The organism is Chryseobacterium paludis, from assembly GCF_025403485.1.
GTDB classification, from domain to species: domain Bacteria; phylum Bacteroidota; class Bacteroidia; order Flavobacteriales; family Weeksellaceae; genus Chryseobacterium; species Chryseobacterium paludis.
The window spans coordinates 3,190,344-3,248,014 of record NZ_CP099966.1; the positions used below are offsets into that span (position 1 = coordinate 3,190,344).

Genomic DNA, 57,671 nt, shown 5'->3' on the forward strand with positions numbered 1-57,671 from the left:
ATGGTATCCGCACCCCATCTGCAAGCCCAAACGGCTTTTTCAACTTCTTCTTCAATACTGGATGAAACAGCACTGTTTCCAATATTAGCATTTATTTTCACCAAAAAGTTCCTTCCGATAATCATCGGTTCACTTTCAGGATGGTTGATGTTATTGGGAATGATCGCCCTTCCGGCTGCGATTTCATCTCTTACAAATTCAGGGGTAATTTTATTTTTGGGAGTTCTGGCTCCAAAGTTATTTCCTGGATGCTGAGAAGCCATTTCTTTAGAGACAAAATCAAGCTGTTCTATTCTTTGGTTTTCCCTGATAGCAATATACTCCATCTCAGGAGTGATGATTCCCTGTTTAGCATAATACAATTGGGTAACTTCTTTTCCTTCTAAAGCAACTTTAGGTTTATGATTGTAAGAAAAACGCAACTCATCGAGCTTTGGATCGGCCAAACGTGCCTTTCCGTATTCTGATGATATTCCGTGCAATATTTCCACATCTCGTCTATCTAAAATCCATTGCTCCCTTATTCTTGGAAGGCCTTTTAAAATATCGATTTCTGCATTTTCATCGGTATAAGGGCCCGATGTATCATAAACTGTTACGGGAGGATTATGTTCAAGTCCTCCTTTACTAAGTTTTGTGGGACTTAGATGAATTTCACGCATTGCCACATTAATGGGATGGATCTGTCCTTCCACATATATTTTTTTAGAATTGGGAAATGGTGAACATGTAATAGAATGTGCCATAAGTTTGGGATATTGTTATTATGAATATTAACCGCCCTGTGTGGCAGTGATAATTAAAATTGAATCTTGATCCTGCAGTAAAGTATTCTTCCAGGATGAAATGGGAATGATACTGTTATTTAATGCTACAGCAATTCCCTTCTTTCGGCCGGGAGCCTCCAAAGCCATCAATGCCTCCAGGTTTTCCGGGGGGATATTGAAAATTTTCCGTGTGTGATTGATTATAAGTTCCATTCCAAGGTTTTTGTTAAACAAATCACTTTAGGAATGGCTATAATTGTACAATAGAATGTACAACAAAAAGTCATCTCACTTTTCCCTACGCTGGTATGATCCAGATCAGGTTCAAAGGGTAAAGTCTCAGTCTGTTTGTAAGCAGACACCCCTAAAGTATGGAGCGAAGATAGTTATTTTTTCAAAATGAGCAAAACTTCAGCTTTATTATTAAAGCAAATAAAAAAGTCTGTCTTCAAAATGAAACAGACTTTTTTAATTCTTTTTAATCTTATAAAAAGATCGTATTGATTTATATTTCTTCACAAGCTCTCCAGATGGCATCATTTTGTGGAACAGAAGCTACAATTTCAATCTCTTCTTTTGTGACAGGATGGATAAATTTTAACATTCTTGCATGAAGATTAATACCTCCATCAGGATTAGATCGTGGTGCACCATATTTTAAATCTCCTTTGATGGGAATTCCAATTTTTGATAATTGTGCACGGATCTGATGATGCCTTCCAGTTTCCAAATCAATTTGAAGCAACATATAATTTTCCAGACTTTTAATGACATTATAAGTTAAGATCGCTTCTTTAGCTCCTTCTGTCGCTTTTGGAAAAACAATTGCTTTATTATTTTTTTCGTTTTTCTTTAAATAATGAATCAGCTTTTGACTATGCGGAATCATTTCTTTAGGGACTACAGCCCAATACGTTTTTTCAATTTCCCTGTTCTTTACCATCTGAGTAAGACGGGTAAGAGCCTTTGACGTTTTTGCGTAGATAACCAAACCTGAAGTTGGTCGGTCTATACGATGAACCAAACCGAGAAAAACATTTCCCGGTTTAGCATCTCTTTTCTTTATAAAATTCTTGATTGATTCTAATAACGATTCATCACCAGTCTTGTCACCCTGTACAAGCTGACCAACTTTTTTATTTACAACCAAAAGATGGTTGTCTTCATAAGCAATCTGCTCCTCCATTTTAATTTAGTTAGTCTGTCTTCTATTGGATAAAGAAAGAATGATCCCTCCAAGAAGTCCAAGTGTTTTCATTCCTGCTAATCTTGATTCTAATGGCAAAAATGCCCCTACAATACAAAGACCTGCTGCTGCATACATTGGATAGACAAAATTTCTATTGGATAGAAAAGGTGCCTGAACAGCAAAACTTATTCCTATTAAAATATAAAATACCCTTCTTGAAAGAATATCATTAATTTCCGGTGAAAAGAATTTAAACCATCCTGTTGCCAGACAAATTAAAGCGATAACGGAAATAATTCCCTGTATAGCCTGTTGATTATTTCTCATTAATTAATAACTTTCTTTTTCGTTTGGAAATTCCACAGCTTTCACATCTTTTACATATTGTGCAACTGCACCTGTAATTTCAGTGTAAAGGTCAAGGTATCTCCTTAAAAACTTTGGACTAAATCCCTGATTCATTCCAACCATATCATGATAAACTAAAACCTGCCCATCACAATCAGGACCTGCTCCAATTCCGATTGTCGGAATAGAAATACTTTCGGATACCTTTTTAGCTAAATCTGCCGGAATTTTTTCCAAAACAATAGAGAAACAGCCTAATTCTTCCAAAAGTTGTGCATCACTGATCAATTTTTCAGCTTCCGCCTCATCTTTTGCTCTTACTTTATAAGTTCCGAATTTGTAAATTGACTGTGGTGTTAATCCTAAATGTCCCATTACAGGAATTCCTGCATTAACAATTTTTTTGATAGATTTTGAAATCTCCTTACCACCTTCAATTTTCACAGCGTGAGCACCTCCTTCTTTCATCATTCTAACTGCAGACTCTAATGCTTTTTCAGGATTACTCTGATAAGAGCCAAATGGCAAATCCGCAATGACAAGAGCTCTGTCTACTCCACGAACAACACTTTGAGCATGATAGATCATCTGATCTAAAGTAATTGGTAACGTTGTTTCAAAACCTGCCATTACATTGGCAGCAGAATCTCCTATCAAAATAGCATCAACTCCTCCGGCATCTACCATCTTCGCAGTAGTAAAATCATATGCAGTAAGCATTGTTATCTTTTCCTTGTCGAATTTCATCTTACGCAAGGTTTCAGTCGTAACTTTTTTTATTTCGGAATGAACAGACATAATGTATCTATTTTTTAAAAGTTAAAAAGTCGGCTTCCGCCGACTTAAATTTTGTATGATTTATAAAACTACGTGACCTAGTTTCATTAGTTTGTCGTGATTGAGGATCTTGATATTTCTACCATCAACTTCTATGAGATCATCCTGTTTAAATTCGGAGATCAAACGAATAGCACTCTCGGTAGCTGTACCTATGATATTAGCAATCTCTTCTCTTGTTAAAGAAATTTTAATAAATCCTTCCGGATCAACACCTAACTTCTGCTCAAGAAGTAATAAAATTTCAGCTAATCTTTCTCTAACCGTTTTTTGAGCAAGGAATGTAATGGTGTTTGAAGACTCACCCAGTTCATAAGCAATTTTCTGAAGCATTACGAATGATAATTGAGAATCTACTTCCAAAAGATACATAAATACATCAGCAGGTAGAAAAGTACATTCAATATCAGTCATTGCTTCAGCTTTAGCCTGAAAATTTTCTCCACAAAGTAAAGATCGGTAACCAATGATATCGCCTTCTTTAATAAATCTTAAAATCTGATCTTTTCCAAAAGCTCCGGATTTAGAAAGTTTAGCTGCACCATTTTCTAAAAAGTAAACTCCTTTTGGAGTTTCACCATCTTCAAAAATAGTGTCGTGTTTTTGAAAATTTAATTTCTTTTTCGTGCTAATATATTTTTCAAAATCTGCGCTTGAAAGTCTTTCCTTAAAGGATTTATCATTAAAAACTCTGGCGAACCTCTCTTCAATTGCAATCTGTTGTTCCTGCGACATTTTAATATGACATTTATCACAAAAATAGAACATTTTAACTCGATAAACAAAAAAATTTGTTATAATTTTGTACCTCAATAATTTATGGAGGTGAGCGAGAACTGTTTTCATTGTGGTCAAGGCATAGAAAAAGAAAGAATTCTTTTTGATGAACAAACTTTTTGTTGCAATGGTTGCAGATCGGTCTACGAAATTCTGAATACCAACAATCTAAGTAATTTTTACGAATTGAATAAAAGAGCAGGAATTCGTCCCAGTGATGAAAATTCTTCTCAATTCGATTATTTAGATACTCCTGAAATTTTTGAAAAGATAACTGACTTTTCGGAAGGGAGTACAAGTCTGGTAACATTCAAAGTTCCGGTGATACATTGTTCTTCTTGTATCTGGCTTTTAGAAAGTCTCCATACGCTAAATGACGGCATTAAATATTCTCAGGTTAATTTTACAAGAAAAACCTTACAGGTTTCATTTAATCATAATGATTTAAAATTAAGCGAATTAGCTAAATTCCTAACTAATCTTGGATATAAACCAGTCATCAGCCTTGAAACAGCAGAGAAGAATGTTGATCATCTTGACAAATCACTTCTAGTTAAATTGGCTATTGCTGGTTTTGCATTTGGTAACGGAATGTTCTTGGCCTTCCCTGAATATATTGGCGGCGAAGATTTCTGGATGCAGCACTATAAGGGTCTTTTCAGAACTTTAATGTTTTTACTTGCTATTCCGGTGGTCTTTTACTCAGCTTCAGATTATTACAAATCTGCCTGGTATGGACTGAAAAACAAAATCGTTAATATTGATGTTCCAATTGTCTTAGGTATTTTCGTTCTTTTCGGAAGAAGCGTCTACGAAGTGACAACGAATTATGGGCCTGGCTATTTCGACACTTTATGTGGACTGCTATTCTTCATGCTTTTAGGGAAAACCTTCCAAAAAAGAACCTACAGTGCTCTTTCCTACGATCGCGACTATAAATCATTTTATCCTATTGCTGTTACTAAAGTTGATTTTAATGGAAAACAAGATAACATCTTACTTTCTGAAGTCAAAGTGGGTGATAGAATTTTAGTTAGAAATCAGGAAATCATTCCGGTAGATGCCATTTTAATTAATGGCGAAGGCAATATCGACAACAGCTTTATTACAGGAGAAAGTGAAAGCATAAGCAAGCAGCCTGGAGATAAAATTTTTGCAGGCGGAAAACAAATCGGCTCTTCTCTTGAACTTGAAGTGATAAAAAATGTGGATCAAAGTTATCTGACACAACTTTGGAATAAAGAAGCATTCAAAAAATACGAAACCGGACTGGACACCCTTACCAACAACATAAGCAAATACTTCACTTTCATCATATTGGGCATTGCTTTAGCTTCAGGAATCTATTGGTCCTTCATTGATCTGGAAAAAATGTTCCAGGTTGTTTCTGCTATTTTAATTATTGCCTGCCCTTGTGCGCTTGCTCTTTCGGCACCATTTACTTTTGGACACATCATGCGGATTTTAGGTCGAAACAAGTTTTATGTAAAAGATACTTTAACAATAGAGAAAATTGCAAAAATTGACACCCTTGTATTTGACAAAACAGGAACAATTACACACAGAAAAAAGACCAATATCAAATATGATGGTTTAGAAATTTCAGATTTTGACCTATTGAATATCAAAACTTTGTTGAAAAATTCAAACCACCCTCTTTCAAAATCCCTATATGAATTCATTGATGTTAATGACGATTATTTCCCGGTTGACCAATTCGAGGAGATTTCTGGAAAAGGCTACAAAGCCAACGTACGAGGAAGCAGCTATAAAATAGGGTCTGCCAGATATAATAATCAGGAATCTAAAAATCTTGAAACAGCGGTTTATATAAGCAAAAACGATGAATTCCTTGGTAAATTCATTTTCAAGAATGAATACAGAGGGCAGCTTAAAAATCTGTTTAAAATCCTTACCAACTACAAGATCTTCATATTAAGCGGAGATAATTCTTCTGAGGAAAGCCAATTAAAAGAAATCATTCCTACTTGCCAAGCGATGGCTTTCAACCAAAGCCCCGAAGACAAACTTAATTACATTAAAGAACTGCAGGACAAAAACCATAAAGTTGCAATGCTTGGAGACGGCTTAAATGACGCAGGAGCATTAAAACAAAGCAACGTGGGAATTGCAATTGCTGATGATACGAATACATTTACTCCATCATCAGATGTGATCATGAATGGCGACAAAGTCGTAACCCTTGACAGATATCTCAATGTTTGCAAAGGCTCTATTACCATTGTGAAAATGACATTCATAATCAGTTTCCTGTATAATATCGTAGGTTTAAGTTACGCAGTTACAGGCCATATGCATCCGCTCTTCGCAGCGATAATCATGCCAATAAGTTCTATTACCGTAGTTGCATTCACTACAATTTCAACCTGGATCCTGGGACGGAAATACTTTACCAAAGAGGCGTAGAAGCCCTTATTTAGACTGATTTTAAATTAGCAAGAATCGGTATTTCGTGATGAATGTCATTATTTTTCACTAAATTTGAACCCCGAAAATAGGTTAATTTTGTTGTCAAATGGATATTCTATATTTAATGATCCTATGCAGTGTTTCTTTGGCTGCAATTTTCTTGGTCGTTTTTATAGTAAACGCCCGAAAAGGACAGTTTGAGGATGATGAGTCCCCTGCTGTGCGAATTCTTTATGACTCTGGTGAAATAAAGGAGAAAAAGGAAGACGGCAACAAAACAGACGAGAAAGAAAAAGGAGAAAATAATAAAATTGAAGAAAAAAGTGAATAGTTGATATGGAGACACAAAAGTTTAGTTATGACAACAGTATTGTTCGGGCATTTCTTTATGCGACCATAGTTTTTGGGCTTATAGGGTTTACGTTCGGGCTTACCGCAGCCTTAATGCTTTTCTACCCAGAGCTTCCTGAATTTTTATTTGGTACTGATGATACTACCATTCAGAGTTTAAAGAGTGGTAATATTCAAGGGCTAATTAATACTCATGGTGCATTTGGTTTTGGTAGAATCAGAATGCTGCACACCAACACTGTAATCTGGGCGTTCGTATGTAATATCGTTTATACCGGTATTTATTACTCTCTACAGAGATTATTGAAAGCAAGAATGTACAGTGATACGTTATCTTGGATACATTTCTGGACTTGGCAATTTATGATTGTTGCTACGTTCATCACATTCTTTATGGGTATTAATACCTCAAAAGAATACGCTGAACATGAATGGCCAATCGATATTTTAATTGCTTTCTCGTGGATCATTTTCGGTGCCAACATGTTCTTAACTATTGCTAAGAGAAGGGTAAGACACCTTTATGTAGCTATCTGGTTCTATATTGGTACTTGGATCGCAGTAGCAATGCTTCACATTTTTAACAACTTAGAAGTTCCATTATCTTTCACAGGATGGAAATCATATTCAGCATATGCTGGGGTAAAAGATGCTATCGTACAATGGTGGTATGGCCACAATGCGGTTGCATTCGTATTGACAACTCCGGTTTTAGGTTTGATGTATTACTTCTTACCAAAAGCTGCAGACAGACCAGTTTTTTCATATAAACTGTCTATTATTCACTTCTGGTCATTAATTTTCGTATATATCTGGGCTGGTCCTCACCACCTTCAGTATACTGCACTTCCTGCATGGGCTCAGGCAGTGGGAACAGGTTTCTCTATCATGCTTATCGCTCCATCTTGGGGAGGTATGCTAAATGGTCTTCTTACGTTAAGAGGGGCATGGGATAAAGTAAGAGAAAATCCTATTCTTAAGTTCTTCGTAGTCGCTGTTACATGTTATGGTATGGCCACTTTTGAAGGACCACTTTTAGCGACTAAAAACATTAACAAAATTGGACACTTTACTGACTGGGTTATTGGTCACGTACATTTAGGTGCACTTGGATGGAATGGCTTCATGGCATTCGGGGTAATCTATTATTTAGTACCGATTTTGTGGAGAACAAAAATATGGTCTGTAAAATTAGCTAACTGGCATTTCTGGTTAGGTACTTTAGGAATTATCTTCTATGCAGTACCAATGTATATTTCAGGATTTACTCAAGGATTGATGTGGAAACAATTCAACCCGGATGGAACACTATTGTGGAAAAACTGGTTGGATACTGTAACTGCAATTATTCCTTACTTTAAAATGAGATTTGTAGGAGGATTATTCTATATCTCAGGAGCAATCTTAATGATTGTAAACGTTGTTGCAACGGTAAGAAAAGGATCTTTCCAAAAAGAGGTTCCGGCAGAAGCACCTGCTTTAGCTAATATCAGCAAAAACAGAAAAGAAGGAGAAGGAACTCACCTATGGCTGGAAAGAACTCCAATATTATTAGGTATTTTATCTTTCTTAACGATTTCTATTGGTAGTTCAGTTGAAATTATCCCAACACTATCTCTTAAGAAAAGTGTACCGACTATTTCAGCAGTGAAACCTTATTCACCATTAGAATTAGAAGGTAGAGATATTTATATCCGTGAAGGATGTAACGCTTGTCACTCTCAGATGGTAAGACCATTCAGAGACGAGATCGTAAGATTCAACGGTAAAAACGGACAATACTCAAAAGCGGGAGAGTTCATCTATGACAGACCATTCTTATGGGGATCAAAAAGAACAGGACCGGATTTACATAGAGAAGGAGGTAAAAACCCAAGTTCTTGGCACTATAAGCATATGTATAACCCAAGATCAACATCTGCAGGTTCTATTATGCCTCGTTACCCTTGGTTAATTGCTACAAATTTAGACAGATCTAAAATGGTTGATAAAATGTTACTGATGAAAAATACTTTCGATGTGCCATATACAAAGCCTCAGATAGACTCTGCAAATAAATGGGCAGACAACCAGGCTGCGAAAATCGTAAAAGATATCTTCTCTGAAGCGAATGACTTAAAAGTGGCTTATGCTAAGAGACCTAAAGGTGAATTGGAGAAAAAAGAGGTTGTAGCTCTTATCTCTTACTTACAAAGATTAGGTACTGATATCAAAACAACAGAAATAAAAACAGCAAGTAATAACTAAAAACATTAAGGCTCAATGATTCCTCAGAACTTTAAAGATATATTATCCAATACAGAAAACGCTGGTTTTTACCAGACGCTGGCTCTGATTTTCTTTATGCTGTTCTTCGTAGCTTTGGTAATTTATGTTTTTAGCAGGCCTAAAAAATATTACAAAGAAGAAGAAGAGGCTCCTCTGCAGGATGATGAAGACGACTTTAATTTAAAAAATTAAATATTTATTATGAAACAAAGAACACCGGTTGTTGTAAACATTTTAATAATAATTGGACTTTTAATAGTTTTTTATTATTTATTTGTACAAAGCTATTCGTTTTTAGCTTCACCATACTTCTGGGGAACTGTTGTGATAAGTGCTATCTTAGCTTATATTCATAGCTCTATTGGAGATTTAATTGAGAACAATAAGTTCAAGAAATTATCTCCAGAAGAAAAAGCTGTGTATTTAAATGAGAAAAAGATTCCTTTCTTAAGAAGAATGTATGACAGCGCATTCAAAAAGCAATCTGTTACTGAAGAAAAAGATATCCTTATCGACCACGGTTTCGATGGTATTATGGAATTGGATAACCAGTTACCAAAATGGTGGGTAGGTTTGTTTTATTTTGGGACTGCTTTTTGTATTGTTTATATATGTGCATACTCTTTCACAGATTTCGCTCATCCTTTAAGCGAGTATGAGAAAGAATATAAAGAGCAGATTGCGAGTATTGCAGAATATGAAAAAAGTCAACCTCCTGTAACTATAGAAACAGCAAAATATTCAGCTGATAATATTGCAGAAGGTAAGGAGCTTTTCAAAACAAACTGTGCATCTTGCCACGGTGAAGACGGAAGAGGAGGTATTGGTCCGAACTTAACGGATAATTACTGGATCAACCAGCCGGAGAAAACTTTATTTAAGAATGTTTTCCATATGGACTGGAATGGTTCTCCTACTAACCCTGCAATGAGACCATTTGGTAAGAACGGAGAAGTTTCCGGTGCAGAGATTGAAAAGATTGCAGCTTTTGTATATCACATCAATCAGGAACAACCTCCAATTACAACTGCTCAAGGTGGAGCTGCTCCTCAAGGGACAGAAGCTCATTGGGAAAAAGAATAATTTCAAAAAAAATTAAAACATATGAAAAGCATAATTTGTTATTAGAAAAAAAATAGTAACTAATTATGCTTTTCTTTTTTTAAATATATTACAAAATGTCAGACATAGAAGAAATAGAAGTACGCGGCGGACAGGGACAGGTTCTGGACCCTGAGACTTACAGAGATTCTATAGGGACTATGGAGCAATCCGGAAAGAGAAGATGGGTGTTCCCAAGAAAGCCGAAAGGTAAATACACAAACTATAGAAACATTGTAAGTTATACTTTATTACTGATCTATTTTGCCGTTCCTTTTTTAAAAATCAATGGTAATCCTTTCTTTTTATTCAACGTTATTGATAGAGAGTTTTTCATCTTTGGACAACCCTTCTATCCACAAGACTTTTTTATCCTGACTCTGGGTGCTATAGCATCTTTGATATTCATTATTATTTTTACGATTGCATTCGGAAGAATTTTCTGCGGGTGGATATGTCCTCAGACAATTTTTATGGAATCGATATTTCGTAAAATAGAATTTATAATTGAAGGTGACAGAAATAGACAAATGAAGTTGGACAGGCAACCTTGGAATACTGAGAAAATCTGGAAAAGGAGTTTAAAATGGTCTGTTTATATCGTTATTTCTTTGATCATCACTCATTTTATGTTCATGTATATTGTGGGCTATAAAGAGGTATTTAAAATTGTTTCTGAAGGACCATTTACCCATCCAACCAACTTTATAGTAATGATCCTTTTAACAGGCGCATTCTACTTTGTATTTGCATGGTTTAGAGAGCAGGTATGTACGTTGGTATGTCCATATGGAAGACTACAGGGGGTTTTAATCGATAAAGATACAATCAACGTATTCTACGATTTCAATCGTGGTGAAAACCGTTCAAAATGGAGAAAGGGTGAAGATAGAAAAGCGGCGGGAAAAGGAGACTGTATCGACTGCCATCAATGCGTTGTTGTTTGTCCTACAGGAATTGATATCAGAGACGGACAGCAATTGGAATGTATAAACTGTACTGCATGTATTGATGCCTGCGATGAAGTAATGGAAAAAGTAGGCCTTCCAAAAGGCTTGGTCCGTTATGCTTCAGAAAATGAAATTGAAAACCAAACAGAATTCAAGTTTACAGGAAGAATGAAAGGCTTCGCTGTTGTTCTTGCTTTATTGGTTGGTTTCTTAGGATACCTTCTTTATAATCGTGGTGAAATGGAAGCAAAATTCATTAAACCCGCAGGAAGTACATTCTTTGTAAGAGATGGTAAGATCACCAATACCTATAATTACACCTTCTTAAATAAGACAAACGACAAGAAAATCGTAACCATTAAAGTGATTGAACCTGCTAAAGGAGAAATCATCTATAGTGCATCGAGCAAAATTACTGTTGAGAGAGATAAGATCTCAAAAGGAACAATCAACATCAGTTTTCCTGAAGATGCCATGAAATTATCGAAACAAAATATTACGATAGGAGTCTACGATATGAAAGGAAAGATGGTAGATTCTTACAAAACTTATTTCGAAGGTCCATTTAAATTACAATTTTAAATTTCAGGAACCTGTTCAAAATCCTAAAGGTTCCCGATAACTTATATAAAGACAAAAAAATCCGGAAAAAATGAAAAACTTTAGTTGGGGACATGGTGTTGTAATTGCATTAGCTGCATTTATCATTTTCATTTTATCAATGTTGTTTCTTTTTCCAAACGGACAAAAGAACTCAGAAATGGTAACTGATAATTATTACGAAGAAGAACTACAATACCAGGATGTAATAGATGCTAAAAAAGAGCAGATGGACTACAGGAAAAACCTGTATACAGCCAGGATACAAATGGAATAAAAATAGTATTCCCAAAAGATTATAACAATTCGAATACAACTGTAAAGTTTGTTTTAAATAGAACTGACGACCAGAATTTAGATATTAAAAGATCTGAACAGCTGGATGCAAATCAATCATTTTTAGTACCATCAAAGGTATTGAAAACCGGAGGTTACACTTTACGATTGATGTGGACTAAGGACAAAATCAACTACAGAATGGATTATGATGTGATATGGAAATAGCACTTATTTTATCGGCAATTGGTTTAGGCTTTGCTTCCGGTTTTCACTGTATCGGAATGTGTGGTCCTATTGCATTATCGATGGGATTAACAAAAAAACAAGCTACAAATTTCTACCTTCAAAATCTTACTTATCAGTTTGGAAGGATTTTTACTTATTCTCTTTTAGGTGGGATTTTAGGTATCATTGGGCAAGGCTTTGAAATGGCAGGCTTTCAACAGTACTTAACGATTGCAGTGGGAGTTTTGTTAATTATAATGGCAGTGTTTTCTTTTGGAGGAAAAGATTTTGCTTCAAGAATTCCTTTCTTTTCAAAATTTCTGTATTCTGTAAAATCAAATTTAGGAAGACTTCTTCAAAAAGCAGATTACCGATCAAGGTTTACAACAGGTATTCTTAATGGTTTTTTACCATGTGGGATGGTCTATATGGCCCTTACCGCGAGCCTGGCAAGCGGAGGAATATGGCAGGGAGCTTCATATATGGCCTTATTTGGTCTTGGAACACTTCCATTCATGTTTGCTGTGGTTCTTGTCGGGAATCTAATGAATCAGGCTTTCAGAGTAAAAGTATTGAAAGCTATTCCTGTTATCATGATTATTTTAGGAGGTTTGTTTATTATAAGAGGTTTGGAGTTAGGGATTCCTTACATTTCTCCAAGATCAGAGGCAATGACTATTTCTAAAGATAATCAAGGCGATTGCCATTTGCCAGGGGATCATAGCACTCATAATCACAGTTCAGTCAATTGCCACTAATAAACTATACCATGAAAAAAATATTCTTCTTATTAATTTTAAGCCTTCTGACGCTACAGTCTTGTACAATCAATTCTGAAATAATATATCATAAAGATGCTGCTTCGTCAACGATTATGGATATCGATGTAAAAGAATTTATGGCAGAGATGAAAGCAATGACCCCAGATTCATTAAATAAAAAGGAATTTGGTGAAATGGATAAAATGCCAACTACCTGGACAAGTATGTATGACCTTGATAAGAAAGAAGGCACATTAAAAACCAAAGATCCTGATTCTATAAAAGTTATGAAGAAGATTTTCATGAAATCTAATAAGGAAAATAATGAATATTCCGGGTTTTCTTTAAAATTAGATCACTTCACAAAATCAGATCTTAATTCATTAAATGGCTTAACAAAGGGAGAAAAACTTCCCATTGATCAAAATATATACAATAATTGGGATGGTAAAACGCTAACCATAAATACAGACGATTTCAATCTTAAAAACATTGAGGATGCGCTTCGCTCTAAAACTTCAAAAGAAGAAGCATTATCTACAGAAGGAATAGTTCCAATGCTTTTTAAACAGATTGGAACAACCTTAAAATTTGAAAACAAAATAAAATCAATCACAGGAAAACATGACTGGCTGAAACAGATCGATGATCATTCCGTACGATTGGAATACGATATCAAGGCCTTGTATGATAAGGATTCTAAACTTAAACATTCTGATAAAAAAGTAATTATAACAACAGAATAAAAATAAAAACCACCGAAATTTCGGTGGTTTACTTTATCAATTAGCTGATTAACTCAAATTTTGCATATTCAGCAACTTTCTTGGGAAGTTTAATACCCTCTTCTGTCTGATTGTTTTCAAGCAATGCAGCCATAATTCTTGGTAGAGCCATTGCAGATCCATTTAAGGTATGAACCAACTGGGATTTCCCTTCTGTCTTATAACGACACTTCAAACGGTTTGCCTGAAATGTTTCAAAGTTAGAAACTGAACTCACCTCCAACCACTTTTCCTGTGCTGCACTCCATACTTCAAAATCATACGTCATTGCTGCCGCAAATCCTGTATCTCCACCACAAAGTCTTAATACCCTGTAAGGAAGCTCAAGGTCTGTAAGTATTTCTTTGATATGTTCTACCATTTCTTCCAGAACAGCATAAGAATTTTCAGGCTTCTCAATTCTTACAATTTCCACTTTTTCAAACTGATGAAGTCGGTTCAATCCTCTTACATGTGCACCATAGCTTCCTGCCTCTCTTCTGTAACATTGAGAAAAAGCAGTATTTTTAATTGGAAGATCTTTTTCATCCAATAAAACATCACGGTACAAATTCGTTACAGGAACTTCTGCTGTAGGAATTAAATATAGATCATCTGCAGCAATGTAGTACATCTGCCCCTCTTTATCAGGTAATTGTCCTGTTCCATATCCTGAAGCTTCATTTACAACGTGAGGTGGATTGACCTCCATATATCCAGCATCCACATTCTTATCAAGGAAATACTGAACCAATGCTCTTTGCATTCTTGCTCCTTTACCTAAATACACAGGAAAACCTGCACCGGCGATTTTTACACCTAATTCAAAATCAATAAGGTTATATTTTTTAGCCAGTTCCCAATGTGGAATTGCACCTTCTCCAAGACCTTCAACATCATGTGACTGATAGATGATCTCATTATCTTCTGCAGAAATTCCACTTTTTACAATTTCATTAGGAATATTAGGAAGCTGATATAGAATATCTAATAAAGTTTTTTCCTTCACATCCAACTGTGATTGTAATTCTTTACTCGATTCTTTATACTGTGCTGTTTTAGATTTTGCCGATTCTGCTTCATCTTTTTTTCCTTCCTTCATTAAAAGTCCAATTTCCTTGGATATTTTATTGATTTCCGAAAGTTGAGAATCTAATTCAAACTGGATTTTTTTCCTGTCATCATCGGTAGCAATAGCATCGTCTACCAACTCAAGATTTTTGAATTGTCTTTTTTTCAGACCTTCTAAAACGCGTTCTTTGTTTTCGCGTAAAAAATTGACTTGTAACATTTTATTTAGATGTTAGTTTATTAGAATGTTAAACACTAGATCATCCAGGTTAACAGTTTTGCAAATTTAAAATTATTTTACGATCGTAACAACATTTGGTAAACCGGGCTTCTTCGTAAACTTCAGCTCGTCATTATAAAATACTTTGGAGACTTCAAATACAGAAGGTGTCCAGTGATACTGTATTCTCAATATATCATTAGTTACTTCATTAGTAGTTTCAGTAAGCTTTTTTGTAAGTGTTAATGTTATTCGGGATTCATAGGTTCTATCTGCCGGACTGATAGAGTCAAATTTCGGCCTTCTTGCTCCATCAATATATTCAATATAAAGAGTAGAGTCTGCTGTTGCTTTTAATGCAAAACTTACGGGTGCAATATCTGACACCCCATTTATATCATTCATCGCTATTGATGAATAAGAGCCTGCTTTTTTCGCATTAAGCAAATCCTGTCCAGCACTGTTTTTCATATACAGATTAAAAATCTGATCGATTCTTTGCACATCTTCATCATCACTCTTACAACTTAAAAGCGCAAATAAAACAATTAGAACTCCAAATACTACATTTCTCATTTCAAACAAAGATAAATATTTTAATTATTTTTTCTTAATACTTTACTCAGCAATACATTAATTTCAGATCGGGATATCATATAGTCCCGGATACGAAATGGTGTTAATTCATAAAATTTCCAAAAAAGTAGTGCTGATGATATACAATATGAAGCCGAAGTAATAATACATGCTCCGATAATTCCCCAACGCGGAATAATAAAAATAGATGATATAATCGTAAAGATAAGTCCTACAACAGATTTAATATTTAAAATTCTAAGTTTATTAATACCCGCAAAATAGTATCCAATTATATTGCTCACCGCTATAGCCAAAATTCCCGGCGTCAAAAATATAGTGATCTTTTTTGTCTCATGAAAATCTTTACCAAATATCATTACATAAAACTGCGCTGGAAGTAATAAAATCCCAATGATAAATAATAAGGTGATCAAAAAACTGATTTTTAAAGATATTTTGGTTTTTTCAATAGCATCATTATGATCAGTATTATTAACAACATCTGCATAAAGAATTATTGAAAGGCTTCTACTTACTGTCCAGATGGCCTCAGAAAAGGCAATCCCAATTGAAAATATACCCACACTCGTAATCCCTTTAAAAAACTCTAAAAAGTAAAATGAAAGTCTGTTGTTCAAAAACTGAAGAAATGCACTTAGCTGTGTCTTCCAACCATAGTCAAATAATCTATTTCGAATCTCTTTAGAAAATGAAATATTTGCTATTTTACAATCCTTTATGATCTGAAAACTGCTGATAATAAATAAAAATGCAAAGCAGCTTATTTGAGCAATAAAATAGGATACCACAGAAGTTATATTAATAATATATACAATCAGTACAATAAACAAAATATGAACTATCTGTTGTAAAATCGTATAGAGATTGAACATCCGAATATTTTGCTGTCCAACGAATAAATTAACGTTGGCCGCAAGAAGGGAAGATAATACTGATAAGCCCATGAGATAATATGGGTATTCCAAACTATGAGTTAAACTAAAGATCAGTGGAACGGATATTCCAATAAGGATAGACCAAATATATGCATACAATAATATCTGTTCTGTTTTATACTTCGATGCAAAATAAGTAACACTGCTTCCGACAAAAATATTACAGAAAAAACCTATAATCGTTAAGTCTGCTATAACTATTGAAACAACTCCTTTTCCCTCGCTACCCCACATGTTTGTAGTGTATACAACAAGTCCGAAATTTAATATCAGTATTAAAAAACGAGAAATAAAAGTCTTTACAATAGTATTTTGCTTCATCTTTTTAATGTAGTGATTGTTTGATGAAGTTCGTAAAGAGGTCCTTTATCATGTTCCAGTTATATTTTTTCTCATATTCTCTTCGGGCATTTTGTGCATGCTGACTATACAATTGTGGATTATCTATATAATTTACAATTGCATTGGCAATGGAATAAGAATCTTCCGGATCTACCAAAAAACCAAATTTAGAGACATCTACATGTTCTCGGGTTGCTTTTAAATCAGTATAAACAACTGGCTTACCAGAAGCGGCATAATAAAATATTTTAATGGGTAAACAGTGATGATTTTCATAACTCATTTCCCTTAGATCAAAACAAATATCAGCATCAGAATAGGCCTGAGTAAATGTTTCAAAGGAAGCGGGCTTTTCTATTTTAATATGTTCCCATTTATATTTTGATAATAAATAAGTAAAATATTTTTCATCTCTTTCTTTTCTAGAAGATCCAATTATCAAAATTGAGATTTCTAAGTCCGGTCTCATTTTCCTTAATCTATCACTTGCTTTAAAAAAATTCTCAATCCCTTTTTCCTTTGAAATTTGCCCTGTATAACATAAAGTTATTTTATTAGGCTCTAGTTGCTTGATATTCTTATGAATATAAATATCATTTGGAAAATATGGCAGAATAATTCTTTTTTTCCAAGGAAAGACATAAGCTAATGGAAATTTTTTAGTGTTCTCCCCAAAAATAAAATGAGTACTTATCCATCCAACATACAATTGGATCAGAAAGAACTTAGTAGCATGAATTCCTTTTAAAAAAAATGGAAATTTTTCTACCATCCTTTTTGAAGGATACCATTCTGTAATATCATATATTACACTAATATTTCTCTCTTCTTTTATTTTTTTTGAAGCAAGAATAGCAAGCGGCTCAGAGCCTATGATACAATCCGGTTGAAAATTGTCACAAACTCTTTCAAACACTTTGATCTTCTTAGTGGTATTTTGATCTAAAATAGAATAGGATTCAATCTCAATACCATCAATAATGCCACGATAATCCGAACTTAAACTGCAAATTTTCACATCATACCCAATGCCTTTAAGTTCTTTTGCCTGATGATAAAAGATCCTGTCATCGTTGTATTTGTGTGCAGTTGTTAGAAAAAGTATTTTAGGCATGGCTTTTCTGAAATGATATTCAGGCAGAAGTATATTTTGTTTAATAATTAAAACTACCTGATATTGTACAAATATACTTTAAAAAGAAAAAAGTGGAAACAATCCACTTTTCTTTTTCTCTTAGTTATCAATAAACTTATTTTATAGAAGCCGCCCAGCTTTTGTCTAATGGCAAAAGGAAATGACTTAAAAAATCAAGATAGGTATTTTTTGAAAAATCAAACACCTGGATATCTCTTGATAATTCTGCATTTCTTAATTTTGTTTTAAAGTCGATAAGCTTTAATGTTTTAACCTCTCCTTCTTCAACAAAACTGGCTTTCATTCGGTCAAACAATCCCAATTGGTATTCTCCATCTATATCTCTCATGATCTTCCCCAGAGCATCAATACTACATCCTGAAGCCATTTCTTTCTCTTCATCCACACAAACTACAATAAATTGATTCTTTTCAATTTTAAATGATGATGAAAGTGGTTTTCCATGCGCTGCCCAACCTGCTAAAAAATCATATAACTTTTCGGTGATCACCTTGGCCTCTTTTGTAGTAAAAGGTCTTGAAGCAGGATATATGATAACTCTATAATCGCTCGTTTCTACTATATTGGATTCTTCAATCTTCATTTTTGTAAATTTAAAGTATAAAATTAAGAATTATAATTGACTTTATTTTGTAAAGAACAAAACTCAAGAATATTCCTGAGTTTTAATAATTTATTTTCCAATTTACTATCTATAAATCGTCTGCCTCAGCAAGAAGCTCTACAATATCTTTTACAGCAACCTCTTCATTCTTATTGAAGTGTTTCACGCCATCAGTCATCATTGTATTACAGAAAGGACATCCTGTGGCAATAACTTTTGGTTCAAAAGATAAAGCTTCTTCTGTTCTTTCGATATTGATGTCTTTATTTCCCTTTTCAGGTTCTTTAAACATTTGTGCTCCTCCAGCTCCGCAACAAAGCCCATTTGTTTTACAACGTTTCATTTCTACAAGTTCAGCATCAAGCTTTTCCAAAAGTATTCTTGGTGCCTCATACTCATTGTTTGCTCTTCCTAAATAACAAGGATCATGGAACGTTATTTTTTTTCCTTTAAAAGCACCACCTTCAATCTTCAACCTTCCTTCTTCCATTAATGTTTTAAGGAATTGTGTATGGTGTACAACTTCAAAGTGTCCTCCTAAACTAGGGTATTCATTTTTAAGAGTATTAAAACAGTGAGGACAAGCCGTCACAATTTTCTTTACTTCATATGCATTAAGTACTTCAATATTTGTTAATGCCATCATTTGGAAAACAAACTCGTTTCCAGCACGTTTAGCAGGATCTCCGGTACAGCTTTCTTCCTGACCTAATACTCCAAATTCAACACCTATTTTATTTAATATCTTGCAAAATGCTTTCGTAATCTTTTTCGCGCGGTCATCAAAGCTTCCCGCACAGCCAACCCAGAATAAAACTTCTGGTGCTTTTCCTTCGGCAGCATATTCTGCCATTGTTTTTATATTGAAATCCATTTAGTTGTAAAATGTATTTTTTATTAATGTAAAGTATTTAAAATTTTCAAGCTTATACATCTAAATACCACTTGAAGATTCTATACTATAGATATTAATCGTTTGCCCAGTTTAAACGATCTGCCTGGTTATACTGCCAAGGGGCAGCATTGTTTTCTACATTCGTCATCATTAAATTTAATTCCTGTGGTGCAGCAGACTGTTCCATCACCAGGAATCTTCTCATTTCAAAAATAATAGAAAGAGGATCTAACAATATAGGACAAGCTTCAGTACAAGCATTACAAGTAGTACACGCCCAAAGTTCTTCTTTTGTTATATAATCATTCAACAGCTTTTTGCCATCATCTACGAATTTCCCGTTTTTATCAATATTCTTTCCTACTTCTTCCAGACGATCTCTGGTTTTCATAAGGATTAATCTTGGAGAAAGTTTCTTACCAGTAATATTTGCAGGGCATACCGAGGTACATCTACCACATTCTGTACATGAATAGGCATTAAGTAACTGAACCTGATTTAAATCAAAAATATCTTCGGCACCAAATTTAGAAGGTACATCAGACTCTGCTCCTTCTGCAGGTGCAGCATATGGATCGGCATTAGGATCCATCATTAGTTTTATCTCTTTGGTAACAGATTCTAAATTATTGAATTTACCTTTTTTGTCCAAGTTCGCAAACCAAGTACTTGGAAATGCTAAAATGATATGCAAATGCTTCGAATAATAAAGGTAATTCATAAAGAATAAAATACCTACAAAGTGAAACCACCATGCAGCTTTTTCTGTAAAGAATAAGAAACCATCACTGAAGTTGCTGAATATCGGACCTAGAAGTGTTGAGCTGATTGGAAAACTTCCATGTTCAGGAAGCAATCCTCTTTGTTGTAGAGCCCAATCTGCTGTGTTCATCTTAAGAAAAGCTATCATTAAAGCAAATTCAATGATAAGAATCCAGTTAGCATCATGTTTTGGCCAGCCAAAGAGTTCTTTCATTGTTAATCTCTTAACTCCATAAAAATTTCTACGGATAAAGAAAACAACAACCCCAATGATTACCAGTAAGGCTAAAACTTCCAATGTTGCTGTGAAAAAACTATAAAAAGCGTGTCCGAAGATCGAGGACAGGAATCGGTGTGTACCGAATATACCATCAACAATGATCTCAATAAGTTCTATATTAATAATAATAAAACCTACATAAACAAAAAGGTGTAGAATTCCCGCTACAGGACGTTTTACCATTTTACTTTGTCCCATTGCAACACGTGCCATGGTCTCCCAACGTTCTGACTTTTTATCACTTCGATTGATTTCCTTACCCAATTGAATATTTCTGTAAATTTTCAACAGGCTTTTAGCAAACAACCCAAACCCAGCAACTAATAAGATCAGAAAAATAACATTATCGATATACTGCATAAGGTGTACTATTAGTCTTTATTGTTCTTTCCGAAAACAGAGAAGTTGATATATCTCTTAGGATTAGCTTTCATGTCTTCAATTAATGAATTAAGATTGGTAGATGCAGAATTCAAATTATTATACAGCTGCTCATCTTTCATCAGTTTACCTAAACTACCCTGTCCATTATCTATACCTCCAATAACCTGATTCAGCTTACCCACTGTTGCATCTAAATTAGCAATGGTAGAATTTAGCTTTTTAGTATCAATACTTTCTGCTAAGTTTCCGTATTTATCTAAGGTAACTTTTCCACTTTGCATAGTTAAACTGGCATCATCCAATACTTTTTGAAGCTTAGGGTCATTGTGCCCAACTAAGTTGTTTACACTTCCGGCCGTTGTTTGCAATGCTCCAACTGTTTTGTTAAGGTTAGAAAGTAAAGCTTTAATTTCAGCTCTATTCTGCCCATCAACAATTAGATTTGCATTAGCCATTAGAGAATCAACACGATGAAGAACAGATTGCAATTGATCTTTAACGGGGCCTACCTGAGAAGACAGACTTCCCAATGTTCCCAATTTGAACCCTCCCTGTAATGTATCGCCGTCTTTTGCAGTTGCTCCACCATACATAAGGTTTACCCTCATTTCCTTGCCAGACATCAATCCCGGTTCAAAAATTTCCAAGGTGGAATTCTTTGAAAACTCAAATTTGTTATCAACTGTAATTTTCACCACAAAATTGATCTTGCCTTCTTTATTTGTCTGAGGGATGATTTTATCAACCTGCCCTACTTTCAAACCATTGATGGAAACCGGTGAAGATTGAGATAATCCTTCAACGTTATCATATTTTGCGTAAAATATATTATCGGTAGTAAAAAGACTTCTGCCTTTCATAAATTGAAATAATAACACAAAGCCTACAATAGCTAAAAGTGCAATTACACCAGCTTTTAATTCTTTACTGAACTTCACTTGCTAAATTTTTTCTAATGAGCAAATATAGCACATTTTAAATTAATGTTCCTGTTTATTGCTCTGCGTTAAATACAAAAAAAGCGGCATATTCTATGCCGCTTTTAGTATCTATAAGATTATTTTTTTATTGTTGCTGATTTCCCAGTTTATTCCAGATCTCAATTCTATAATCATCGATCTCTGCATTATCCTGCAAGCTCTTTAACCAAGCCTGACCAAACATTCCAGCACTTCTCTGAGAAACTGACTCTGTAAACTGTTTTAGATCACCTGGCTGCTTATTTACTGTTTCACTCTTTTTAATTAAAACATAAACACCAGTTCCACCTTCAACAGGCTTAGAAAGTTTAGATTTATCAACACCAAAAGCAGCACCTGCCACTTTAGGCTCCATTGATCCAGCTACTGATGGATTTAATAAGTTCACCTGAGCTGATTGTTTTGTAGTTGCAAATAATTTAGCGATCTGATCTAAATTAGAAGCTTTAGCCGCTGTAATTTTATCAGCAATTTGTTTTGCTGCTAATTTATTTTTAACGACAACCTCGATTTGATCTCTTACAGATTCAGGATCAGCCAGGCCTTTTTCTTGTTTACCATTCAGGTATACAACGATTTTATCCCCTGTCCCATCTACTGTAAAGAATTCTGTATCTCCTTTAGTTCTTTTCTTATCAAAAGCCCAAGCAAGGATCTCACCATCTTTCTCTGTTCCTAATCCCTGTAATTGACCATCAAATCTTTTTGCCGATTTAGGGTTTGAGAACTGATAGTTTCCTTTTTTAGCAATATTAACAAAATCATTAAATGACTTCCCTTGAACCTGCTGAATGAATCTTCTAGCTTTTTTATCAACATCTGCTTCTGTAGCATCTGAAGGCTTAATTGCTTTAACAACATTAGCTACCTTGTATCCTAATGCTCCCGGCTTTTTATCTTCAATATTGATAATATGATATCCAAACTGAGTTTCTACAACACCTGTAGCTCCTTTAGGGTTATTCGCCAAATATGTTAAGAATTCAGGAACAAAAGGAGTTTCCGGAGTAGTCCATCCTAAGCTACCACCTTGAGCAGCTGAACTAGGATCGTTAGAAAGCTTAAGGAATTCTGTAAATTTAGCAGGATTTGCTTTTACAACGGCTCCAACAGAGTCTGCTAACTTCTTAGCATCTTCTTTAGATCTTGTAACACCTTCTCCCGCAGGACTTCCTTTGAATGCAATAAGTATATGTCTCGATAATGTAGAATCTGAAGTCTTTTTACCCAAAAGTTTAGAAACAACATAGAAGTTCTGTTCTTTATATGGTCCAAAAGTCTGTCCAACTGCTGCAGTAGCAATTTGCGACTGAAGTGTTTGTGGCAATTGATTTGGTTTCAAATACTGATTATTGAAAGGCATATCAGAGTTTGCCATTACAAACATAGAGTCGTTAGTCGTATTTTGGAAGTTTTCTTTTCCACCACTAGCATCTGTACCTCCTGAGAATATTTTTGTAATCTCTTTTTGAGCAGCTGCGTCATCAGCTGCACTTGGTTTAGAAGGAAAGAAAACAACACCAATATTTCTGCTTGGTTCAGCCTTAAACATCACTGGGTGCTGCTTAATATAGTTAGCTAAATCTTCAGTTTTAACTTTGATATTATTTTTTTGAAGATATGAAGTATAGTCTACTTTCACAAAATCAATATCAGCCATCTGATCTCTCTGTCTCATCAACTCTTCAGCTTCTTTCTTACCTGTAGTGATCCCTGTCGAAATATTAGCAAAAACCTGTCTTGCCATAATTCTATACTCAACAGATTTTCTGGTTTTCAACCATTGGTTGTAACCTTCCGCACTAGAAGTTTTTAACTCTTCGATTTGTTTTTTTAGCTCCTGAGTTTTAAAATTACCTTTTTCATCAAAGAATTGTTTGTTTTGAGCAAACATTTGATCATACTGGATCTGATTCCAGAAATAATCGTCTGTCATTTCAAAACCCATTTTATCAAACTGCTGCTTGATAAGCTTTGATTGCACCAACAACTGCCAAGCCTGTTCTTCAAGACCATTTTTTGGTTGACCTTGTTGGTCTGCTTGTTGTTGTAGCACGAAAAGTTGATCGTTAAACTCTTCGCGGGTAATTTTTTCACCATTTACTTTTCCTAAAACATCAGGATTTTTTCCAAAAACCTTATCAATGCTATCAGGATTTACTAAAAACGCTAAAAGCGCCAGTGCAATTACTCCCATCAAAAGCCAAGGTCTATTCCTAATCTGTCCTAAAATTGCCATTTTATAAATTATAGTTTTTTATCAGGTTGCGAAAATACACATTTTTAAGAAATTACAGAAATCCCAGCCCTTTTTTTAATTTTTAAAATTTAAATTTTGCAAAAAAGGAAATTTTGACCATATTTTTTAATGAAAAACAAATGGCATAGGTATTGTGCATTTTACATTCACATAATATTCTAAGTGTTTTCTAAGCATATTGTGCATAATCACTTTAACGATTTAAAACGATAATGACAATTTGTCATTTGATTTACTATGACAGAATTTGAAGATATTAGTTTGGAGGAAATGATTAGCGATGGATTTGATATTGTTGCAGAAGAGATTAATCTTTCCGACTTTTCGGAAACTGATAAAAATTCCGAACAAAAGATATTTCCTATTCTTCCTGTAAGAAACATGGTTATGTTTCCCAACGTTGTAATTCCTATTACGGCTGGAAGAAAGGCATCTATACAACTTCTCGAAGAAGCTCAGAAAAACGGAGATTTTATCGGAATTGTAAGCCAGAAAAATTCAGAACTAGAGCAGCCCACTGAAAAAGATTTATATCACACAGGAACTTTAGCAAAGATTATCAAGGTCATAAAACTTCCTGAAGGAAATATTACGGCTATTACTAAAGGTTTCCACAGATTTAAAGTTAAAAAATTTATTGAAACGCAACCTTACTTTAAGGCTGAAATCAATAAATTAAAGGATACGAAAGCAAAGAAGCAAGACGAATATGATGCTTTATTAGATAACATTAAAGATTTAGCTTTAAAGATCATTGAACTAGATCCAAATATTCCTAATGCTGCTAATTTTGCAATAAAAAACATCAACAATAATGATGATTTATTAAATTTTATCTGCACCAATGCTAATTTTCCTTCAGTAGAAAAGCAAAAGCTGCTTGAGGAAAAGAGCCTTATGGAAAGAGCCAACAGCTGCTATGAAAAGATGCACGAGGATTATAGAAAGCTGGAACTGAGAAATCAGATCCATCAGAAAACCTCAAAAGATCTTGACAAGCAGCAAAGGGAATACTTTCTAAATCAACAGATCAGAACTATTCAGGAAGAGTTGGGTGGCGGATCTGAAAGTGATGTTGAAGATTTGATCAATAAAGCGAAAGCAAAAAAATGGAGCGATGAAGTTGAAGAACATTTCCTAAAAGAAATCAACAGACTACAAAGACAAAACCCGAACTCACCAGATTATAACGTTCAGAGAAATTATCTTGATTTCTTCACAGATTTACCTTGGGAGACCTTTACAAAAGACATTTTTGATATTGCAAAGGCAGAAAAAGTTTTAGATAAAGCTCATTTTGGTTTAGAAGATATCAAGAAAAGAATTTTGGAACACATGGCTGTTTTGAAATTGAAAAATAATATGAAATCTCCAATTTTATTATTGGTAGGTCCTCCGGGAGTTGGTAAAACTTCTTTAGGAAAATCTGTTGCTGATGCTTTAGGAAGAAAATATGTAAGATTATCATTAGGAGGTCTTCATGATGAAAGTGAGATCCGTGGTCACAGAAAAACGTATATCGGAGCTATGGCCGGAAGAATCCTTCAATCTATCAAAAAATCCGGAACATCGAATCCAGTTATCGTACTTGATGAGATTGATAAGGTGGGACAAGGCATTCATGGTGATCCAAGTTCCGCACTATTAGAAGTCCTGGACCCTGAACAGAATAAAGCATTCTATGACAATTTCTTGGAAATGGGCTATGACTTGTCTAAAGTAATGTTTATTGCCACAGCGAATTCACTTTCAACTATACAGACTCCCCTTCTTGACAGAATGGAGATCATCCAGATCGCTGGTTATACGATGGAAGAAAAAACTGAGATCGCTAAAAGACACCTCATCAAAAAACAGCAGGAAGAAAATGGATTGAATTCCAAATCTTTCAAACTTGGGAATGCAGAGCTTAAACATATTATTGAAGCTCATACTTCAGAAAGTGGAGTTAGAACATTAGAAAAAAGAATTGCATCTATTGCAAGATGGGTGGCATTGCAAACAGCCTTACTTAAGGAATACGACTCTAAAATATCTCTTGAAAAGGTAGATGAAATACTTGGAGTTCCAAGACCTAAAAGTCTATCTGAAATAACAGGAGTTCCGGGAGTAGTAACAGGTTTGGCGTGGACAAGCGTAGGAGGAGATATTTTATTTATAGAAAGCATTCTAAGTAATGGAAAAGGCACTCTTACGATGACTGGTAACTTGGGAACCGTAATGAAAGAGTCTGCAACAATTGCTTTAGAATATATCAAAGCCAGACATAAAGAGCTGGGAATTGATCAGGAAGATATCGAAAAGAAAAACATTCACGTTCACGTTCCGGAAGGTGCTACACCCAAGGATGGACCGTCTGCAGGTATTGCTATGCTGACATCTATGGTTTCTTCATTTAAAAATAAGAAAGTAAAACCTCATTTAGCCATGACAGGCGAAATTACCCTAAGAGGAAAGGTACTTCCTGTTGGCGGAATTAAAGAAAAACTTCTTGCTGCAACAAGAGCCGGAATTAAAGATGTTATTCTTTGTGAGGCCAACAGAAAAGATGTAGAAGAAATCAAGAAAGATTATCTAAAAGATCTGAATGTCCACTATGTTAACAGAATGGAAGACGTTGTTGAGATCGCTATTGAAAAGTAACAACTTCTAAAGTCTGTAAAAAATACATTTCAAAGTGGAGACGTGTTTTTTATTAAAGGCTATATCTGGTGTATGAAATGAAAAATGTAAAGAATTCAAGTTAATTAAATAATAAAAGCCCTTCAATTGAAAGGGTTTTATTATTTTTATACTACAGATTTTGAATTATGAATTTTTTTAAGCTTCCTTTTCTTTTAAAACTTACCCTTGTTATCATGTCTATCATAGGCCTCGGGTATCTATTAGAGGTAGGACAAAGTATTTTAGCTCCCTTTTTTCTGGCTTTTTTAATGGCCATGTTATTTTTACCTTTTTCTAACTTTTTAGAAAAAAAATTAAGATTTCCACGTTCAGTTTCTACGATGATATCTGTAACGGCGATGTTGGTTATATTAGCTGGACTAATATTTTTCTTTGGATCTCAATTATCAAGCTTCAGCAAAGATATTCCTCATTTGAGGATGCAGTTCGACACTGTTTTCAATGGTCTCCAAAACTGGGTATCCCATACATTTCATGTTAAAATACATGAGCAATTGGATTATATTGATCAGGCTTTAAATAAACTCCTTTCATCTTCTGGTGTTATATTAGGATTTACATTTGGAATATTTTCCACAGGGTTAGGCTTTTTGTTATTCTTTATTCTGTTTTTCATTTTTATTTTAAACTACAGAAGAATTTTAAACAATTTTATTGTAAATGTTTTTAGTGAAAAACATAAAGCCAGTGTGCAGGAGGTGGTATCCGAAGTTCGTCTTATGACAAAAAAATATATCATCGGCCTTTGCATTCAGGTGATTATTGTTTCCAGCCTTACCTCAATCGTTCTCACTATCTTAGGCGTAAAATATGCTATCCTTTTAGGTGTTTTAACAGGCTTACTGAATGTTATTCCATATTTAGGAATATGTATCTCTCTTTTGATCTCATGCTTTATTGCCTTTGCAACCGCCACTCCTTCCACATGTATTTACGTAATTATCGGTTATATAGCTGTACATGTAGTAGATGGAAATATAATACTTCCTTTTGTGGTGGGTTCAAAAGTTAAAATCAATGCATTATTTTCCTTTATAGGAATTATTGTTGGAGAACATCTTTGGGGAATTTCAGGAATGTTCCTTTGTATTCCCGCTATAGCAATTATTAAGATAATTTTTGAAAGAGTAGATGGACTGAAACCTTGGGGCAAACTACTAGGCGAAGAAGACCGACCCCACAAAAAGAAAAAGAGCTATAAGATTTCTAAGAATATAACTTTAAAGGAAATGGATTAAGGTTATTAAAAAAAAAGCCCTCTATATTCAGAGGGCTTTAATTTTTATCCTATTGCACAAAGTGGGCTCATTCCATTAGGGCAAGATTGGTTACAAGGGATGTAAGTATGGCTATCCGGACAATATCCAATGTCTGTTCCAGGACCCGGGTCGCCAGGACCACCACCTCCAAGACATGGATCACCAGGGGGAATTTTACATGGACAACCGATAGGGCCTATGTCACAAGGACCAATACCCACCCCACCAATAATTTCTTTTAGATCACTACGATTTAGTTTCTGAAGATTTTTTAACATAATATTATTTATTTAATTTGCCTAACAAATATATAAATTCAAATAACAGGAATGAAATCATTTATCAAAAAAAACATCGAATACTTACATTTTAATTGAAATATATTCATTAATTATATTTTTGTTTTAAATTTGATAAAAATTCTTCAATTATGAAAGCAATAAAATTTATCATTTGTTTACTCTTTGGACTTATGTTTCTTAATGCAGGATTAGATAAGTTCTTACATTACATGCCCATGCCAAAACTTACTGAAGTACAGATAAAATTATACACCGCTTTTGGTGAAATTGGCTGGCTGTTTCCTTTAGTAGGTACTGTGGAAATTGTTGGCGGATTATTATTTATTTTCCCTAAAACACGAGCTCTTGGAGCCATTGTTATCTTACCGGTAATGGTAGGAATTGTCCTGCACAATGCATACAGAGACCCTTCCACAACAGGAATTGCCATCTCACTTGTTCTATTTCTAATTAATATCTGGATCATTGCGGATAATAGTAAAAAATACAAAGCTTTAGTAAGCTAAAAAAGGACTGCAAAATTGTAGTCCTTTTTTATTTATACAAATGCACTAAAGCCGGTAATAGACCTTCCGACAATCAACGAGTTAATTTCCTTGGTTCCTTCATAAGAGTAGATCGCTTCAGCATCCGCTACAAATCTCGCCACATCATATTCAAGTAAAATCCCGTTCCCACCCATAACCTCTCGTGCTCTGGATACGACATCTCTTGTTCGCATTGTACAGAATACTTTTGCCAAAGATGCATGTTCATCTTTTAAAATTCCTTCATCCTGCATTTCAGACAATCTAAAAACCAATGTCTGCATTGCGGTAAGATTGGATAACATTTCTACCAAATGCCCCTGAATCATTTGAAATGCTGCTATAGGCTTTCCAAACTGTTCTCTTTTTCTCGTGTAATCTAAAGCACTTTCATAAGCTCCTCTGGCACAACCTGTTGCCATCCAAGCCACACCAGCTCTTGTCATTCTTAAAACTTTACCGGTATCTTTGAATGAATTGGCATTTTGTAATCTATTCTCTTCTGTTATTAAACAGTCTTTTAAAGTTATCAACCCATTCTGTACAATCCTTAAAGCCATTTTCCCTTTTATCTTCTCTACTGAAAATCCGGGGTTATCTTTTTCCACAATGAATCCTTTTACTTCACCGCTATCTACATCCCGTGCCCAGATAATAACAAGATCTGCGAACGTAGCATTTCCGATCCATTTTTTTTCACCATTTAATATCCAGCCTTCGGGAGTCTTTTTGCAAGTGGCTGTTAATCCGCCAGCCGCTCCTGAACCAACTTCAGGTTCCGTTAATCCGAATGCTCCAATTTTTTCAAATTTCTGCATTTGTGGAAGCCATTTCTGCTTTTGCTCCTCGGAACCGCAAATATAAATAGAGCCCATTGCCAGTCCTGATTGTACCCCAAAAAATGTAGCAATAGAAGCATCTATCCTTGCCATTTCCATTGCAATAACGCCTTCCATTAAAAATGGCATTCCAGGACATCCGTACCCTTCATAAGTTACTCCACAAATACCCAGTTTTTGAAACTTCGGGATTAATTCAAATGGAAATTCATCTCTTAGCCAATAATGATTTACCAGAGGTTTCACTTCTTTTTCCATAAAAGCTCTTACCTTCAGCTGAATTTCTCTCTGTTCAGGTGTCAATGTATGATAGATATCATAAAAGTCTCCATCTATAGGCGGCAGTTCTTTTTTCTTTTTATTTGGATCAAGCATTTTCATTAACCCTCCCATTTGTTTATCATCCAGTTTTGAAAAATTCTGCATCAACTTTGGAAGATCTACCTTTTGAGATATTGCACTTAATTGATCAAAGTCTATTGATCTGAATAATTCTATCGCGTTTCTGATTTTAGAAAAAGTATTAGACATAGTTATAGTTGTGATTTTGATTTGTAAAAGACATACAAAAATCACTCCGAAATCTACATCATCACCTAAGACATGTTTTACAAAACACTAACTAACAAATAGTTAAACTCATTTTTATGTTTACAAAATTTTTACCTTCAATTTTCAAACATTACAAATGATTCCATCTGAACTTTGAGGTAAGCAAAAACATTAAAAATCAATCTTATGAAAACTACTTACATTAAATTATCACTTTGTGCCCTTACTCTATTAGGAATTTATTCTTGTAAAAAAGGGGAAGCAACAGCAACCGAATATGAAACTTCAGCGGCTGCCGATTCCGCCGCCATTATGACTTCAGATAGTATTTCTTCTGTTGCAACTATGAAAGTAGAAGATAAACAATTCATAAAAACGGCAGATGTAAATATGGAGGTGAAAGATGTTTATGAGGCTACAATTTCGATTGAAAAATCTGTTCAGGATCTGGGTGGATTTGTTACGCATAGTAATTTACAGAGTAATGTGGTTTCAGAAAACACCTATAATACATCCGGAGAAGATGCCATGCTTGTCAAAAAATATCAAACTGAAAACACCATGCAGGTACGTGTTCCTACAATAAAACTAGGTGAACTTTTAACTTCAATCAATGACAAAAAACTTTTTCTAAATTCAAGATCTATTAATGCAGAAGACGTAACCTCTAATATAAAATATGCAGAGCTTGAGGGAAAAAGAATTAAAAAAACAGGAGAAAACATTTCTCTACTCAAAACAAATAAAGACAAAGTGAATATGAGTGATGCTAATATGTCTGAAGAAAACCTGCAGCAACTTGCGAATTTAGATGTCACAGATAATCTGAAATACAGTACAATTAACATTTACATTAAAGAACCCAAGACTCGTATTGCTGAAATTGCAATTACAAATACTAAGAATATCGATAATAAGTATAAGTTCAACTTTATCTATGATGCTAAAAATGCTTTTGTAGAAGGGTTTTATTTAATTCAAAAAATTATACTGGGATTGATCACGATCTGGCCGGTTCTGTTAATTGCAATAATGATTATTTATTTTATCAGAAGACGAAAATCATTTCACAAACCTACTCATCATATCTCTGAATAACATACCGCTATCCTAACCTTTCGGTTATCATCATAATTTTAGATTTTACAACCTCCTGTTTTCTTAGGGGGTTGTATTTTTATTATAATTTCCTTATTTTTTAATGATAATTTTCTTAGCTACTTTCAAATTTCCACTATCTATCTTAACCAGGTAAGTCCCTTCAGTCAGTTCTGATAGATCAATCGAAAACCGACTGGTTAAAAAATTATATTTTTTTAATTCCTGTCCATTTGTATTATATATGATAACGAGATGTGATTTTTTACCTGCATCTAAATCAAAATTAAAAATACCATTTGACGGATTAGGAGAAATAGTCCCAAAATTCAAATTATTGACTTCTTTTGTATTTAATGTAGATCCATATTCGCTTGCTCCTATATCAATGATCATATTCGAAATTCTACTATATCCATAAAAATCCAATTCTCCGGAAGAAATTATGGTGGTTGGTTTCCCTTTATTTATACATGGACTTCCTAAATTTAAATGGATATCCGGTATTGCATTTGAGGTGGACATCAAACTTGGATTGGCATAAATAGAATTTGCATCCTGGTTGGTTGCAGCTTTATATGCTGAGAATGAACTATAATTTGAGTTTCTCCAATTTACTGTTATATCATTTTGATTGTTATTTGGAGTATACCAACAATTATAATTAAAAGTATTATTAGTTTGTGGATTAATGTTATCAATACTCATTAATACATTTTCAGAACTGGTATAGAAGATGTTGTTTTCAAATATGCAATTTGAAGCCTTGGTCATAGCAATCTCCCCCGTTCCATCATTTAAAGTATTATTTTGTAAAAATGTATTGTTTCTGATAATACAGTTTATTACCTGACCAGTAGTTCCAACATCATACCCTCCAATAGAGAGACCCGCCTGTTTATTTTTGTATATCAAATTATTTTTCACGGTAATTTGCTGAACGATCCCATTAAGCTCTGCGCCTACTTCAATACCCCATCCATTTTGATAACTTTTGTTTTTCTCGACTGTGATATTCTTTGCGCCATCTACATAGATTCCAGCTGAAGTCGCATATTCCGAAACATTATTATAACATGTATTATTAACGACCACTCCATTTCTGGCTTCGTCTAAAGATGCATTTGATGCCGTCCCCTCATGTCCTAATATATCAATCCCGATATTTGTATTATCATGTACTACACAGTTTTTTACTGTAAATCCATCTACATTTCCATTTACTGCTAATGCTTCACTATAACCCAAAATATTATCAAATACTTTGCACCCATCTATGGTAAGGTTAGTAATTCCACCATTTCTACCATAGACAATAAAACCTTGAGCATTATCATTGGAAGTAGCTGGTGTGCTCTTAATTGGGGTCCAATTGATATTTTTAATAGTGATATTTTTAAAAGTCAGATCAGTTGATGAGCTAGTGCCTGTCGTTTGCACAAGCAGACCTTGCGCATCATTCACTGTCTTATTCTGAATTGTTAAATTTTCAAATTTCAAATAATTTTTATTTGTAATCGTTAGTAAAGTAGTCCCTGCTGTTCCTGTCCCATCAATGATAACATTATCATTTAAATAGTTTTTAAAAGTGATATAATTTCCACTTGTTCCACTTACATTTATTACAATATTCTCAAAATAGGTGCCTGCTTTTATATTTACAATACTGTTTGGGGTGGCACTACTAGCTGCTTTTTGTATTGTTTTCCAGGGTGCGGTAATACTTCCATTATTTGCATTGTTTCCAGAAGCTTTATCGACATAATAGTTGGTTTGAGAAAAGCCCAAACTATATACAAGCAACAGCAATGTGGTTTGAATCAGTTTTTTCATTATATATTCAATTTAATCGGTGTATATTTTGTGATGGTATACCTTGTAACGGTTTGTTAATGTATGCAGGAGAAAGTATTTATCAAATTTCTTAACATCACCTAAATGTACAAAGTTTTTAATTATCTAAAAACCAATTGGTATTAATATCCAAAATGAGTATAGGACTTACTAGCTACCTTCCTAAGCAGCATTTCATTTCCATTAATAATCTCATCCATATCAAATTAAAATAATGTCTAAACTACCCTAACATTTACGTTATCATCATAATTTTAAATTTTACAGCATCCAATTTTTTCTCGGAGGTTTTATTTTTCCTTAAATTTGCATTTTAATTTCAAGATTCCTTAAAAATTATTTTTTTTAAACTTGAGCTTTAAACTCTAAAATATGCTATCAAAAATAAATCCTATACAAACTAACAGCTGGAAAGCACTGGACGAACACTTTGCAGGAAATGACTTTGATTTAAGGTCTCTTTTCCAGTACAATAAAAATCGTTTTAATGAATTTTCTCTGAAAGGAGAAAACTTTCTTTTTGATTATTCAAAAAACCTTATTGATACAAGGACTAAGCAGTTGTTATTAAATTTAGCTGAAGAATGTCAGTTAAAAGATGCTATTTCCAAGATGTTTTCTGGAGATAAAATCAATGAAACAGAAGGTAGAGCGGTTCTCCATACAGCTCTCAGGGACTTTTCTGACCGTGAAATTTTAATTGATGGCGAGAATATAAAACCTCAGATCAAAAGAGTACTTAACCATATGAAATCTTTTTCTGAAAGTATTATTTCAGGAGAACATAAAGGTTTTAGTGGAAAAGAAATTACAGATATAGTAAATATCGGAATAGGAGGTTCTGATTTGGGACCAGTGATGGTTGTTTCAGCTTTAAAGCATTTTAAAACCAGATTAGATGTTCACTTTGTATCTAATGTGGATGGAAATCATATAGCAGAAGTTGTTAAAAACTTAAATCCAGAAACGACTTTATTCATTATTGCTTCTAAAACTTTCACGACTCAAGAAACTATGACGAATGCTAATTCTGCAAAGGATTGGTTTTTAAAAGCAGGAAAACAGGAAGATGTAGCTAAGCATTTTGTAGCTTTATCAACTAATGTTCAAGCTGTTAAAGACTTCGGGATTGCAGAAGAAAATATATTTGAATTCTGGGATTGGGTAGGCGGAAGATATTCTCTTTGGAGTGCTATTGGATTAAGTATTGTTCTGGCTGTTGGTTATGAAAATTTCGAAGAGTTATTAAAAGGAGCCTTTGATACTGACCAACATTTTCAAAATACAGATTTTTCTGAAAACGTTCCTGTTTTAATGGGGTTACTGGGTATTTGGTACCGTAACTTTTATGCAGCAACAAGTTATGCCATATTGCCTTATTCTCAGTATCTTGACCGATTTGCAGCTTATCTACAGCAGGGAGATATGGAAAGCAACGGAAAATGTGTTGACAGAAGTGGAGAGTTTGTTGAATATGAAACAGGCCCAATTATTTGGGGTGAACCCGGAACAAATGGACAGCATGCTTTCTATCAATTGATTCATCAGGGTACGGAATTAATTCCTGCTGACTTTATTGCTTATGCAAAAAGCAGTAATAAAGTTTCTGATCATCAAGACAAGCTGCTTGCTAACTTTTTCGCACAGACAGAAGCATTGGCATTTGGTAAAAATGAAGAAGAGGTGGAAGAAGAATTACAAACCGCAGGAAAGTCTGAAGAAGAAATTGATAGATTATTAAACTTCAAGGTCTTCCATGGAAATACTCCAACTAACTCAATGCTATTCAAGGAATTAACTCCTTTTTCACTAGGCCAACTAATTGCAATGTACGAGCACAAAATATTTGTACAAGGAGTAATATGGAATATTTTCAGCTTCGACCAGTTTGGTGTAGAGTTAGGAAAAGTCTTAGCTAATAAGATTTTACCTGAGCTTGAAAACAATGAAGAAATACATTCTCATGATAGTTCTACCAATGGGTTGATCAATTATTATAAGGGTAATAAGTAAATTTGAAATATCTAATAAAAAAGTAAAATGGCAGAAATTCTTGACGGACTTAAAGTATCCAAAGAAATAAAGGCTGAAATCAAGGTTGAAGTTGAAAAGATCCTTGAAAGTAAGAAAAGAGCACCACATTTGGTTGCTATTCTTGTAGGAAATAATGGCGCTAGTAAGGCATACGTAAATAGTAAGGTAAAGGATTGTGAAGAAGTGGGTTTCCGTTCTACTCTTGTAAAATTTCCGAGTACGGTCTCAGAATCCGAATTATTGGAGAAAATCGACGAATTAAACAAATCTAAAGCTGTTGATGGGTTTATCGTACAATTGCCTTTGCCAGACCAGATCGATCAGGAAAAAATCATTATGGCAATTGATCCAAGAAAAGATGTTGATGGTTTCCATCCTGAAAATTTTGGAAAAATGGCTTTGGAAATGGATACATTCCTTCCAGCAACTCCTTTTGGAATTTTAACATTATTAGAGAGGTATAATATCGAAACAAAAGGAAAAGACTGTGTAATCATCGGAAGAAGTAAAATCGTAGGAAGACCTATGAGTATCTTAATGGGAAGAAAAGATTTCCCTGGAAATTCTACTGTTACGCTTACACACTCTTACACAAAAGATATTGAAGAATATACTAAAAGTGCAGATATCGTAATTACAGCTTTAGGAGATCCTCATTTTTTAAAAGGAGACATGATTAAAGATGGAGCAGTAATCGTAGATGTAGGAATTACAAGAGTAGATGACGACTCTCCAAAGGGATATTACCTTGCAGGTGATGTAGATTTTGACAGTTGTGCTGCAAAAGCAAGCTGGATTACACCTGTACCTGGGGGAGTTGGGCCAATGACCAGAGCTATGTTGATGAAAAATACCATCATAGCTTATAAAACTTCGGTCTATAATGACTAATTTAAAATGAACAAAGAAGAAGATATTTTATTAAATGAAGGTAAAATGCTCCCTGTGATGGAGCATTTTTACACTTTACAGGGAGAAGGAGCACACACAGGGAAAGCAGCCTATTTTATAAGATTAGGAGGTTGTGATGTTGGATGTCATTGGTGCGACGTAAAAGAAAGCTGGAATCCAGATCTTCATCCATTAATGAATGCAGAAGAAATAGCAGAAACTGCAGCAAAACATTGTAAAACTATTGTATTAACAGGTGGGGAACCTCTGATGTGGAATTTAGATATTTTAACCTCTAGGTTAAAAGAATTAGGATGTACTATTCACATTGAAACTTCAGGTGCATACCCAACAAGCGGTCAATTGGATTGGATCACACTTTCTCCTAAAAAAACAGGGCTTCCAAAAGAAGATGTTTATGAAAAAGCCAACGAACTGAAAGTAATTATTTTCAATAATCACGATTTTGCATTTGCGGAAGAACAAGCTGCAAAAGTTTCAAAAGACTGCAGGCTTTATCTTCAGAGTGAGTGGAGTAAACGTGACGAAATGTATCCTAAAATTACGGATTTTATTTTGGCACATCCTGAGTGGCAGGCGTCAGTTCAGACCCATAAATATCTTAATATCCCATAAAATTATGTATTTTAGCATTTCCCTTATACTGTGATAGATGCAGAGAATTCGATACTCTAGGTATTTAAAATCGATTATCCTTTTGCTTGACCTTCTGGTTATTGCATTTGTCTTTATATTCTTTTTTCTGAGCAGAAATCTGGATCTGATACATGATAGGGAAATTTGGTATGAGAATTCTTTTCCTTTGCTTTTACTTATATCTTTTTGGATCTTATTGAGTGGTAGGACTAAAATTTATAATATCCGAAGGAATCTCACCTACATTATTTTTGTAGAACGTATTGTTACCCATTTCCTTTTATTTGTGATTGGTTTGTTATTAATAAGAAAGGTGAGCAACAATAAATTTTTCAGTTCAGAATTGTCATGGCTTTCGCTGTATCTGTTTTCTTTTATATTTATTACAAAATCTTTTATTTATTTTGCAATAAAATATCTTAGATCCTTAGGTATCAACAACAGAAATGTGATGTTTCTCAGTGAAAATAGCTCCACTAAAATACTCAAAAATATCTTAAAGGAAAGGAAAGATTACGGATACAAAATTTTTGATTATCATACTGAAAAAATTCAACAAAATGAACTTCAGTTTTTCTGGAAAGACAATGGTATTCATACATTATTTTTACCTCTGGAGAATTCATTTGATCTTAAAACAGAAGATGAGATTTTTAGATTAGCAGAAGCAAACAAAGTACACATTTCACTGATCCCAAATATATCGCAAACTGATCTATTCTCTTATGATTTGGCATATATTGAGACACAACCTGTTTTAAATCAAATAAAATACCCTTTAGATTATTACTCAAATTATCTTGTAAAAAGACTATTTGATATTATCTTCTCTCTTCTGATAATTGTATGCATCTGTTCATGGTTATTTCCAATAATTGCAATTTTCATCAAATTATCATCAAAAGGGCCTGTTTTTTTCATACAGAAAAGATATGGATTTCATGAGGAGGTATTTAGTTGTCTAAAGTTCCGAACAATGTTAGTGAATGATGAATCAACAACGAAAACCACATCAAAGAATGATTCAAGAATTACAAAAATCGGAAAATTCCTTAGGAAGACCAGTCTGGATGAGATGCCACAGTTCATTAATGTATTGAGAGGAGAAATGTCTGTTGTTGGTCCACGTCCACATATGCTTGCAGTAGATAATTATTATAAACCAAAAATTGGAAGGTATAGTCTTAGAAGCATGGTCAATCCAGGGATTACTGGCCTGGCACAAGTAAATGGATTAAGAGGAGATTCGGGAGACGTAAAGGTTGAAATGAAGAAACGGGTTCTTGCTGATGCCTTCTATGTTAGAAACTGGAGCTTTGCATTGGATCTGATCATTATTTTGAAAACCATTTTGTTGGTTTTAGGGGGAGATAAAAACGCAAAATAAAGAATCCTTAATAAAAAAAGTCTAATTTAGCAGAATGTTAAAAAAGTTTTTTACAGCAGTAGGAGAATATATGATCCTTCTTGGTAAATCCATGCAAAAACCTCAGAAAATGAGGGTTTTTTGGAAGCTGTTCATGAGAGAAATAAATGATTTAGGGGTCAACTCATTCGGGTTGGTTATATTCACATCTATATTTGTTGGAGCTGTAGTTGCCATCCAAATGTTTAATAATTTTGATGCTTCTTCTTTTCCCATTCCCACTTCTTTTGTGGGATATGCAACAAAAGCAGTATTGGTATTAGAGTTTTCACCTACTATTATCAGTCTTATTCTGGCAGGTAAAGTTGGCTCATATATTGCTTCCAGTATTGGAACAATGAGGGTATCAGAGCAAATTGATGCTTTGGACATTATGGGAGTTAATTCTCCTAATTTTCTGATACTACCCAAAATAATCGCTTGCGTTATTTTCAATCCTCTACTTATTGCCATTAGTATTGTATTTGGTATTGGTGGTGGTTATATTGCAGGAATGTTAACTGGAAACTGGACTGAATCTGACTATATAACAGGGATACAAATGTATATGCCGAATTTATTTGTTTACTATGCATTTATAAAAACAACTGTTTTTGCTTTTGTGATTGCAACAGTTCCTTCATATTTCGGTTATTTTGTAAAGGGAGGTTCATTAGAAGTAGGTAGAGCAAGTACACAAGCAGTGGTTTGGACTATGGTATTTATCATTATTTCCGAATTAATATTAACACAATTGATATTAAGCTAATGATTGAGGTAAAGAATCTTAAAAAAAGTTTTGATGATGTTGAAGTACTAAAAGGAATTTCAACTTCTTTTGATAAAGGAAAAGTAAATCTAATTATCGGCCAGAGTGGATCTGGAAAAACAGTTTTTCTTAAAAGCCTATTAAATGTTTATCTGCCGACTTCGGGAGAAATTCTTTTTGATGGTAAGGACATCAATACGATGTCGAGGGATGAAAAACAACATTTACGATCAGAAATTGGAACACTATTTCAGGGGAGTGCATTGTTTGACTCACTAACGGTAGAGGAAAATATCATGTTTCCGTTGGATATGTTTACGAATTTAACCTTCAGGGAAAAGAAAAAAAGAGTTTTTGAGGTTATTGGCCGTGTACATTTAGACAAAGCAAACAGAAAGTTTCCATCCGAGATCTCTGGTGGTATGCAGAAGCGTGTGGCTATTGCAAGAGCCATCGTGAACTATCCAAAATATTTATTCTGTGATGAGCCTAATTCAGGATTAGATCCATATACATCGAATGTAATTGATGATCTATTGCTTGAAATCACTAAAGAATACAACACAACAACGATCATTAATACCCATGATATGAACTCCGTAATGACAATAGGTGAAAAGATTGTTTATCTAAGGTTAGGAATCAAAGAATGGGAGGGAAATAAAGATATCCTGATTACTGCAGGCAATAAAAATCTTATTGATTTCGTTTATTCCTCAGAGCTATTTAAAGAATTGAGAGTGTATTTACTCGAGAATAATAAAACTATTGAAAATACGATCACAAAACTAGACGAAAATGAAACAAATATTTAGTATCGCACTATTAGGCTTATCAGTTTTTGCTTCTGCACAGCTTTCACTTGCTGCTAAGGCAAACTTAATTTTTCCAACAGGATCACCTTCTTGGAAAAACATCACTAATACAGCTAGTGCAGCAATAGACAACACAGGTAAAAACAATGTAGGATTTAATGTTGGGCTTTCCTTAAAAGCCAATCTTCCTATGGCCTTTTTCCTAATGCCAGAATTGTATTACACAACATTTAAGAATGAATTTACAGATCCTGTTTCTAATACGACTTTCAATATTAAAAACAACCGTATTGACTTACCAGTTCTTGTAGGGCATAAGGTATTAGGAGATATGCTTGGTGTATTTATTGGACCTGTTGCAAGTTACAACTTAAGCAAAGAAGATACCTTTAATGATTTCAAAGAAAATGCAAGAGACAATTTTACTGTTGGGTATCAGTTCGGCGCACAGGTTGAAATTAAAAAGCTACTTATCAATGCAAGATATGAAGGTGCATTTAGTAAGGATCAAAGAAATTTCGTAAACAGAGTATCTGGTGAAGAGATCAGATATGATAACCGCCCAAATTTATTTATGGTAGGTTTAGGATATAAATTTTAATCGAACGAAAATAACAACCATTAAAAAATCCTCAAATTATATTTGAGGATTTTTATTTTGGTTTTCCAATTCAACCTGTCGTTTTGCAATTTCGGCAGCTTGCTTTTCCAATTCTTCTTTATCTTTTTGTAACTGCTTAAATTCTTTCCTTTTCTGCTCTTCTTTAATAGCAGTTCCTTTACTTAGATACCCTATCATACCACCGATTATGAGACCAATACCAATCCCTGCCATTATTCCTATAACGTGAGACAGTTTGATCTGCTCAACAGCAAAATCAGTAGTTAAATAAAAAAGCAACGCTGAGATTGCTAACAGTATAAGTCCTGCAATTGATATACTTTTCATAATATTGTGTTTTGGAGATTTAAAGTCTTACTCAATTTAGTGAAAAATTGAATAAGACTATGTAAAATTCTGATTATATTTTTCCTCCGGCAGCTTTATAGTATTCTAAAGCTTTTGGTAAATTTTTCTGAATATCTGAAATTCTAGACTCAGGATTTGGGTGAGTAGATAAGAATTCGGGTTGTCTGCTTCCTGAGGAAGAGGCCTCCATTCTGTTCCAGAAAGGAATTGCTTCTCTTGGGTCATATCCTGCCATAGACATTAATTGCAATCCCATCTGATCTGCTTCAGATTCCTGATTTCTTCCATATTTTAGCAATGCCACTTGCGAGCCTATCGGATATACCTTCTGGAATATACCAGCCCACTGTGAATTAGAAATTGTTCCTCCCAAGATCGATCCACCATACTGAGCAACCATGGCCTGAGAAATCCTTTCATTTCCATGGCCTGCTAAAGCATGAGAAACCTCGTGTCCTAAAACAACAGCAAGTCCATTATCATTTTTAGTTACAGGTAATATTCCTGTATATACCGCTACTTTTCCACCAGGCATACACCAGGCGTTTAACTCATTACTCTGAAGAAGATTAAACTCCCAGCTGTAATTAGCAAGATCTGCTGATCTGCCTATACTCTGATAATACCTTTCAGCTGCACTTTTTATTCTGCTACCTACACTTACCACTCTTTTCGCGTCTGTAGTACCTGAAATTATTTTAGATTTGGATAATGTTGTTTTATATTCCTGTGAGGACATCGTCAATATTTCTGAATTATTTGCAATCTGCAAAGAAGATCTACCCGTAATGGGGTTTGTGGTACAAGCTGCAACTGATAAAGCCATTGCTCCTACTCCTAATAGATAAGTTATTTTCATAGTTTAGAGTGTTAATAATTCAACTTTAACAATTATTATTCCAAAAAGTTTTGCAAACTATATATTTGCATACATTTTGCTACTTAAAATTAACAATTATTATGGTTATGAAAAAATATATTTCACTTATATTTATTTTGGGACTTGTCTTCTTTTTCCAAAGCTGCGCTTCTCAAAATACTGGCGATCCTAAAATGGTGGATGCACTCGTGAATTCTCAGGAATTTACTTTTCATGCAGAAAGAGCAAATCCGACTAATTATGACGTTATCAATGTTATGAATTCAATGCCTAATTCACCTTCGACGAGGATCTTACAACTTAATGGCAACTATACAGTTGAAGTAAAAAATAATATTTTGGAAGTTGTTTTGCCCTATTTTGGAAGATTATTTAATCCAACTTATGGCAATACCAGCAACAATAGTTACCGATTTACCTCAAAGGATTTTACGATAGATAAATCTCAAAATAAAAAAGGAAACTGGATTGTAAAAATCAAGCCTAACGATGTAAATAACGTTGATCAAATCATCATTGAAGTTTATAAAAATGGAAAGGCTTTTACTTCTGTAAGAAGTAATGACAGGCAACCTATAACTTATGATGGGTTTATCTCTAAGAATGAACCGATTCCTTAGTCTGCATCTCTTTCATTAGATAAGAATTTTTCTACAAATAATTTAGCTTCGGTACTTGGATTAGAAATCATTGCCGAAGCATTTTCTTTATGCTGTTGATAGGCTTCTTCCATTGAATTACTTTTCTTCATCATTGCGAGAATGTATTCCTGAACCCAGTATTCAAAACGCTTTTCTGCCTGATGAGTCCTAATCCCATCAAAGCTTCCCGCCTTCTTTTTTACAGCTATAAATTCATCTATAGTATTGTAAACATCTTCTAATCCTTCATTATTAAGCGCTGAGCCTAATAAAACAGGGACTTTCCATCCTTTTTCTTTTGGTGGAATAAAATCAAGAGCTCTTTTTAATTCAAGCTTGGTATTTTTTGCTTTCTGCAAATTACTTTCTTCAACTTTATTAATGAAAATAATATCTACCATTTCCATTATACCTCTTTTAATTCCTTGAAGTTCATCTCCCCCGCCTATGATTTTTAGAAATAAAAAGACGTCTGTTATATCAGCTACCAAGACTTCTGATTGTCCTACTCCTACAGTTTCTATAAGAATAAAATCAAAACCCGAAGCCTCACAAATCATCATGGTTTCGAAAGTTGTATTGGCAACACCTCCTAAGAATCCAGAACTTGGAGAAGGTCGGATAAATGCATTTTCTTCTTTCGCCAATTCCTCCATTCGTGTTTTATCACCCAGAATACTTCCCTTATTGATTGCTGAACTTGGATCAATAGCAAGAACTGCTACTTTCTTATTATTAGCAATCGCTAATCTTCCAAAATTCTCAATAAATGTAGATTTTCCAGCTCCCGGAACTCCAGTAATCCCAACTCTTATTGAATTTCCAGTAAAGGGCATTATTGCTTTCAGCAATTCCTCGGCCTGAAGGCGATGTTCAGCTTTTTTACTTTCAACTAAAGTAATAGCTTTTGCGATCAGGCGCTTATTCCCTGATCGTATTCCCTCTATTAACTCGTCGGTAGAAAATTTCATTAATTCAAAAATATAAAAATAAGTGCCAAAACTCAGCATAAATACCCTTTAATTTTATTTCTTCTAAATTAAAACTACGGTTGATTTTATCAATGAGATAGGGAATTTGCTACATTTGTTATTAATCAAATAAAAGAAACAATGAAAAAAATAATCACTATAGCATCTTTTACTGCTGTTTTGGTAGCTTCATGTACACCAAAATCTTCAACAGCAACTTCTGCTATAGGACCCGCAGTATCCACTGCTGAACAAATTGCTCAGGGTAAAACAATTTTTGAAAGCTCTTGTACAAGATGTCATAAATTACCTGATCCTACCGCACATAATTCTGTTCAATGGGTAGGAATCATGAATGCTATGGCTCCAAAAGCAAAATTGACTGACGAGCAACATCAATGGGTTTACGATTATATTGTTTCTGTAAAAAAGTAAATCATATAAAAAATATTACAATGAAAAAGTTAGTTTTAAGTATCATTGCAGGTTCAGCTTTTATGGTTTCTTGCGGACCTAAAAGTGTAGCTGTAACAGGACCTAAGTACACTTCATCTGAACAGCTGGCTCAAGGAAAAACTGTCTTTGAAAACTCATGTAACAAATGTCACCAATTACCTGACCCTGCAAAACATGATGATCAAGGATGGATAAAGACCTTAAGCAGAATGGCTCCAAAAGCTAAATTAAATGATGACCAGCATCAAATGGTCTATGACTATCTCATTTCTGTAAATAAAAAATAAGCTTTCAAATGAAAGCTTATTTTTTTAATTCAATCCCTAGACCTGGTTTTTCGGATAGTTTTATTTTGCCGTTTTCCACAAAATTTCCAGTAGCATAGTCATTGGAAATAAGATTTGCACCATCAAGGTCGGTATAATCAACAAGGCCGGTAAGTACACAACCTGCGGAAATACCAATGGTAGATTCTGTCATGCAACCGATCATGACTTTATAATTCAGTTCTTTGGCTTTTAGAATCATTTCAAGAGCTGGGGTTAATCCACCACATTTCATTAGTTTGATATTGACACTTTTATAGTAAGGTCGTAATTCATCCAAAGATTCCAAATTCTGACAGTCTTCATCAGCCATCCAATTGGCAAGGCTTTCCTTTTTCAAAATTTGATAATGATCGATTGGCCTTGGCTGTTCGAGGTATGAAAATTTTTGAACGTCCACATTTTCCTGGAACCAAATACAGTCATTATCAGTAAAACTCGCATTCGAATCTAAAGCAATATTCTTATTCAACTGCAAAAGCTTTTCAACATCAGGCTTATTTAAACCCTTACACTTCACTTTGAATCTACTCCATTCGCTTGCCTGAATTTTCTTAATCTGGTCATTAATATCGCCGATTGATATGGTAATGGAGCTTTCAATTAAATTTTTAGAAGGAAGGTCATTGAGTTCAATAAAATTTTTCTTTTCGAGCTTTCCGAAAAGATCCCAATACGAGCAGTCTAAAGCCGAAAGTAAAAATGGATGTAGATTAAAACGCAATAAAAATAAATAAAATTCTTTTGGAGGTATTATTTTGTGAGTTTCAATTTTTGACTGAATCTCTTTTAATTTAAAAATAAAATCCCTTAGATTAATTTGGTAATAATCTATGGCAACACATTCTCCATATCCTGTTTGATTTTGGTAGGATAACTTTATAAGTAAAGCATCCCGAGAATTATAATTCCCATAGGCAATTGAAAATGTTTCTTTTAATTGAAGTTGTTTAAGTTCATAGCGCAATACCATATACTAAAGTTACAAAAAAAGGAAACCCCAAGGTTTCCTTTTTACATTTATAATTGAGTTTTACTTCACAATCAACTTTTCACTTTGACTTTTGGTACCTTGCTTGATATGAACCATATAAACTCCCTTAGGGAAACCTTTTGTAGAGATGGCCTTTTTAGATTCCGGCATTCTAGAATCCGTGATCACAAGTTTACCCGACATATCAAATACTCTTATTTGCACCTCATCACGTGATTGACCTATATTTCCAACAAAGAATTCATCATAAGTAGGGTTAGGAAACATAACAAATTTGTTATCTGAAAGTTTAGTATCCTGAGTCGCCAAAATATTATTACATTCCTGAGGAACTGTAAAATCTTCCACCTGATCATTAGCAATCGTTTTATTTCCCGCAGAAGCATTCACACCCAACCCTCTTTTAGCAAATGCTTTCCAGATCATACATTTATCTACTCCTCCGTTTCCAATTACATCAGCCTGAAGAATAGCATCCCTTCCCTCGATAAATGTCGGACTACAAGGTTGTAGTTTAAGTCCATCAACCACTATTTGTAAAGCTTTCGCATTCCCAGAGGTTGTGCTCGCTAGTACATCACTATTATAACCATAGGTTTCAATATATTTCCAGGTAAGGTCCCATAACATTGTAGCCCAGATAAACCCTACCCCATGAGGAATTATAGCTGTATTAGTATTCGTGTATGTATTGTTGTTTACCGAAAAATCCGGAGAATATTTAGCCGGTCTAATTCCCACGCCTGTATTAGGTTGTCCCATCGGATAAGTCCCCATCCCTCTTGCCAAAGATGATGTATCACCAGGTCTTGTTGTCAGCATTAAAGCAAAATAATCGGACCAACCTTCTCCCATCTGCTCAGTGGTATCTTGTGTTGAAAGGCAACTATATCCCTGACCCGTTAATCTATTTGAAATACCATGCCCATATTCATGAGTAATAATACCATTATCAAAACTAGAATGTTTAAAACCACTATAATCAAAATTGAAAGTTGTATTAATAATTGTTCCCCCAGTAATTTGACTCGTAAGATATTCTCCCTCATCTTTTCCCATCATAATAGAAGGAATAGTAACCCCAGAAACAGCATCATCTTTCCCCATTAGAATGGGTTCTAAATTTACAGGATCATAAATAATAACCCCAACCGCACCTGCAGCTTGTATATTTTTCACTTTAAGAGCAAAGCTACATCCCCCTCTTTTTGCAACACCTATTTTCCCTGTCATACTAGCCACAGCAGTGCAGGCATCGTCTGGCACAGAAATAACCAAATCACCAGTTACGGTTTGCCCTCCAAATAAAAGAGAACCAAATCCTGCTCCTCCGGTAATTACTTTAGGTCTGCTTACAATTGATGCAGGAGAATTATATTGATATCTTACAATAGGATCAGTAGCTGTTTGTGCTCTATCATAAAGATACATTTGCATTCTCGGTGCAGCAAGATATGTTTGTCCGGAAATCACCGCTTCATATCCTGGGTTAAAATTGGCATTATTAAGCCCACTGCCATCAAATGCTTCAGCTCTTACAGCATCACCCTGCATTCCTCCTTTTCCAAAATTATTTGTCTGATAATTTCGGGCAGCCTCAGTAAATCCAAATTTATAGAATACATCATGAACTTTATTATTCATATAAAATAAATTTGTGACAGCAGCATCTCTATGAGTAAAAGGGTCATCATACCTTCCATCTCCAAAAGGAAAATTAAAGTTCAGACTACTTCCTCCATTTGGTGAATATCCAGGGTTATTGGTATTCGTCTCATCTGAATAGGCATAAACATTATTTCCTCGCGTATTGGTATAATTATTTGTTCCGTCTGAATGCCATCCTTCTGGTGAAGCCAAAATATCCCAAGGGTTATTAATGATTGATCGAGCTCCAAACGTAGGAGCTTCTACAGGTAGTGCAAAAACATTATATGATGCACTGATCGTATTATCAACAAATTTATTCAGAGAAGTCTCATCAGCGTCCACATGCAATGGATGAGTGGAAGTATTTTGTTTTGTGTTTAAATCTGAATCATGTTCAAAATCACAACTAACGGTCAGGTTATCTTTTTTAAGTATTCCTCCTGTATTCGCATTGGCAATAATATGCCACACATCTGAAGAATTTTTGTCGGAAACAAAAAATTCTTTCGCAAGTATATAAACTCCATTTATTTCAAAGTATACATTAGGCAGGTAATCAACTTTGGAAATTTCTTTTAGTTCCAGCTTCTGTTTAAGAGTTTCTATTGAAAACTCTTCTTTAGCACTTCCTTGATTAGTAATCACAACATTTCTCTTAAAATCATTTTTTTCAGAGATGATCTTATCTTCTTTAATGACTACTTTTCCTAAAGCATTATAAATCCTAAGTCCATCATAAGTCTGCTGTACATTCACAATATTTACACCAAGACTTTTAGAAACATCTTCATTTAAAATAATGATACCAACCTTACTGGCATTGTTGTCCTTTTGAATTAATTGCTCATTTTTCTTATAATACTCGTGAATTAATGTTTTAGAATCTTGTGCATTGACTTTCCCAAAAGCAAAAATAACAGCAATAGAAATTGGCATTAAAAATAAACTTTTACCCATAATATATGTTTTAAAAATGTTAAATTTATACTTTATCAATATTAAAACATTTAATAATTTGTTAAAAAATCAAAACAATACCACATTTGGTATTATCTTGATTTTTTCTTGTTTTTTTTTAACTTATTAGGTAATTTTGCATTTACAAATTTCACTCTATCATCTAAAAAATCGGTCATGCATTTATTGTAGCTGTATTTTTTAGCTTCCTTTAATGGCTCTAAAGCTTTCTTATACTCTAATTTAATTTCACATAATAAGGATTGATGAATCAATATTCTAGCTTTATCTATTCCTTTGATCTTTAAAGCAAATTGAATGAGCTTTTCTGCCTCATGAAGATCTTCATTATCCAAGAGACATTTAATATAATATTGAGGAGTATTAGGATTTGAAACATTATGATACATTGCTTCGTCAAAATACAATTTTGCTTTTTCATAGTCCATTAATATTTCGCTGTATATTCTCCCCATTAAACATAAACTGTCTGCATCTTCAGGATCGTAGGACAGCGCATAGTTCAATGCTTCCAGGCAATCCGGAAGGCTGTATGGATAATTATCCAGAGCCTCAAAGTAATATTTATTTTTAGTTAAGGTCATTTTTTAAATTTTTAAGTTCGTTTTTTAGAACATTTCTCTTTTTTTTGAAAGATTTCTCCTCGTAATTATTTTTAAAATCTGTTCCTGAAAAAGTACGTACTGGATTCCCTCTTTGTACCTGCAGATGGTTACTCCATGTTTCCTGCATCCTTTTCTCCAGTTGTTGAATATGCAATTCCATTACTTTTTCTTTTAATCTGATAATTGAAAGCTTTTTGTTCTCCAATTGCGAACGGGAATCCTGTGCAAAAACACTTTGCCCGGTCGGTAAATAAGTTGCCCGAACAGCCGTGTTTACTTTATTTACATTTTGTCCGCCACTTCCCTGACTTCTTGTTGTTTGAAACTGAATATCTTTTTCATTAAAACTTATTTTTTCTACATCTTCAATTTCAAAAATGCCAATAAACCAGTTACTTCTTTTATGCAGTTTTCGGAATGTACTTTTCCCAATCCACAGAATACTCCCCAACCAGTTTTTTAAAAATCCTGAAGTTTCCTTGCCTTTTAAAAGCAGCGTTACAGATTTCAAGGTCAGATTTTCATCCCCATTTTCACGATGGATGATTTCATATTCTATTTTTTCTTGTTTTATTTCCTCTAGAAGAATCTTCAGAACTTTAGCGACTACCCATTGGCATTCTAAAGGTCCTCTACCCGAGGTAATTTGTATTATCTTATCCATTTTACTTTGGTATTTCACTTAATCTGGGGTGACCGACAGGATCAATTCCTTTTTGCAGCAGATCTTTTGCGGCCATTACTGCCCAACATTTATCGCTGGAATGAATATTTCTGTAGAAAGAAAGTAACAACTCTGGTTTTACTATCGTAAAGCCATTGGCCTTTATTGTTTCCAAGTCGTTTCTTTCAAAAAAGTCGATGGTGATCCTGTGAAACTTATTGTTTTCTAACTCGATTGTTTTTTCATACCTGCGAAAGTTCTCCTCACTTGGGAGATGATCATATCGGGTCCAAACCTTTTGAAAGTCTTCCTTTTGGAGGATCATCACAACCTCAGCAACGTTTTCTTTTTCTACAAAAACATCAATATCCTTATGATCATGAGCATGTTTATATTCTGTATGTTCTATTTCAGACATAAAATGCCATGCCCAACCTCCAGATAAAATGATTTTATTTTTTAATTTTTCTAAAATTTCAAGTCCGTATTGAATTCTAAATTCCGGCCAGACCTCGCCGTATCTTTTTATGTTATGTGGTGCTCCCATTTCTTTTGTTTTTAAATGTTTTTAAATGTTGTCAATTCGAATGAAACAAAGTATCATTAAAAATCTTTATTATTTAGACTCTTCATTCCCTTCTGTTTCATTCCAAATGACTGCTTTTTTTTAGCCCTGATTGTAATGAAAATCCTTTTGTTTTTCTTTGACGTAAGGAAAAGCAAAAGATTGCAATGGAAAGCAGGATTAAGCTCCTAATTCTACTTATCCATTCTCACAATCCTTGGTTGGAAAGTTCCTAGAATATCGACCAGCTCACTCTGTGCGTTCATCACTTCATTGATGTCTTTGTAAGCCATCGGTGCTTCTTCAGCGTTCCCACCCATTAAAACCACATTCTTCAGTTTTAGTTCTTTTTTGATGTCATTTTGAGTGAAAAGATTACGGCATTCGCCTCTGGAATATGCTCTTCCTGCTCCATGTGACGCAGAATTTAAAGAATCAGGATTTCCTTTTCCTTTTACGATAAATCCTTTTGCTGTCATTGATCCAGGAATCATTCCCAGCTCATTTTCATTGGCAGGGGTTGCACCTTTCCGGTGAACGATCACTTCTTTTCCGTTATGGATTTCTTTCCAAGCGAAATTGTGATGGTTTTCAATTCTGGCTTTTACCCTTCCTCCAACTGCTTTCACGAGTCTTCTATGAATATCGTCATGACAAGCTGAGGCATAATCTCCCGCCAGATTCATTGCTGTCCAATATTCCAATCCCAGATGCGTATTCAAATCCAGCCAGGCGAAATTTTGAGCTTCTTTTGGTAATGGACATTGCTCTGTTGCTACTCTGGAATAATATTGAGCAATTTCAGCTCCCAATCCCCGCGAACCGCTGTGTGAAAGAATACCCAGGTATTTTCCTTTTGGAAGTCCAATCTGTTGATCTTCTTCTGTAATTTCAACCTCACCAAATTCCACGAAGTGATTTCCACCACCTGAAGAACCCATTTGCTTGATAGCCTTCCCTTTTAATCTTCTCAAAATTGGAATCATATCGAATGTGTCCCTATCGAAAATCTCGTGTTCTACATGAGATTTATGCGTTTCATACATTCCGAATTTGGTGTGTTCGGACAGTGCTTTTTCATATTTATCTTTAGCACCGTGCAGATATGAAATTGGGGTATCCAAAATACTGAGACTCATTCTGCAACCGATATCCATTCCTACTCCATAAGGAATTACGGCATTGTCTACGGCGAGAACTCCACCGATTGGAAGTCCATAACCACTATGTGCATCAGGCATTAAAGCTCCCTGTATTGAAATTGGAAGTTTCAACGCGGTGTACAATTGGTTCTTTGCTTCATCAGAAATGTTGTTTCCGAAAATATGGAAAGAAGTACGGTTCGTATTCAACATTCTTTTCTCTGTTTTCTTTGATGATAGTAGAGCTTCCGCTATCTGTCCAAAGGTTAAATCTTTTTCAAAATCTTCTGGGTTGACCAGAATTTCTTTTAAAAGACCTTTCACATGATGAATATTCTTTGTTGCAAAATTTCTTTTCATGACTTCCAAAGCAATATTGATACTTTGATTATTTGGATAGCCTAATTTTAATATATCTTTTCCTTTTAGTTTTAAATTTCCCATTGTTTTTGTTTTAAACATTTTTGGACCTATAAGTCCTGTAAATAGTCTGCAAACTCCGTTGCTGACATTTTGTAGTGAAAGTATTTTTTACTTTCGATAAGATTAATTTTTTCATCTTCACACCTCCATTTGCGCGATTTTCCGCGGATTTTATTACAAATAATACCTAGGATTCTATATTGATCTAAATAGGATTCCAGCGCTTCATACTCTTTTTCTAATTCCGAGTCTAAAGGTTTGTAATGCGTGATCATATAAGGTCTTATCCTTAAAGTGAATCGCCAGGGTTCGATGAATTCGTAGTAAGTATCATATCTTTTTCTAAATGGATTGTATTCTTCTTTCTTCAGAAAGTATTGTCTTTCTCTTTCCGTAAGAGTGAACTTTGGATCAGCCCAGCTAAATGAAGAAATTCTCTCGAGCTTTTGCTCCCTTGGTATATATATTCTCCGACCGAATTTTCTTTTCTTTTTTACAAATTTTCGATTTTCGGAATAGGTATACGTATTAATCTTATTCAAAATTCCTTCAAAGAAATTTCCGTCATTAGATGTTTTTATGTCGTCTCTAACAACAAATGATCTTACAAATCCTTTTTGATAAGGTTTTTCAAGAGGCACTAAAGGGATATTTCTTCTTATTTCCCATAATTCCTTACTACGTTTATATTTTTTTCTTATCTGTTTTTCTTCGTCTTTTTTTATTATCCTTTTTCTGCTTTTGATGCTTCTCAAGCGATGAAACAGAAGATTATTATTTTCCATTAATTATTCATAGAGACAGATCTCTGATATAGGACTCAAGATATTTGAGGCCACATATCACATCAGATCTCGTATCAACTAAAAAAATAGTTGATGGGTTTAAATAGTGAACATTATATGAAGAAAATCATTTAAGATTCTTTCACTTTGTTCAGAATGACAATAAAAAGATTTCGGGGAAACTGAAGTTTGAAATATTGCGCAATAAAAAACCCGAAATCTCTACGACTTCGGGTTTTGATATTTCAATATACTATTGTTCTATGAATGTACCAAACTACGAAGCCTTACCACCATAAGTGGCAAACCGATTGGAGAATTATGATCAAATTTGAACATTGCTTCGTTGTTTTTTAATGGGTTAAACTTTATTTTCAGGTGCAAATATATACATTTTTTTGAAAATGCTAATTTTTTTTAATAATTTATCAAAAACAATATAAAAACATACATGGAAATTAATGCTATGTTTCTAACTTTTATTTAGAAACATATTGAGTATTTCTACGGCACATTTTGGAAGATTAGTTCCCGGACCGAAAATAAAATCGGCTCCGTTGGCATACAGGAATTCGTAGTCCTGCTGAGGGATTACTCCACCTACCACAATAGTAACATCTTCGGCTCCTAATTTTTTTAATTCTTCTACCACCTGTGGAACTAAAGTCTTATGTCCTGCCGCTAATGAAGATACTCCTAAAATATGAATATCGTTTTCTACAGCTTGTTTTGCGACCTCTTCGGGAGTCTGAAATAAAGGTGCTACATCTACGTCAAATCCCATATCAGCAAATGCCGTTGCTACTACTTTTGCTCCTCTATCGTGACCATCCTGTCCCATTTTGGCAACCATTAATCTTGGACGACGTCCTTCTTCTTCTTCAAATTTCTGAGTTAATTGAAGGGCTTTTTCAAAAAATTCGTTTTTTCCGGCATTCATGGCATATACTCCTGAAATTGTTCTAATATTTGCTTTATATCTACCGAAGCTTTCTTCCATCGCATCACTCATCTCGCCTAATGTTACTCTTCTCCTTGCAGCCTCGATACAGAGTGCTAACAGATTTCCTTTGCCTGTTTTTGCACTTTCTCTGATCTCATTGAGGATCTGATCAACAGCCTCAGAATTCCTCGTACTTTTTATTGAGTCTAATCTTTCAATTTGTTTTCTACGAACTTCCGTATTATCAATATCCAAGATCTCTATTGACTGTTGTTTTAAAGAAGATCTAAATGAATTTACACCAATAATAAACTCTTCACTACTGTCTATCTTTGCCTGTTTTTTGGCCGCAGCTTCTTCAATTCTCATTTTAGGGATCCCTGCTTCAATAGCTTTCGTCATTCCTCCTTCCTGTTCAACCTCATCAATATATTTCATGGCTTCATCAATCATTTGCTGAGTAAGGCTTTCAACCAAATTACTTCCACCCATCGGATCTACAACATCACAGATTCCACTTTCCTGCTGTAAAATAATTTGTGTATTTCTGGCAATTTTTGCTGAATAATCTGTGGGTAAAGCAATAGCTTCATCCAATGCATTCGTATGGAGAGACTGTGTTCCACCTAAGGCGGAAGATAGCGCTTCAATAGCTGTTCTGGTAATATTATTAAAAGGTTCCTGCTCAGTTAAAGACCAACCTGATGTTTGTGAATGAGTTCTTAATGCTAAAGATTTTGGATTTTGGGGATTAAATTGTTTCAAGAGATTAGCCCAGATATATCTTGCGGCACGCATTTTAGCGATCTCCATAAAATGATTCATTCCGATCGCCCAGAAAAAAGAGAGTCTTGGAGCAAAATCATCGACATTCATTCCCGCTTTAATACCTGTTCTTACATACTCCAATCCATCAGCCAAGGTATAAGCCATTTCTAAAACCGGTGTTGCACCCGCTTCCTGCATGTGATATCCTGAGATAGAAATTGAGTTAAACTTAGGAATGTTTTTAGAAGTATATTCAAAAATATCTGCAATGATCTTCATGGAAGGTGCTGGCGGATAAATATAGGTATTTCTTACCATGAACTCTTTCAGGATATCATTCTGGATAGTTCCTGAAAGCTGATCTTGTTGTACCCCTTGTTCTTCAGCGGCAACAATATAAAAAGATAAGATTGGCAGAACTGCACCGTTCATCGTCATTGAAACCGAAATCTGATCCAATGGAATTTCATTGAATAATATTTTCATGTCTTCAACGGAATCAATTGCAACTCCAGCTTTTCCAACATCACCAACCACTCTTGCGTGGTTAGAATCATATCCTCTATGGGTAGCAAGATCAAATGCTACTGAAAGTCCTTTTTGACCTGCCTCTAAATTTCTTCTGTAAAATGCATTGGATTCCTCCGCTGTAGAGAATCCCGCATACTGACGGACTGTCCATGGTTTTTGAACATACATCGTAGAATATGGACCTCTTAAATAGGGTGAAATTCCGGGAGATGTCTCTGTGAGGGATTTATTTTTAACATCATAATTGGTATATGATGATTTTAACTCCAGTCCATCTTTTTCGAAATTATAAATTTCACCTTCTTTAGGTAATATATGTAGATCCAACTTTCTTACAGAAATTGTCTTTCGCATTTCAATAATTTTATCCCTGTAAAGTTAATTTTTTTGAACGAAACATGAAACTGAAGTTAATCCACTGACAATACAATTATTGACAAAATAAAAAGGCCGGGCAATTGCCCGGCCTTTCCAACAAGATTAGTTATTAATTATCTCTTAATCAGTTTAGTATTAAATGTTTTAGTTTCTGTAGTAATAGTAATAATATACATTCCTTTTACTAATGAAGCAACGTTAATCCTCTGCCCATCTAATTTACCGCTTTGTACTAATCTTCCTTCAGCACTGTAAATTTTATAATCAGCTTTTTCTTTTAAGTTTTTAACCTCAACGAAAGTATCAGCCGGGTTTGGATAGATTTCTATTTCAGATTTAATATTTGTAATTTCTTTCACAGCAAGAGCATTATTATCTGCTATTTTCACGGAAAAATCTCTGAATGAACCACTTGAAACAACTCCTCCTCCCGTAGTAGGAACTGTTGGGCTGCCACAAGGACTGTTAGCTGCATTAAAGAACGTACTGGCCACTCTCATTCTCAAAGTTTTATCTCCCGAATAGGCTGTAGCAGGCACTGTAAATGTCACACTTCCATCACGAAGGTATGCCTGAGCTGCCGCTGCAAAGAAAGGAGTATCACTACTAGAAGCAACTTTTTCTGAGTCTTCAAAAACACCGTTTCTGTTATAATCTATCCAGATCTCAAGCCAGTCATCATAGTTTCCACCGGCCAGGTTTCTAAATGTAGCCGTGTACTGAGTCCCTTTTGTTAAGTTAACCACTTTAGTTGCATCTTCACTAAAGTCCAGATATGTTTTATAAACATCCATGCCGGAAAAAACATACGTTAAATTAGATAAAACCAGTCTTATGAGGCCGCTATTAAAGCTGCCTCCATTTCCTCCTGTCGTCATTAAACAATAGTCAACCCCTGTTTTCAATCCTTTCGTTTTGAAAGTATAGTTGTTGGAAAATGTACCTGGAATAGAATTTACCACAGCGGCAACCTGCACTTCGTAGCTTGTTTCATCTTCAAGGTTATTAAGAACTACTGAATTTACTGGACTTGTTGCATTAGACCAGTTGGCAGTTCCTGGTTTTCTATAATTAATTGAATACGTAGCACCAGGTACACTGTTCCAAGCTACTCTTGCCGTCGTTTTGAAGACCTCTGTATTAATAGTGGCAACTCCAGTTGGAGCATTAGTGGTTGAAGTTGGAGCTGTTCCTATAGTAACTTGAGGAGATACTGCATAGAACACGTTTCCAACTGCAGATATCCTGAATTTAACAGCACCTGTCAGGTTACTTGGCATTTGAGCAGAATAACTACCTGTATTGGGAGTAGAAGCTACTAAATCTGTCCATGTCGTTCCATTATTTGTTGTATAATCTATTTTTACACTAGCTACATTATATGGAGCTGCATTTGTATTAGCTACCGCCCACTGGATTGTATTTGAAGCATTATTATACAATACCGAAGAAGCTGTAAGTCCATTGAACTTAAATGGTCCATCATTTCCTACTGTTACTATTGTCTCGGAAGTAGAAGTCATTGGCCTCTGAGCATCCTGATCTCTTACGGTAACAGCATAATTCAATTCTCTCGGAATATAAGAAACTGTTTCCCAACCTTGTTTATCCGTCAATACCCCATTTAAAACACTCTCCAATTTAGGAAAATACCTTCTGCTATTTGCAGTTCCAGGGAGCGATCTCGCCAATGCACCTTCTGCATTGTATCCCCAACCACTGTCTCCGGATATTGAGTTTCTATCGCTTACACTGTTATACTGCTCCCAGGTATAATTAACAGGATTGTTTTCAGCATCTACGGCAACTGCATCCAGATAATAGGCTGTTCCTTTAGGAATGTTATATGCTGTAAGCGGAGTAATTACCGGAGCAGTGTTGGTCACAATAGCTGTTGAAGTTCCACATGCAGGTTTGCTTTCCAGATTATTTAACACCTGTGAAATCGATTTATAATGGAAGTACCCATCCATATTATTCTGGATATTATCCTGAGTGATACCCGGATATCCCATAATGGTTGTTCCTCCCCAAGGCTCAACGTTCGCTCCTGAACCTTCAGTCCTCATTGAAAAAGTATGATTTGCCCCCAATTGATGCCCCATTTCATGAGCAGCCATAAGGTCAAAAACTTCTCCTGTAGGATCTGGACTCATCGAAAAAGCAGAACCCTTAGCTGTAGAAGTGTTATTAGCAGGGTTTGTACAAACAATTCCGATACCTCCCGCATTTCCGTTTCTGCTTCCACCAACATTACGATGAAATACATGTCCGATATCGTAATTGGCATTTCCAACCTGTGCTGTTAATGTTTGTTGAAGCTGAAGATTAAGTGATGGATCACCCTGAGCTACTGGCGGAGTATAAAAATCTGTTGCCGCATCTGTATAAATTATTGCAGGTATATCCTGAACAATAAAATGAGCGCCAAAATCTTTTTCAAAAACCCCATTGATTCTTGTCATTGTATTATTGATAGCCGTAAGAGCTCCAGCTTGTGTCCCACCATGAAACTGGGTATACTCTCCTGTCGCTGCCATTGCCATTCTGAAGGTTCTATATCGTGTATTGGTAGGTCTGTTGGTTATCCCAATACTGGAAAGTTGTTTTTTCCCATTTTCTACCAGCTTATCAATATCTTTAAGATCATGCTCATCGGTACCACATCCAAAGCCGTGTATTCCACCTTCTCCTTTTGTCTTATAGAATACACCATAAGTCAGTTTATCAGTCGTAATAGGTTCAATAAACTGGAATACTCCGTCTTTAATGATCATGGACTCCATATCAGTTGGAGATGTACTAAATCGTAGATACTTAGACGGATCATCAATCCCTACCCCTACATAAGAGCCGAGTTTGTATTTTTCTGTTATTGATTTCTCCATAACAGGATTACTGTAGACTGCAAATTTTTCTATTTTACCCTCTACAGTAGGCAAGGATATCACAACAGCTTTTGCATTGTTTCCAGTTTCAACAGCATCCTTTAAGAGATTTCTCAAAGTTGCCAAATCTACGCGATAAGCACTTTTTACCTCAACGTCTTTCCTTATTTGAGAAGACCTTTGAGAAACAGATTCCCATCTTTGTGCATGAATACTGACAAAGCCAGTAGCTAGTACACCAATGAGTAAAATTTTCTTTTTCATAAATTACATTTATTTCAATAAAACAT

General features: G+C 34.6%; 52 protein-coding genes, 1 pseudogene and 1 riboswitch (1 of these 54 only partly in view). Of the genes and pseudogenes, 23 read left to right on the forward strand and 30 right to left on the reverse strand.

Translation table 11 applies throughout. The features are described from left to right. From thiC to NG806_RS14410, 6 genes are all read right to left on the reverse strand, one after another. Nucleotides 1–746, reverse strand: partial view of a phosphomethylpyrimidine synthase ThiC gene (gene thiC / locus NG806_RS14385; RefSeq protein WP_261510262.1) — the start only. It extends 1,066 nt beyond the left edge of the window; 746 of the gene's 1,812 nt are visible here — the first part of the coding sequence; its start codon is at nucleotides 744–746; the stop codon falls past the left edge of the window. Between the two features lie 27 nt (nucleotides 747–773). Beyond that, entirely contained in the window at nucleotides 774–980 is a 207-nt protein-coding gene (thiS, locus tag NG806_RS14390) for a sulfur carrier protein ThiS (protein ID WP_261510264.1), read from the reverse strand. A gap of 65 nt (nucleotides 981–1,045) precedes the next feature. Further along, a riboswitch (TPP riboswitch) is annotated at nucleotides 1,046–1,143 on the reverse strand. A 129-nt stretch (nucleotides 1,144–1,272) separates the two neighbouring features. Further along, nucleotides 1,273–1,953, reverse strand: a complete 681-nt coding sequence (locus NG806_RS14395; RefSeq protein WP_261510266.1) for an RluA family pseudouridine synthase — start codon at nucleotides 1,951–1,953, stop codon at nucleotides 1,273–1,275. A gap of 6 nt (nucleotides 1,954–1,959) precedes the next feature. Next, nucleotides 1,960–2,283, reverse strand: coding sequence for a hypothetical protein (locus tag NG806_RS14400; protein WP_261510268.1), 324 nt, complete (start codon nucleotides 2,281–2,283; stop codon nucleotides 1,960–1,962). Between the two features lie 3 nt (nucleotides 2,284–2,286). Beyond that, nucleotides 2,287–3,102, reverse strand: a complete 816-nt coding sequence (gene panB / locus NG806_RS14405; RefSeq protein ID WP_261510269.1) for a 3-methyl-2-oxobutanoate hydroxymethyltransferase — start codon at nucleotides 3,100–3,102, stop codon at nucleotides 2,287–2,289. Between the two features lie 60 nt (nucleotides 3,103–3,162). Then, nucleotides 3,163–3,876 carry a Crp/Fnr family transcriptional regulator gene (locus NG806_RS14410; RefSeq protein WP_089028117.1) on the reverse strand — a complete coding sequence of 238 codons (714 nt, stop codon included), beginning with the start codon at nucleotides 3,874–3,876 and terminating at the stop codon, nucleotides 3,163–3,165. 90 nt (nucleotides 3,877–3,966) lie between these two features. Here NG806_RS14410 and NG806_RS14415 point away from each other — a divergent pair, with 90 nt between their 5' ends. The 9 genes and pseudogenes from NG806_RS14415 (at nucleotide 3,967) to NG806_RS14455 (ending at nucleotide 13,629) form a co-directional block, all read left to right on the forward strand. Next, nucleotides 3,967–6,345 carry a heavy metal translocating P-type ATPase gene (locus tag NG806_RS14415; protein ID WP_261510271.1) on the forward strand — a complete coding sequence of 793 codons (2,379 nt, stop codon included), beginning with the start codon at nucleotides 3,967–3,969 and terminating at the stop codon, nucleotides 6,343–6,345. A 109-nt stretch (nucleotides 6,346–6,454) separates the two neighbouring features. Next, on the forward strand, nucleotides 6,455–6,679 hold the full coding sequence (ccoS, locus tag NG806_RS14420) for a cbb3-type cytochrome oxidase assembly protein CcoS (RefSeq protein WP_261510272.1): 225 nt from the start codon (nucleotides 6,455–6,457) through the stop codon (nucleotides 6,677–6,679). A gap of 5 nt (nucleotides 6,680–6,684) precedes the next feature. Then, nucleotides 6,685–8,946 (forward strand): cytochrome-c oxidase, cbb3-type subunit I, encoded by a 2,262-nt coding sequence (ccoN, locus tag NG806_RS14425; RefSeq protein WP_261510274.1) that lies wholly within the window; start codon nucleotides 6,685–6,687, stop codon nucleotides 8,944–8,946. A gap of 15 nt (nucleotides 8,947–8,961) precedes the next feature. Next, complete coding sequence (locus NG806_RS14430; RefSeq protein WP_089028120.1) at nucleotides 8,962–9,159, forward strand: cbb3-type cytochrome oxidase subunit 3; 198 nt, start codon at nucleotides 8,962–8,964, stop codon at nucleotides 9,157–9,159. Nucleotides 9,160–9,168: 9 nt separating this feature from the next. Continuing rightward, complete coding sequence (locus NG806_RS14435; RefSeq protein ID WP_261510276.1) at nucleotides 9,169–10,050, forward strand: cbb3-type cytochrome c oxidase N-terminal domain-containing protein; 882 nt, start codon at nucleotides 9,169–9,171, stop codon at nucleotides 10,048–10,050. Between the two features lie 95 nt (nucleotides 10,051–10,145). After that, nucleotides 10,146–11,600 carry a cytochrome c oxidase accessory protein CcoG gene (ccoG, locus tag NG806_RS14440; protein ID WP_261510278.1) on the forward strand — a complete coding sequence of 485 codons (1,455 nt, stop codon included), beginning with the start codon at nucleotides 10,146–10,148 and terminating at the stop codon, nucleotides 11,598–11,600. 70 nt (nucleotides 11,601–11,670) lie between these two features. Next, nucleotides 11,671–12,122: pseudogene (locus NG806_RS14445) on the forward strand (FixH family protein). Then, the gene (locus tag NG806_RS14450) at nucleotides 12,113–12,880 is read left to right on the forward strand and encodes a sulfite exporter TauE/SafE family protein (protein WP_261510280.1); all 768 of its coding nucleotides are present in this window, start codon (nucleotides 12,113–12,115) and stop codon (nucleotides 12,878–12,880) included. Before NG806_RS14445 ends, NG806_RS14450 begins: the two are co-directional and overlap by 10 nt. A gap of 11 nt (nucleotides 12,881–12,891) precedes the next feature. Next, nucleotides 12,892–13,629: a hypothetical protein gene (locus NG806_RS14455; RefSeq protein WP_261510282.1), complete on the forward strand. Its 738-nt coding sequence runs from the start codon at nucleotides 12,892–12,894 to the stop codon at nucleotides 13,627–13,629. 40 nt (nucleotides 13,630–13,669) lie between these two features. Here NG806_RS14455 and serS read toward each other — a convergent pair whose 3' ends face one another. The 9 genes from serS to NG806_RS14500 form a co-directional block, all read right to left on the reverse strand. Beyond that, a complete protein-coding gene (gene serS / locus NG806_RS14460; protein ID WP_261510283.1) occupies nucleotides 13,670–14,938 on the reverse strand; it encodes a serine--tRNA ligase in 1,269 nt (422 codons plus the stop codon). Nucleotides 14,939–15,010: 72 nt separating this feature from the next. Next, entirely contained in the window at nucleotides 15,011–15,514 is a 504-nt protein-coding gene (locus tag NG806_RS14465; protein ID WP_261510284.1) for a hypothetical protein, read from the reverse strand. A 20-nt stretch (nucleotides 15,515–15,534) separates the two neighbouring features. After that, nucleotides 15,535–16,794: an MATE family efflux transporter gene (locus NG806_RS14470; RefSeq protein WP_261510285.1), complete on the reverse strand. Its 1,260-nt coding sequence runs from the start codon at nucleotides 16,792–16,794 to the stop codon at nucleotides 15,535–15,537. Nucleotides 16,795–16,798: 4 nt separating this feature from the next. Further along, nucleotides 16,799–17,929 carry a glycosyltransferase gene (locus NG806_RS14475; RefSeq protein WP_261510287.1) on the reverse strand — a complete coding sequence of 377 codons (1,131 nt, stop codon included), beginning with the start codon at nucleotides 17,927–17,929 and terminating at the stop codon, nucleotides 16,799–16,801. 136 nt (nucleotides 17,930–18,065) lie between these two features. Next, nucleotides 18,066–18,554 carry a hypothetical protein gene (locus NG806_RS14480; RefSeq protein WP_261510288.1) on the reverse strand — a complete coding sequence of 163 codons (489 nt, stop codon included), beginning with the start codon at nucleotides 18,552–18,554 and terminating at the stop codon, nucleotides 18,066–18,068. Between the two features lie 109 nt (nucleotides 18,555–18,663). Beyond that, a complete protein-coding gene (locus NG806_RS14485; RefSeq protein ID WP_261510289.1) occupies nucleotides 18,664–19,449 on the reverse strand; it encodes a (Fe-S)-binding protein in 786 nt (261 codons plus the stop codon). A 94-nt stretch (nucleotides 19,450–19,543) separates the two neighbouring features. After that, nucleotides 19,544–20,872 (reverse strand): (Fe-S)-binding protein, encoded by a 1,329-nt coding sequence (locus NG806_RS14490; protein ID WP_261510290.1) that lies wholly within the window; start codon nucleotides 20,870–20,872, stop codon nucleotides 19,544–19,546. 11 nt (nucleotides 20,873–20,883) lie between these two features. Further along, nucleotides 20,884–21,834, reverse strand: coding sequence for an MlaD family protein (locus tag NG806_RS14495; protein ID WP_261510291.1), 951 nt, complete (start codon nucleotides 21,832–21,834; stop codon nucleotides 20,884–20,886). A gap of 127 nt (nucleotides 21,835–21,961) precedes the next feature. Next, nucleotides 21,962–24,115 carry a peptidylprolyl isomerase gene (locus tag NG806_RS14500; RefSeq protein WP_261510293.1) on the reverse strand — a complete coding sequence of 718 codons (2,154 nt, stop codon included), beginning with the start codon at nucleotides 24,113–24,115 and terminating at the stop codon, nucleotides 21,962–21,964. Between the two features lie 258 nt (nucleotides 24,116–24,373). Here NG806_RS14500 and lon point away from each other — a divergent pair, with 258 nt between their 5' ends. Both lon and NG806_RS14510 read left to right on the forward strand, forming a co-directional pair. Next, the gene (gene lon, locus NG806_RS14505) at nucleotides 24,374–26,779 is read left to right on the forward strand and encodes an endopeptidase La (RefSeq protein ID WP_261510295.1); all 2,406 of its coding nucleotides are present in this window, start codon (nucleotides 24,374–24,376) and stop codon (nucleotides 26,777–26,779) included. Nucleotides 26,780–26,946: 167 nt separating this feature from the next. Next, on the forward strand, nucleotides 26,947–28,059 hold the full coding sequence (locus NG806_RS14510; protein ID WP_261510297.1) for an AI-2E family transporter: 1,113 nt from the start codon (nucleotides 26,947–26,949) through the stop codon (nucleotides 28,057–28,059). 44 nt (nucleotides 28,060–28,103) lie between these two features. Here the strand turns inward: NG806_RS14510 and NG806_RS14515 are convergent, their stop codons facing one another. Next, nucleotides 28,104–28,358 carry a hypothetical protein gene (locus tag NG806_RS14515; protein ID WP_261510298.1) on the reverse strand — a complete coding sequence of 85 codons (255 nt, stop codon included), beginning with the start codon at nucleotides 28,356–28,358 and terminating at the stop codon, nucleotides 28,104–28,106. Nucleotides 28,359–28,510: 152 nt separating this feature from the next. Between NG806_RS14515 and NG806_RS14520 the strand changes: the two genes are divergently transcribed. Further along, complete coding sequence (locus NG806_RS14520) at nucleotides 28,511–28,888, forward strand: MauE/DoxX family redox-associated membrane protein (protein ID WP_261510300.1); 378 nt, start codon at nucleotides 28,511–28,513, stop codon at nucleotides 28,886–28,888. 32 nt (nucleotides 28,889–28,920) lie between these two features. On the opposite strand, the gene NG806_RS14525 is transcribed toward NG806_RS14520, so the two are convergent. Further along, nucleotides 28,921–30,279: an acyl-CoA dehydrogenase family protein gene (locus tag NG806_RS14525; RefSeq protein WP_261510301.1), complete on the reverse strand. Its 1,359-nt coding sequence runs from the start codon at nucleotides 30,277–30,279 to the stop codon at nucleotides 28,921–28,923. Between the two features lie 207 nt (nucleotides 30,280–30,486). On the opposite strand from NG806_RS14525, the gene NG806_RS14530 reads away from it, so the two are divergent. After that, nucleotides 30,487–31,398 carry a DUF4349 domain-containing protein gene (locus NG806_RS14530; protein ID WP_261510302.1) on the forward strand — a complete coding sequence of 304 codons (912 nt, stop codon included), beginning with the start codon at nucleotides 30,487–30,489 and terminating at the stop codon, nucleotides 31,396–31,398. A gap of 93 nt (nucleotides 31,399–31,491) precedes the next feature. Here NG806_RS14530 and NG806_RS14535 read toward each other — a convergent pair whose 3' ends face one another. Then, nucleotides 31,492–33,231 carry a T9SS type A sorting domain-containing protein gene (locus NG806_RS14535; protein WP_261510303.1) on the reverse strand — a complete coding sequence of 580 codons (1,740 nt, stop codon included), beginning with the start codon at nucleotides 33,229–33,231 and terminating at the stop codon, nucleotides 31,492–31,494. Between the two features lie 393 nt (nucleotides 33,232–33,624). Between NG806_RS14535 and pgi the strand changes: the two genes are divergently transcribed. Genes pgi through NG806_RS14570 form a run of 7 tightly spaced genes read left to right on the forward strand, consistent with a single transcriptional unit; the run spans nucleotide 33,625 to nucleotide 40,424 of the window. Further along, entirely contained in the window at nucleotides 33,625–35,265 is a 1,641-nt protein-coding gene (pgi, locus tag NG806_RS14540; RefSeq protein WP_261510304.1) for a glucose-6-phosphate isomerase, read from the forward strand. Between the two features lie 27 nt (nucleotides 35,266–35,292). Further along, complete coding sequence (locus tag NG806_RS14545) at nucleotides 35,293–36,177, forward strand: bifunctional 5,10-methylenetetrahydrofolate dehydrogenase/5,10-methenyltetrahydrofolate cyclohydrolase (protein WP_261510305.1); 885 nt, start codon at nucleotides 35,293–35,295, stop codon at nucleotides 36,175–36,177. 6 nt (nucleotides 36,178–36,183) lie between these two features. Beyond that, on the forward strand, nucleotides 36,184–36,813 hold the full coding sequence (locus tag NG806_RS14550) for a 7-carboxy-7-deazaguanine synthase QueE (protein ID WP_261510306.1): 630 nt from the start codon (nucleotides 36,184–36,186) through the stop codon (nucleotides 36,811–36,813). 37 nt (nucleotides 36,814–36,850) lie between these two features. Continuing rightward, nucleotides 36,851–38,221: an exopolysaccharide biosynthesis polyprenyl glycosylphosphotransferase gene (locus tag NG806_RS14555; RefSeq protein WP_261510308.1), complete on the forward strand. Its 1,371-nt coding sequence runs from the start codon at nucleotides 36,851–36,853 to the stop codon at nucleotides 38,219–38,221. A 34-nt stretch (nucleotides 38,222–38,255) separates the two neighbouring features. Then, complete coding sequence (locus NG806_RS14560) at nucleotides 38,256–39,008, forward strand: MlaE family ABC transporter permease (protein ID WP_261510310.1); 753 nt, start codon at nucleotides 38,256–38,258, stop codon at nucleotides 39,006–39,008. Then, entirely contained in the window at nucleotides 39,008–39,823 is an 816-nt protein-coding gene (locus NG806_RS14565; RefSeq protein WP_261510311.1) for an ABC transporter ATP-binding protein, read from the forward strand. The genes NG806_RS14560 and NG806_RS14565 overlap by 1 nt, the downstream gene beginning before the upstream one ends. Further along, nucleotides 39,807–40,424, forward strand: coding sequence for a PorT family protein (locus tag NG806_RS14570; protein ID WP_261510312.1), 618 nt, complete (start codon nucleotides 39,807–39,809; stop codon nucleotides 40,422–40,424). The genes NG806_RS14565 and NG806_RS14570 overlap by 17 nt, the downstream gene beginning before the upstream one ends. Nucleotides 40,425–40,460: 36 nt before the next feature. Here the strand turns inward: NG806_RS14570 and NG806_RS14575 are convergent, their stop codons facing one another. Beyond that, nucleotides 40,461–40,772 (reverse strand): hypothetical protein, encoded by a 312-nt coding sequence (locus tag NG806_RS14575; protein ID WP_261510314.1) that lies wholly within the window; start codon nucleotides 40,770–40,772, stop codon nucleotides 40,461–40,463. Between the two features lie 73 nt (nucleotides 40,773–40,845). After that, nucleotides 40,846–41,652, reverse strand: coding sequence for a M48 family metallopeptidase (locus NG806_RS14580; protein ID WP_261510316.1), 807 nt, complete (start codon nucleotides 41,650–41,652; stop codon nucleotides 40,846–40,848). Between the two features lie 107 nt (nucleotides 41,653–41,759). On the opposite strand from NG806_RS14580, the gene NG806_RS14585 reads away from it, so the two are divergent. Further along, nucleotides 41,760–42,293 (forward strand): DUF4251 domain-containing protein, encoded by a 534-nt coding sequence (locus tag NG806_RS14585; RefSeq protein ID WP_261510318.1) that lies wholly within the window; start codon nucleotides 41,760–41,762, stop codon nucleotides 42,291–42,293. On the opposite strand, the gene meaB is transcribed toward NG806_RS14585, so the two are convergent. Next, a complete protein-coding gene (gene meaB / locus NG806_RS14590; protein ID WP_261510319.1) occupies nucleotides 42,290–43,285 on the reverse strand; it encodes a methylmalonyl Co-A mutase-associated GTPase MeaB in 996 nt (331 codons plus the stop codon). The two genes, NG806_RS14585 and meaB, sit on opposite strands and share 4 nt — an antisense overlap. Before the next feature lie 141 nt (nucleotides 43,286–43,426). On the opposite strand from meaB, the gene NG806_RS14595 reads away from it, so the two are divergent. Both NG806_RS14595 and NG806_RS14600 read left to right on the forward strand, forming a co-directional pair. Continuing rightward, on the forward strand, nucleotides 43,427–43,720 hold the full coding sequence (locus NG806_RS14595) for a c-type cytochrome (RefSeq protein ID WP_261510321.1): 294 nt from the start codon (nucleotides 43,427–43,429) through the stop codon (nucleotides 43,718–43,720). Nucleotides 43,721–43,740: 20 nt separating this feature from the next. Next, entirely contained in the window at nucleotides 43,741–44,028 is a 288-nt protein-coding gene (locus NG806_RS14600) for a cytochrome C (protein ID WP_261510322.1), read from the forward strand. Nucleotides 44,029–44,044: 16 nt separating this feature from the next. On the opposite strand, the gene NG806_RS14605 is transcribed toward NG806_RS14600, so the two are convergent. The 9 genes from NG806_RS14605 to NG806_RS14645 all read right to left on the reverse strand — a co-directional run bounded on the left by NG806_RS14605 (nucleotide 44,045) and on the right by NG806_RS14645 (nucleotide 57,645). After that, the gene (locus NG806_RS14605; protein ID WP_261510323.1) at nucleotides 44,045–45,040 is read right to left on the reverse strand and encodes an enolase C-terminal domain-like protein; all 996 of its coding nucleotides are present in this window, start codon (nucleotides 45,038–45,040) and stop codon (nucleotides 44,045–44,047) included. A 60-nt stretch (nucleotides 45,041–45,100) separates the two neighbouring features. Then, nucleotides 45,101–47,668, reverse strand: coding sequence for a T9SS-dependent M36 family metallopeptidase (locus tag NG806_RS14610; RefSeq protein WP_261510324.1), 2,568 nt, complete (start codon nucleotides 47,666–47,668; stop codon nucleotides 45,101–45,103). A 92-nt stretch (nucleotides 47,669–47,760) separates the two neighbouring features. Further along, nucleotides 47,761–48,273, reverse strand: a complete 513-nt coding sequence (locus tag NG806_RS14615; RefSeq protein ID WP_261510325.1) for a tetratricopeptide repeat protein — start codon at nucleotides 48,271–48,273, stop codon at nucleotides 47,761–47,763. Continuing rightward, a complete protein-coding gene (gene prfH, locus NG806_RS14620; RefSeq protein ID WP_261510326.1) occupies nucleotides 48,260–48,958 on the reverse strand; it encodes a peptide chain release factor H in 699 nt (232 codons plus the stop codon). The genes NG806_RS14615 and prfH overlap by 14 nt, the downstream gene beginning before the upstream one ends. Nucleotide 48,959: 1 nt before the next feature. Further along, entirely contained in the window at nucleotides 48,960–49,505 is a 546-nt protein-coding gene (locus NG806_RS14625; RefSeq protein ID WP_261510327.1) for a nucleotidyltransferase family protein, read from the reverse strand. A gap of 212 nt (nucleotides 49,506–49,717) precedes the next feature. Then, the gene (locus NG806_RS14630; RefSeq protein WP_261510328.1) at nucleotides 49,718–51,109 is read right to left on the reverse strand and encodes an RtcB family protein; all 1,392 of its coding nucleotides are present in this window, start codon (nucleotides 51,107–51,109) and stop codon (nucleotides 49,718–49,720) included. Nucleotides 51,110–51,135: 26 nt separating this feature from the next. Beyond that, nucleotides 51,136–51,873, reverse strand: coding sequence for a hypothetical protein (locus tag NG806_RS14635; RefSeq protein WP_261510329.1), 738 nt, complete (start codon nucleotides 51,871–51,873; stop codon nucleotides 51,136–51,138). Nucleotides 51,874–52,345: 472 nt separating this feature from the next. After that, the gene (scpA, locus tag NG806_RS14640) at nucleotides 52,346–54,469 is read right to left on the reverse strand and encodes a methylmalonyl-CoA mutase (protein WP_261510330.1); all 2,124 of its coding nucleotides are present in this window, start codon (nucleotides 54,467–54,469) and stop codon (nucleotides 52,346–52,348) included. Between the two features lie 137 nt (nucleotides 54,470–54,606). Beyond that, nucleotides 54,607–57,645, reverse strand: coding sequence for a reprolysin-like metallopeptidase (locus NG806_RS14645; RefSeq protein WP_261510331.1), 3,039 nt, complete (start codon nucleotides 57,643–57,645; stop codon nucleotides 54,607–54,609). Between the last annotated feature and the right edge of the window lie 26 nt (nucleotides 57,646–57,671).

Coding starts and splice junctions, on each gene's coding strand:
- NG806_RS14555 (WP_261510308.1), top strand. CDS start 36,851: ATGCAGAGAATTCGATACTCTAGGTATTTAAAATCGATTATCCTTTTG.
- NG806_RS14470 (WP_261510285.1), bottom strand. CDS start 16,794: ATGAAGCAAAATACTATTGTAAAGACTTTTATTTCTCGTTTTTTAATA.
- NG806_RS14635 (WP_261510329.1), bottom strand. CDS start 51,873: ATGGAAAATAATAATCTTCTGTTTCATCGCTTGAGAAGCATCAAAAGC.
- scpA (WP_261510330.1), bottom strand. CDS start 54,469: ATGCGAAAGACAATTTCTGTAAGAAAGTTGGATCTACATATATTACCT.
- prfH (WP_261510326.1), bottom strand. CDS start 48,958: ATGGATAAGATAATACAAATTACCTCGGGTAGAGGACCTTTAGAATGC.
- NG806_RS14520 (WP_261510300.1), top strand. CDS start 28,511: ATGAAAGCAATAAAATTTATCATTTGTTTACTCTTTGGACTTATGTTT.
- NG806_RS14435 (WP_261510276.1), top strand. CDS start 9,169: ATGAAACAAAGAACACCGGTTGTTGTAAACATTTTAATAATAATTGGA.
- NG806_RS14465 (WP_261510284.1), bottom strand. CDS start 15,514: ATGAGAAATGTAGTATTTGGAGTTCTAATTGTTTTATTTGCGCTTTTA.
- NG806_RS14630 (WP_261510328.1), bottom strand. CDS start 51,109: ATGGGAAATTTAAAACTAAAAGGAAAAGATATATTAAAATTAGGCTAT.
- NG806_RS14500 (WP_261510293.1), bottom strand. CDS start 24,115: ATGGCAATTTTAGGACAGATTAGGAATAGACCTTGGCTTTTGATGGGA.
- pgi (WP_261510304.1), top strand. CDS start 33,625: ATGCTATCAAAAATAAATCCTATACAAACTAACAGCTGGAAAGCACTG.
- ccoG (WP_261510278.1), top strand. CDS start 10,146: ATGTCAGACATAGAAGAAATAGAAGTACGCGGCGGACAGGGACAGGTT.
- NG806_RS14545 (WP_261510305.1), top strand. CDS start 35,293: ATGGCAGAAATTCTTGACGGACTTAAAGTATCCAAAGAAATAAAGGCT.
- NG806_RS14535 (WP_261510303.1), bottom strand. CDS start 33,231: ATGAAAAAACTGATTCAAACCACATTGCTGTTGCTTGTATATAGTTTG.
- NG806_RS14410 (WP_089028117.1), bottom strand. CDS start 3,876: ATGTCGCAGGAACAACAGATTGCAATTGAAGAGAGGTTCGCCAGAGTT.
- NG806_RS14395 (WP_261510266.1), bottom strand. CDS start 1,953: ATGGAGGAGCAGATTGCTTATGAAGACAACCATCTTTTGGTTGTAAAT.
- NG806_RS14475 (WP_261510287.1), bottom strand. CDS start 17,929: ATGCCTAAAATACTTTTTCTAACAACTGCACACAAATACAACGATGAC.
- NG806_RS14530 (WP_261510302.1), top strand. CDS start 30,487: ATGAAAACTACTTACATTAAATTATCACTTTGTGCCCTTACTCTATTA.
- NG806_RS14600 (WP_261510322.1), top strand. CDS start 43,741: ATGAAAAAGTTAGTTTTAAGTATCATTGCAGGTTCAGCTTTTATGGTT.
- NG806_RS14400 (WP_261510268.1), bottom strand. CDS start 2,283: ATGAGAAATAATCAACAGGCTATACAGGGAATTATTTCCGTTATCGCT.
- NG806_RS14485 (WP_261510289.1), bottom strand. CDS start 19,449: ATGGATTTCAATATAAAAACAATGGCAGAATATGCTGCCGAAGGAAAA.
- NG806_RS14565 (WP_261510311.1), top strand. CDS start 39,008: ATGATTGAGGTAAAGAATCTTAAAAAAAGTTTTGATGATGTTGAAGTA.
- NG806_RS14605 (WP_261510323.1), bottom strand. CDS start 45,040: ATGGTATTGCGCTATGAACTTAAACAACTTCAATTAAAAGAAACATTT.
- ccoN (WP_261510274.1), top strand. CDS start 6,685: ATGGAGACACAAAAGTTTAGTTATGACAACAGTATTGTTCGGGCATTT.
- NG806_RS14570 (WP_261510312.1), top strand. CDS start 39,807: ATGAAACAAATATTTAGTATCGCACTATTAGGCTTATCAGTTTTTGCT.
- NG806_RS14615 (WP_261510325.1), bottom strand. CDS start 48,273: ATGACCTTAACTAAAAATAAATATTACTTTGAGGCTCTGGATAATTAT.
- NG806_RS14510 (WP_261510297.1), top strand. CDS start 26,947: ATGAATTTTTTTAAGCTTCCTTTTCTTTTAAAACTTACCCTTGTTATC.
- NG806_RS14610 (WP_261510324.1), bottom strand. CDS start 47,668: ATGGGTAAAAGTTTATTTTTAATGCCAATTTCTATTGCTGTTATTTTT.
- NG806_RS14525 (WP_261510301.1), bottom strand. CDS start 30,279: ATGTCTAATACTTTTTCTAAAATCAGAAACGCGATAGAATTATTCAGA.
- lon (WP_261510295.1), top strand. CDS start 24,374: ATGACAGAATTTGAAGATATTAGTTTGGAGGAAATGATTAGCGATGGA.
- NG806_RS14450 (WP_261510280.1), top strand. CDS start 12,113: ATGGAAATAGCACTTATTTTATCGGCAATTGGTTTAGGCTTTGCTTCC.
- NG806_RS14490 (WP_261510290.1), bottom strand. CDS start 20,872: ATGCAGTATATCGATAATGTTATTTTTCTGATCTTATTAGTTGCTGGG.
- NG806_RS14625 (WP_261510327.1), bottom strand. CDS start 49,505: ATGGGAGCACCACATAACATAAAAAGATACGGCGAGGTCTGGCCGGAA.
- NG806_RS14550 (WP_261510306.1), top strand. CDS start 36,184: ATGAACAAAGAAGAAGATATTTTATTAAATGAAGGTAAAATGCTCCCT.
- thiS (WP_261510264.1), bottom strand. CDS start 980: ATGGAACTTATAATCAATCACACACGGAAAATTTTCAATATCCCCCCG.
- ccoS (WP_261510272.1), top strand. CDS start 6,455: ATGGATATTCTATATTTAATGATCCTATGCAGTGTTTCTTTGGCTGCA.
- NG806_RS14430 (WP_089028120.1), top strand. CDS start 8,962: ATGATTCCTCAGAACTTTAAAGATATATTATCCAATACAGAAAACGCT.
- NG806_RS14585 (WP_261510318.1), top strand. CDS start 41,760: ATGAAAAAATATATTTCACTTATATTTATTTTGGGACTTGTCTTCTTT.
- NG806_RS14645 (WP_261510331.1), bottom strand. CDS start 57,645: ATGAAAAAGAAAATTTTACTCATTGGTGTACTAGCTACTGGCTTTGTC.
- NG806_RS14575 (WP_261510314.1), bottom strand. CDS start 40,772: ATGAAAAGTATATCAATTGCAGGACTTATACTGTTAGCAATCTCAGCG.
- NG806_RS14480 (WP_261510288.1), bottom strand. CDS start 18,554: ATGAAGATTGAAGAATCCAATATAGTAGAAACGAGCGATTATAGAGTT.
- NG806_RS14595 (WP_261510321.1), top strand. CDS start 43,427: ATGAAAAAAATAATCACTATAGCATCTTTTACTGCTGTTTTGGTAGCT.
- NG806_RS14515 (WP_261510298.1), bottom strand. CDS start 28,358: ATGTTAAAAAATCTTCAGAAACTAAATCGTAGTGATCTAAAAGAAATT.
- NG806_RS14580 (WP_261510316.1), bottom strand. CDS start 41,652: ATGAAAATAACTTATCTATTAGGAGTAGGAGCAATGGCTTTATCAGTT.
- serS (WP_261510283.1), bottom strand. CDS start 14,938: ATGTTACAAGTCAATTTTTTACGCGAAAACAAAGAACGCGTTTTAGAA.
- meaB (WP_261510319.1), bottom strand. CDS start 43,285: ATGAAATTTTCTACCGACGAGTTAATAGAGGGAATACGATCAGGGAAT.
- NG806_RS14455 (WP_261510282.1), top strand. CDS start 12,892: ATGAAAAAAATATTCTTCTTATTAATTTTAAGCCTTCTGACGCTACAG.
- NG806_RS14560 (WP_261510310.1), top strand. CDS start 38,256: ATGTTAAAAAAGTTTTTTACAGCAGTAGGAGAATATATGATCCTTCTT.
- panB (WP_261510269.1), bottom strand. CDS start 3,102: ATGTCTGTTCATTCCGAAATAAAAAAAGTTACGACTGAAACCTTGCGT.